The organism is Vagococcus sp. JNUCC 83, assembly GCF_053667615.1.
Map to the genome: position 1 here is coordinate 2,362,367 of NZ_CM132204.1, position 57,671 is coordinate 2,420,037.

Below are 57,671 nucleotides of genomic sequence, written 5' to 3' on the forward strand. Positions count from 1 at the left end.
GCGTGGAAACACCTTTTGTTGAGGGAGTATTCAATATTTTTGGTCATGGTAACGTCTTAGGTCTAGGTCATGCTCTAGAAGAAAATCCAGGGCATTTAAAAATAATGCAAGGTAAAAATGAACAAGGAATGGCTCATGCGGCGATTGCTTATGCCAAACAAATGAAACGACAAAAAATTTATGCAGTGACTGCTTCAGCTGGACCTGGTTCGGCAAACATGATTACAGCAGCAGCAACAGCACATGCGAATAATATTCCTGTTTTATTTTTACCAGCAGATACTTTTGCGACACGTCAATCAGATCCAGTGTTGCAACAACTAGAGCATGAATCTAGTATTTCACTAACAACAAATGATGCGTTTAAAGCGGTATCACGATATTGGGATCGTGTGACGCGTCCTGAACAGTTGATGTCAGCGTTAATTCGAGCATTTGAAGTGATGACAAATCCGGCAACAGCTGGACCAGCAACGATTTGTTTACCGCAAGATACTGAAGGGGAAGCATTTGATTTTGATGCCTCATTCTTTAAAAAACGTGTTCACTATTTAGATCGCACAAATCCAGTTGAAAGAGCCTTGAATGACGCACTAGATAGAATCAAAGAAAGCAAACGTCCAGTGATGATTGTGGGTGGTGGTGCGAGATATTCTGGTGCTGGCGAGGTAATCCAACAGATTGCAACGCAACATAATATCCCATTAGTTGAAACACATGCAGGTAAGTCAACTATTCCAAATAGTTTTGCTTATAACTTAGGTGGTACAGGTATCTTAGGGACATCAGCAGCTAATAAAGCGATTGAGTCTGCTGATTTAGTGATAGGAATTGGCACTCGTTATACCGATTTTACCACGTCATCAAAGACAGCATTTGATTATGATAAAACACGATTTATTAATATCAATGTGAGCCGAGTACAAGCATATAAATTTGATGCCTTACAAGTAGTGGGTGATGCGAAGGCTAGTTTAGAATGGTTTAGTCAACATCTTGGTAATTATAAAGCCAGTTATGGTCATGAGTTAGAAGAATGGCAAAAAGAATGGCAAGAAGAACGCCAACGTTTACATAATATTGTCTTTAATAGAGAAACATTTAAAGCAGAAATTGTGGATCATTTTTCACAAGAGATCATGAATGACTATGCTGATGTGCTGCAAACTGAATTTACTCAAACTAATGCACTCATCACGTTAAATGATACAGTATCAGATGACAGTATTGTCGTTGCTTCAGCAGGTTCTTTACCAGGTGATGTCCAACGTTTATGGGAAACGGACACAGTCAATACATATCATTTAGAGTATGGGTATTCATGTATGGGGTATGAAGTAGCAGGAGCGTTAGGAGCAAAATTAGCTAACCCAAATCAAGAAGTCTATGCTGTATTAGGTGATGGTAGTTTCTTGATGTTACATACAGAACTTGTGACAGCACTTCAGTACAAACAAAAAATTAATGTGTGTTTGTTTGATAACGCTGGATATGGCTGTATCAATAATTTGCAAATGTCTAATGGCGGTGGAAGTTTCAACTGTGAATTACGTGATATTGATAATCAGATTATGGCAATTGATTATGCGATGGTTGCAAAAGGATACGGGGCAAAAGTGTATCGTGTTACCACACGTGAAGAACTTGTTGCCGCACTAGAAGATGCGAAAAAACAAACAGTGTCAACATTGATTGACATTAAAGTATTACCAAAAACAATGACTGATGGATATGGTGGTTGGTGGAATGTTGGGGTATCAGAAGTATCAGATAATCCTAATGTGACACAAGCATGGAAACAACGAGAACAAAAGTTAGAAAAAGCGTGGAAGTATTAAGGTTGGGGAATATAGCTAGCTAAAAAAGGTGTTAGCTATATTTCTTTTAAAAATAAAGAAAGCGCTCTTTTTGAGCCAGGAGGATACTATGACAATTAAGTTAGGGATTGCACCAATCGCTTGGACAAATGATGATATGCCAGAATTAGGTCAAGAGAATACGTTTGAACAATGTGTCAGTGAAATGGCATTAGCAGGGTACACAGGAACAGAAATTGGAAATAAATATCCGAAAAATCCAGAAGAATTAAAAAGCTATTTAGAACCACGTGGCTTATCCGTTGCGAGTGCATGGTTTAGTGCCTTTTTAACTACCAAACCATTTGAAGAGACTAAAGAAGCATTTATTTTACACCGTGACTTTTTATATGCAATGGGCGCAAAAGTTATCGTTGTCTCAGAACAAGGACATAGTGTACAAGGACAAATGGATACACCTGTTTTTGATAAAAAACCTGAATTTACAGAAGAAGAGTGGAAAAAACTAACGGATGGCTTAGAAAAATTAGGTGAATTGGCAAATGAAAAAGGTATGTCGATTGTTTATCACCACCATATGGGGACAGGGGTTCAAACAACAGATGAAATCAATCGTTTGATGGTTGAAACAGATCCTAAAAAAGTATCACTATTATATGATACTGGTCATTTGGTTTTCTCAGGTGAAGATCCGATTGACGTGTATCAGACGCATAAAGACCGCATCAAACATATTCACTTTAAAGACATTCGTCAGGAAAAAATGGAAGAAGTTAAAGCTAATTCATTTAGTTTCTTAAAAGGCGTAAAAGAGGGAGTCTTCACTGTACCAGGAGATGGGATGATTGATTTTATACCGATATGGGAAGAAATTGAAAAAGATGGGTACGAAGGTTGGATAGTGGTTGAAGCAGAACAAGATCCAGCAAAAGCGAATCCATTTATCTATGCAAAAAATGCTCGTGAATACATCAATTCAGTTACGAAACTGTAATTAAGGGAGACGGTTATGAATCTATTTTCTATTCTAAGTTTTGTTGTCATTATTAGTTGTGTGTGGTTGTTTGCATTTAAGCGATCACGCGGTGTCAATGTTGATGGAGCAGAAGGATTCTTTATGGGTGGTCGAAGTTTGACTGCTCTACCGATTGCAGGTTCAATCATTATGACGAACCTATCAACAGAACAAATTGTCGGTCAAAATGGACAAAGTTATGTCGCGGGTATGGAAGTTATGGCGTGGGAAGTAACATCAGCCATTGCCATTGTTATGTTAGCCTCTGTCTTTTTACCAAAGTATTTGAAATATGGTATTAATACAGTATCAGATTTTATTGAAATACGTTATGATACACAAATCAAGCGCATTATTTCGGCATTATTTATTATTACTTATATCACATCCTTTTTACCAGTTGTGTTATATTCTGGATCATTAGTATTTAATAAAATTTTTCGGATTGATGAATTATTAGGGATTCGACCGATTACCTCAATTATTATTGTATCACTTGCGATTGGTGTCATCGGCATTTTATACTTATTAATTGGTGGATTACGTTTAAGTGCCTATAGTGATACTGTTTATGGATTTGGACTACTAACTTGTGGGCTTCTTATCCCAGCAATTGGGGTTACAATGCTTGGAAATGGAAGTTTTATCGGTGGGATTGATCATATTGTTGATAACACACCATGGTTACTTAATTCAGTGGGGTCAATTGATTCAGCTATTGTCCCTTGGCCAACGTTATTAACAGGAATGATGTTTAATAATTTATATTTCTGGTGTACCAATCAGATGATTGTCCAAAAAGCGTTAGCTGGAAAAAATTTAGCAGAAGCTCAAAAAGGTGTGTTTATTGTTGGGTTCTTTAAAGTTTTCGGTGCCTTATTCTTAGTGTTCCCAGGAATTGTAGCTAGAAATATATTTGGTGATGCATTAATGGGGATGCCTGATGATGCGTATCCAACACTTGTGACACATGTTTTACCAGAGATGATTTATGGCGTGTTTGCAGCGGTTATTTTTGGGGCGATTTTATCTTCATTCTCAGGTGCTTTAAATGCGACATCAACGTTATTATCACTTGATTTTTATAAGCCTGTTTTCAATAAACAAGCAACAGATCATGATATTACACGTTTTGGTAAAAGAATTACGATTGCTATCGGGTTACTATCTATCTTTATTTCACCATTAATTTCATTTGCACCAGCTGGATTGTATCAATTTGTGCAAGAGTTTAATGGATTATATAATATGCCATTATTAGTGATTATTTTATTGGCGTTTTATTCTAAAAAGGCAACAGCATTTGCAGCAAAAGTAACGATTTACTTGCACATTGTCTTGTATGCGTTATCAAAAGTAGTGTTGAAAGATGTGCATTTTCTATATGTGTTAAGTGTTCTATTTTTCTTAGACATGTTTGTGATGTTTGCTGTGTCAAAACTTAAACCAGATGGTGAGTTTGAATTAAAAGTCTTTAATACAAAAGTGGATATCACACCTTGGAAACATACAAAATTAGTGAGTGTGATTACTATTTTGGTAGTTGTTTTAACATACTTAATGTTTTCTCCGTTGGGGATTGCTAGATAAATAAAAATTAGGGGATGAATGATATGACAAAAGAATTAGTTGTAGGTGTAATTGGTGGGGGACGTATTGGAAAACTTCATACAAAAAACTTGGTACAAATGAAAGGTGTGACAGTAAAAGCAGTGGCAGATATTTTTGCCGATAAGATGCCAACTTTTGAAGCGGAATACGGGGCACCATTAGTGTCAGATTTTGATACTATCTTTAATGATGATGAGATTGACGCAGTATTTATTTGTACCCCAACAGATACACATGTTGAATTAATTAAAAAAGCTGCGGCAGCTAAAAAACACATTTTCTGTGAAAAACCGATTAGTTTTTCTGACGAAGAAACCATTGAAACGTATCATATTGTCAAAGAAGCGGGTGTTAAATTCCAATTAGGTGTGAATCGTCGTTTTGATCGTAACTTTGCCCAAGTGGAAAAACATGTTCAAGATGGCGCAATTGGAGATATCCAATTATTACGCATTGATTCACGTGATCCAGAGGCGCCACCTTTGTCTTATGTTAAGTCGTCAGGCGGTCTATTTTTTGATATGATGATACATGACTTTGATATGGCTCGTTTTATTACTGGTAGTGAAGTAAAAGAAGTGTATGCTACAGGAGATGCACTAGTTAACCCTGAATTAGAGGGGATTGATGTTGATACTGCGATTGTGACTCTAACGTTTGAAAATGGGTGCTTAGGAGTAATTAGTAATAGTCGTCAAGCAGTATATGGTTATGACCAACGTTTAGAAGCATTCGGTTCAAAAGGTGCGTCTCAAGCAGAAAATGAATTAGTAAACAATGTGGTGTTATCAGATGAGTCAGGTGTTCATAGCCAAAAACCACTACATTTCTTCTTAGAGCGTTATAATGATGCTTATATTAAAGAAGTAGAAGAATTCTTGACAGCTATTAAAGAAGACACAGATACAGTTGTAACATATGAAGATGGTATCATGGCCCAACGTTTAGCCTTTGCAGCAAACGAATCATTGAAAACTGGTCAGCCTGTTAAAGTTAAAAAAATATAAAAGGTGAATGACATGGAAAAAAGTATTTTATTTATCTGTGAGTCAGGTATCAGTGCCTCATTATTTGTATCAAAAATGTTAGAAAGTTTAAGAGATCATGGTTTGAATTATGATGTTGATTATGCTCCTGTTCAACGTGTGGAAACAAAATTATCACAACAACATTATGATGTGATTTTACTTGCCCCACAAATTAAGCGTTATGAAAAAGAGCTAAGAAGTTTGTTAGAAGAAAAATCTCATGAGTCTTATGTAAGTGGTATTCAAGATGATGAGTTTATCACAATGAATATTGAACGCATTTTAGAGAGAATTAAATAAAAGGACAAAGAAAACCAACTAGCCCCATATAACTAGTTGGTTTTTTCTTGTAACTGAAAGGTCATTTGAACGGGATGATGATCTGTATACCTAAATTGATAATCAAAAACATTTGTTTGTTTGATGTTAATATTATCTGATACAATAAAGCCATCAATGACATAAACTTGAGAAGTATCATAATCACCAGTGTATGCGTGGTTTAAGACTCTAACAGTTGGATGAGTATCATCATAGGAAAAACTAAAATGTTTTGGAATATCGGATGTACTGATATTTCCAGGATGCCACCCGTCTTGTCCCGTTTTTGGGAAAGGATGACTGCCTTCAAACACTTGGTTAAAATCCCCTCCAGCAATCACATAATTGCCTTTTTTGTATTCTTCTTCAAGAACTTTTTTAAGGAGTTTGCTTTGTTCAATTTTTCCTTCTCCATTATCATAAGCATCTAAATGTAAGTTAAACACAACGAGCTCTTTGTCACTACCACTTATGGGGAATCTTGTTTCAAGTAATGCACGTTTAAGATTCGCCATTCTCATTGGCCAAGAAAAAGGATTGGGTAAAGAAATTCGCTTAGCCTCATCCATTTTGAAATTTGTCATCGTCATAATGCCGCTTTTTACTTTACCGATTGGAGGCAGAGGAAATGGTACGTAAGGGACATTAAAATTATAAGCAAACACACTTGGTGTCTCGAGTGATTTAGAAATGTCTTCTTGTTGATTGATGTGATATGAGCGTTTTGAGTCTAAATCAACCTCTTGTAGTAGATAAATAGTAGAGGGGTGATCTTCTAACATATTAGTAATTCCTGTTAGATTCTCTCTAACTTGTTCTTTGGACTTAGGCTGAACATTTTTCCCACCATCCATAAAAAAGTCTTCTGAGTGTGATAACCCGGCATAACCAATGTTTAGTGTCAGCATGGATAGGTCTGTATTTAGTTGGATCACTGCAGTACCATTTGTTGGTTTGATGGATTCAATGTCTTTAGGTCTATATTCGTTGATTGATAGAAAGCCGATAAATATTAGTGCACTCAACAATAACAGGCTAACTAAACTTAATATCACTTTTGATAGTTTTTTCATATTTTTCTCCTTTAACACTGTAAACAACTAGAGTTTATTATAGAGTAATTTGGCTCATTAGGAAATAATCTTTTACGCTATGATTTAGTCATGAGAACATCACATTTTTTTCTAGGAATTTTTTTATGATAGTAATAATAAATTTTTAGGAGGAAAACACATGATATCAATCCCACATTGGGTCACCGTTATCTCATGGTTAAGTTTAATAGTAGCAGGAATGTCGTTTCTCTATATTGCTCAAGATGTTAAGAAAAATCCACCCAAAATGACAGTCATGGCAATTGTTTGGCCACTTACTGCACTGTTTGGTTCGGTCGTTTGGCTACTAGCCTATGAGAAATGGGGAAAAGTAAAAAAATCTAATAATCTATCGATGAGTGATGCGCTGAAACAACATGATAAGCCAATGGCGGTCTCAGTTTTTATTGGAACCTGTCATTGTGGTGCAGGATGCAGTTTAGCAGACTTAATCATAGAATGGTTATTATATTTTTTTCCGTCTCTTTATATGGTTGGAGGGTATTTAACTATTTTTTTCCACAAATTATTTGCAGGATTTGTTTTAGCATTTATTTTAGCCCTTTGTATTGGGGTGAGTTTTCAATATTTTGCGATTGTTCCAATGAAGCATCTAACAAAAAGAGCGGGAATTATTGCAGCAATAAAAGCTGACACGCTATCATTGTCTTGTTGGCAAATTGGAATGTATGCGACTGTTGCTTATTGTCAGCTTGTATTATTTCCTCACTATTTTGGAGGAGAGCTCTCCCCAACGACACCCGTTTTTTGGGTAATGATGCAACTTGCTATGCTTATTGGTTTTTGTACAGCTTATCCGATGAATTGGTGGTTAATTAAGAAAGGGATTAAGGAAAAAATGTAAAAAACATGAAAAAATCTACGTTATTTTACAATGATGCTTATCGTTATTTTAATAATTATTTAGAAGGAGTGTACAAAATAGTATAGAATATAGTTAAAAAGGAGATTAATCTATGCTAAAGCTGACATTTATTCAAATAGTGATAAGATTAGGCTTATCTGTTGTGATGGGGGGAATAATAGGGTATGAACGAGAACAAAAAAATCGTCCGGCAGGCATGAAGACACATATTTTAGTATGTTTAGGGGCAACTATCATAGCTTTGATACAACAAGAAATTGCGATTGAGGCTATCAAACTAGTTAGAGAAAATCCCGATATGATAAATATCATTAAATTTGATCAATCAAGATTAATTGCACAAGTCGTTAGTGGCATTGGTTTTTTAGGCGCAGGAACGATTATTGTTACGAGACAACGCATTACGGGGTTAACTACTGCGGCATCATTGTGGTCGTGTGCAGCTATTGGCATTGGTTTAGGTATGGGATTTTATCTAGTTACTATTTTAGGATTTATTTCAATTATGTTTGCTCTTTCGTTAGTGAAGCGAATTATTACAGTCTCTAAAGTCAATAATTTAGAAATTCAGTATGTTCATCGAAAAGAAACGAAAGATTTTATTCAACAATACTTTGAAAAACACCATATAGAGATTGAAGATGTCACATTTGAAGTTCAAATTATTGATGGCGAAAAATATTATAAAAATGTGTTTACGATTGATTTACCCAAGACATTAACCTATGCAGATGTTATTGAAGAGTTATCTATGTATACAAATGTACGAGAAATAAGATTAGTAGCTATTAGTGATTAAATTATGAATATAATCGTTATTTTATATAAATTGAGGTATGATTCCTTGCGATTTTTGTTATTAAAGAATAATATGATGATATATCGTAGTATTGGAAAGGGAGAGATTGTTATGTCAAACGAAAAAAGCGGTTTTGATTGGGTATCATTTCTGTTAGGAATTCTATTTATTTTTGCATCGCTTACATCATTTCAAGACCCAACTGGTAATTTAGTAGCCATAGTCATTGTGTTTGGTATGTTTGCTATCATTAAAGGGATTTTTGAATTATTTTTAAGAAAAAAAGTTAGAGAATTTACCGGAATCTCAGCTACAATGCCGATTATTGTTGGTATTTTTGATATTATTATCGGAATATTTTTATTATTCAATATATCCGCAGGTGTAGTTGCTTTACCGTTTGTGTTTGCTATTTGGTTTTTAGTGGACTCATTGGTTGGTATTTTTAGCTCAAGTGCATTAAAAAATATTAGTAATGGTTACTATTGGTTTTCAATCATTATTAACATACTAGGCGTGATTGTCGGATTTATGTTATTATTTAATCCGCTATCCTCTGCATTAACATTGAGCTTTTTAGTTGGATTTTACTTTATGATGTTTGGAATCACTGAAATTATTTATTCATTCCGCTAAAAATTGGATGGATATGTTATACTATAAATAAGTTAGATAACAGTAAAATTAAAGGTGTGATAATAGTGGAAAAAATCGTTATTCATTGTACCACAGAAATCGTACATGGTGGGTGTAATGTTTGTCCAACAACTGCAACGCCTACTTACGAAGTAGAATTAGCCGGAAAAACAATGGCTATTCCTAATCTTGATGTTGTTTCCTTGTTACGTCCAATTTTAAGAGAACATAGCTACAAAGAACGCCAAGAATACGATGTAACTGAAGATTACGATGTGTTTGAAAACACAACAAATACTGTGAATGTTTTTGAATCTTATCAAGGTTTACGATTTGAAAATGGTCAATCAGTAAAACAAGTAAAACCAAGATATACAACAGAAACAGAATTATTTAACGTTGTAAATGAGTTATTAACAGAACAATTTAAACTTGATGAAGTAGAATTTGTGACAGATATACCTGAAAATTAATAGCTTAAAAGCACGTTTGTTCATTTGAATAAACGTGCTTTTATTTTATATGTTTTGAAAACCACCTGCTATGCGGGTGGTTCTAAAGAGCTTTCAGCGTGGTATTAAAAAAGCCTCCTAAAATGATAAGATAAATTTGGTTTCCCGACCACAAAATATCAATCATATAGGAGGCTCCTTATGAAAAAGGACAATCAAAGTTTATCACACACAACATGGAAATGTAAGTATCATATAGTTTTTGCACCTAAATACAGACGACAAATTATTTATGGAAAATACAAACAAAGTATCGGAGAAATACTAAGGTTATTATGTGAGCGAAAAGGTGTTGAAATAATTGAAGCTAGCGCATGTAAAGATCATGTTCATATGTTAGTAAGTATTCCACCAAAATTAAGTGTTTCAGGATTCATAGGTTACTTAAAAGGAAAAAGCAGTCTTATGATCTTTGACAGACATGCTAATTTGAAATATAGATATGGTAACAGAAAATTTTGGTGTCGGGGTTACTATGTTGATACAGTAGGACGAAATAAGAAACAAATTGAGGAATACATAAGAAATCAAATTCGAGAAGATTATGTAGCAGATCAACTAACATTATTTGAAGAATATGATCCGTTTACAGGAGAGAAAAATAAAAAGAAATAATAGATCCTTTTAGGATCAGCGAGTGAATGTGGTGCATGAGGGAAACCGTTTCAGTGAGCCTTTCAGGCTCAAGCCGGTAATAGAGGCTTTCAGCCGAAGAACAAACCTCCAGTTCTCACTGGAGGTTTTGATTTGTATTCTTGTTGTTTTATATACTCCTATATCATAAAAAATGGTTTATTTTGTAGTATTCTTTATGAGATATCGATAAACTATTTCAGGTTACTAATAAAAATAGGAGTGAAGGTATTGGGGAAAGAAAAAGGAATTGTAGTTTATAAGATGAAAGAGATGATGAAGACAGAATGGTTTTTAATCATTTCATTAATTGTATTTTTTCCATTGGGGTTGTTTTTATTATGGAAAAATAAAGGATTTAGTAAAAAGGTTAAGATTGCAGTGAGTATTATTTTACCATTGAAATTTGTATGGATTATTATGATGTGGTTGCTTCTATTTATATATTTTGATGTTAATCAACAATTACAAGCACAAGTTAGGTTGGTATATGGAGATTTAGATAATCAAAAATCTTTATATGATGATTACAAAGAAAAAATGTCACCGTATGAGCAACTAGCTGATGCTGATTTAGAAAAACAACAGAAAAACATTGAGATAGCTAAGAAAGTATCCAATCAATTAGGTGAGCTACCTAGTGTGACGCTTATAAATCTAGATCATAAAGAAAAAGTAGAACAAGCAAAAAAAGCATATGATCAATTAAACGATGAACAAAAAGCGTACGTCGACGGAACAGTCATTAATGAATTGTCTGATAAAATAAAAGAACTTGAAGATAAAGCTAAAAAAGAGGAAGACGAACGTAAAAAACAAAAAGAAGAACAAGATAAACGAGCGAAAGAAAAAGCTGAAGAAGAGGCTAAAGGATATGATACAGGTATTACGTATCAACAGTTAGCGAGAACCCCTGATGATTTCATAATGAAAAAAGTTAAGTTTTCTGGTAAAGTAGTCCAAGTATTGGAAGATGATAAAGACACACAGCTTCGTATAGCAGTTGATGGTAATCATGATACTATCGTATATGCCGAGTATGAAAGTAAACTCGTTTCTTCAAGAGTATTGGAAGATGACTATATTACAATATCAGGTTATTCTATGGGATTATTGAGCTATAAATCAACAATGGGTGGAACAATAACGATTCCATCAGTAGTCGTTAAAAAAGTAGAGCAATAAATTTAATATGCTATTTTTATAAAGATTTGTGAAAATGGTTGGCTATTTGTATGAAAGCGTGTTATATTTGAGTGGAATTAAATATTAGAAACATTTGGGGTGCGTAAAGCTGAGATTATACCCATGGAATCTGCTCCAGTTAGTACTGGCGAAGAGAAATGTGTCATTTATGATGAAAACATTAAACCAAGGTCTATTTACGCCCATCCAATCTATTTGGACGGGCTTTTTTATTTGGGTAGGTGTTGATAGATGTTGTCATGAATCAGATTATACAAACCTCTTTTGTTTCTTTTAACGAGAAAAAGGAGGTTTTTTTGTTGCAAAAATGGACGTTACGTCAGGTTGTTTTATTAGCATTATTAGCCTTTTTATTTGGTGGTGTATTTATGGGAGCTGGATTTTTATATGCCGGGTTATCAGCTGTCCTGACACCACTTGGGTTAAGTCCTTTTGCTAATGAAATATTGTTTGGATTATGGACAATGGCCGCACCAATGGCAGGGATGTTAATCCCTCGAAAAGGCAGCTCAATTTTAGGAGAAATGTTAGCAGCTCTAGCTGAAATGTTGTATGGAACATATTTTGGACCTGGTGTTCTTATTTCCGGATTTTTCCAAGGTCTTGGGACAGAATTAGGGTTTATGGTCACACGATACAAACGGTATGATATTGTGCCATTATTTTATGGGGCTATAGGGACAACTGTATTAAGTTTTGTGTATGAATTTTTCAAATTTGGTTATGGCGCTTATTCTATTGGGATGATTTTATCACTCCTTGCTGTGAGATTTTTATCAGTGACGTTTTTCGGAGTAATTGTCGTATCAATGGTGATGACACTTTATAGACGCTCTCAAGAACTTGCGGTAGTAAATGAATGAGAGGGATAGAGTTAAGTGGCGTAACGATTCAACGTGGCGATAGAAAGCTGTTAAGCCATGTGGATTTTACGTTCTCTCCTCATGAATTTACGTTGTTATCTGGTGCAAGTGGTAGTGGGAAATCCACTTTATTAAAAGCTATTGCCGGATTTTTTCAAGTACCTTATGCAGGAGACATTCGAATTGAAGGGAAGAATTTAGCTGCAGAATCAATGGCTAAAAAAGCTCAACATATCGGTATGATGTTTCAAAATCCAAGTCAACAATTTACGATGAAGACCTTGCGTCGAGAAATTCTTTTTGTATTAGAAAACTTACAAATGAATCCAAAAGATATGACTCACCACCTGCAAGAAGCAGTGGTGTTATCTGGCACAAGTGAGTTATTAGACAGGCAACTCTCGACATTATCTGGTGGGGAAAAGCAACGCGCGGCATTATGTGTGTTACTAGCGATGGATAGTCCCTTTTTATTATTAGATGAACCGTTTGCTAGTATTGATCCAACAACTAGAAAAAGACTGATTAGCAAACTAGATGAGTTAAAACATATGGGAAAGACTATTATTATTTGTGATCATGATTTTAGCGATTATGAGGATGTGGTTGATACATGGGTTCAACTAGACAACCAATCCTTACAGCTAGTTCCTACGGCCTTGTTACAGTCTGAAAAAAATGATGTGCTACTAACAAAAGAAACTGCCTCAACCAAAGGGATATTAACGTTAGAAAATGTTCGTTATAAACAAAATCAGCGAGAGTTATTAAATCAATCATCGTTTCAATTTTTTGAAGGCATAACAACACTTACAGGAGACAATGGGACGGGTAAATCAACACTTTTTCGTTCTATTGCTCAGTGTCATCCGTATAAAGGGAAAATGATGTTTCGTGGTCAAAAATTGAAAAAACGGCGTCATTTATACAAACAATTATCGTTAGTGACGCAAGAGGCTGAAAAACAGTTTGTGATACTTACACCAGCTGAGGAATTTACATATAGTTCTTATCAGTGGAGTGATGCCAAGGCTATGCGCGATGAGGCGATTCAATATCTAGGTATCGAGCCACTGCTGAATCGCAGTGTGTTTCATCTAAGTGAGGGTCAGAAAAAAATAATCCAACTACTAACCATGCTAAGTTTAGAGGTTCCTTTGCTACTCTTGGATGAGCCGTTTTCAGGATTAGATGAGAGAGCGGCAATGTATTTTTCATCGTGGTTTGAAAAACAAGCTCACAGACAAGACTTAGTGATTATCTCTCATAGGTTAGCTCCGTTGGATAAAATCAGTCATCACCATGTACATCTAGAGCATAATCAGCTATGGCAACAAGAAAATCAGTTAAAGGAGGCATTACACAGTGTCGGTGACGAAAAGTTCAGCTTTAACACTAAGCATCCTACTACTACTTTTGACTATTGAGTTATCCTTTACTTCATCTATTCATTTAAATCTTTTTGTAGTTATCGTTAGTGCTATTTACTTAATAAGTAAGAAAAAATGGTTTGGCTTACTCGGGTTAATTTTTTTTCCGCTGATTCCTGCTTTAGGAACGTATTGGTCTGTTTATTTATATGGAAATAATCCAGAGTATGGTCTTGTGTTAGTTAGTCGAACCTTTGCTTTTGCAGCGATAGGTATGGTGTTTGCTTTTGGTGTTGACTTGGAAGAATTGCTGTTGATTTTAGAGCAAAAAAACATGTCAACATCTTTTGTTTACGGTATTTTGGTTGTATTACATGCAATGCCAATGATAAAAAACGAGGTCATTTCTTTGAAAGAGGCGAGTTTGTTTCGAGGGAAAACATTACATTTTTATTCACCACTCATGTATTTAAAAGTCATCTTTGTTGCCAATCATTGGCGCGATGCCTATACAGAAGCAATGTTTTCTAGAGGCTTTGATGAAGAAGGAACACGAACACACTATACACAGTATAAAGTGTGCCCAAAAGGTTTAATAGCATTAATTGGTTTAACCGTTGTATCACAAATAATCTTAGTCATAACATAGGAGGAAAAACATGTTTACAAAATTAGCAAGAGAAAAATCAGCACCATATTGGGAAGGAAGTTTCACACATCCTTTTGTTTCTGGACTCCAAGAAGGAACGTTATTGGATGAAGCGTTTCGTTATTATCTCATTCAAGATGGGTATTATTTGGAACATTTTAGTAAATTACATCGTTTGATTGCAGAACAAGTGGAGGATGACGAGGTAAAAGAGATGCTTTTAACAGGAGCAGAACACTTAAAAGAAGGCGAAATGAGTATTAGAGAAGATTTCTTTGCTGAATTAGGGATTACAGAAGAAGAAGTTGCGAGTACTGATATTGCCCCAACCGCTTATAACTATGTGTCGCATATGTATCGTCAATTAATTGATGGCACGCCTAATAGCGCAGTTGCTGGATTACTACCGTGTGCGTGGTTATACCAAGAAATTGGGACGGAATTAATTAAAACAGGATCACCTCATCAACTTTATCAACGCTGGATTGAAACGTATTCGGGTGATGAAGCCAAGGAAGAAGTAGCGCATCAATGCGCATTATTAAATAAATTGTATGAAAAAAGTGATAAAATAGAACAAGAAAAAATGATTGAGGCCTTTTATGTGAGTGCTCAAATGGAATACCTATTTTGGGACATGACATACACACATCAAACTTGGCCGGAAGGAGAAAAAGATGCCGTCTCAAACGACTAATTTAAAAAAATTATTGATTTTATCTTTGATGATTGCGATGGATGTGGTGTTATCACCACTCTTTCGTATTGAGGGAATGGCACCCATGTCTAGCGTGATGAATGTTATTGGTGTGATGTTGATGGGTCCAGTTTATGGGACAATCATGGCACTTGTGTGTGGCATATTGCGAATGATGTTATTGGGGATTCCACCACTAGCTTTAACAGGAGCGGTATTTGGTGCGTTATTAGCGGGCATATTTTATAAGTTGTATCCTAGCGTTTATAGTGCGATGTTTGGCGAATTTTTAGGAACAGGTATTGTTGGATCATTGTTATCTTATCCTGTGATGGCTTGGTTTACTGGAAGTAACCATGGCATGTATTGGTTTTTTTATACACCACGATTCATTGGTGGCGCAGTGATTGGGTCATTTGTTGCATTTATCGTGATGAAAAAATTAGCCAACGTCCCAACATTTCAAAGACTTCAAGCAATGTTTTTTAATGAAAGGTTAGGTGAAGAACATGCTACTCACTCATAAATTTCAAACCCCATTTCCATTACTTCCGTCTCCTTTAGTGCATTGTATTACTAATTCGGTCACGATTGAAACAGTTGCAAACAGTGTGTTGTATATTGGAGGTAAACCAATTATGACAGAAGACGTACGTGATTTTTCTGATTTGTATCAGCAAGTTAGTAGTGTATTAATTAATATTGGCCATTTATCAGAAAAAAAAGAATATGCTATGACACTAGCAATCGAAGAAGCGAAAAAGCATAATATTCCTATCGTTGTTGACAATGTTGGTGTGTCGAGTTCTCGTATTAGACAACAGGTAGCTAATCATCTGTTATCTCTTGAGCCAACAGTCGTCAAAGGAAATGTGTCAGAGATGAGAACGTTATGCCAGTTGCCAAGCCATGGAAAAGGAGTTGACGCGTCTGACAGAGACCAAGATGCCTCAGCTATGAAAGAATTAGAAAAAGGGTTGCTTGAGTTAACCAAAAAATACCCTAACACCTGTTTTTTAGCAACAGGTCCAACTGATTTAGTGGTGTATCAATCTCAAGTGGTGCTACTTCAAAATGGCATCGAGGCTTTAGACCAGTTTACAGGAACAGGAGACGTGGTAGGAGCACTGATTGCAACATTATTAGGCAGCGGGATTGATGTGCTACAAAGTGTGTTACAAGCTGTTAGTTATTTTAACTTATGTGGTGAAGAAGCGTTAGTGATTGTAAAAAATGACGCAAAAATTGCTAGTATACGTGAAGAAACACTTAACCAACTATCATTATTGAAACAAAATAACAGTTGGCAAGATGGGGTAAAAGGAGATTGGTTATGATAGAAGAAGCATTAACATTATATTTGGTGACTAACTCTGATGGTTTATCAGACGATGAATTTTTAAAAAGAGTCGAATTAGCCTGCAAAAATGGCGTAACACTTGTTCAGCTAAGAGAGAAGAATGCGAGCGCTAATGACTTTTATCATAAGGCTATGGCTGTCAAAAAAATAACAGATTATTATAATATTCCTTTAATTATTAATGATAGAGTGGATATTTGTTTAGCGATCGATGCAACAGGGGTTCATATCGGGGATGATGAATTACCTGTCGACGTGACACGGCGTTTAATTGGCCCTGATAAGTGGTTAGGAGTCTCAGCAAAAACGGTTGAGAGAGCACTTGAAGCAAAAGAGCAGGGAGCGGATCACTTAGGTGTTGGCGCGATATTTGCGACGACAACCAAAAAAGATGCCCCAACTACAGACATATCTGTCTTACAAGATATTATTCATCACTCTAATTTACCCGTTGTCGCGATTGGTGGCATTAAAGAAAAAAACATGGCTACGTTGAAAGAAACAGAGATATCAGGTGTCGCGATTGTTAGTGAAATAATGCAAGCAACAGACATTACAAAAAAAACAACAGCATTAAAACAGCAGATTTTAGACATAAAGGAGACAAAGCATCATGACAATCAATCAAACCCCTCAAGTCGTCACAATTGCCGGAAGTGATTCAGGTGGTGGTGCAGGTATTCAAGCAGATTTAAAAACATTTCAAGCAAGAGATGTTTTTGGTATGAGCATTATTGTGGCATTGACGGCTCAAAATACTTTGGGTGTACAAAATAGTTTTCCTATCCCGTGTGAGTTTGTTGCCGAACAATTTGATTCATTAGCGGCAGATTTTCATATTCGTGCGTGCAAAACAGGAATGCTTGCAGATAAAGAACATGTTCAAGTCATTGTTCAAAAGTTAAAAGAAGTAAATTTTGGTCCATTGATTGTTGATCCAGTGATGATTGCTAAAGGTGGTCATTCGCTTCTTAAAAAAGAGGCAGTAGACTGTATTAAAGAAGAACTACTACCATTAGCAACAGTGTTAACCCCTAATATTCCAGAGGCAGAAGAATTAGTTCAACAAGAGATTAGAACACATGAAGAGATGATTCAAGCAGCTTATGAGTTGCAAAAAATGGGTGTTAAAAATGTGGTGATAAAAGGCGGGCATTCTTCAGATGAAGCGGCAAAAGATTTTGTGTTGTTAGAAGATGGGGAAACGTTTTGGATGAGTACAAGACGAGTAGATACAATCAAAACTCACGGGACAGGGGATACGTTTTCTTCTTGTATCACAGCTGAAATTGCAAAAGGAAACACGATTAAAGAAGCAATTAAGTTGGCTAAAGGATTTATACAAGGTGCGATTGAACAAGAAATATTTGTCGGGCATGGACATGGTCCAACAAATCATTGGGCAACGCTAGTTCAAGAAGTTATCATTGATTAACAAAGTCTAAGGTATATTTTAAAATTGCCTAGTTAGCAAATGAATGTTACAATATTGTTACAACCAAGTAATGCTGTTGTAATGTAAATTGCTAAGGGGGCAATATATATGAAAAAGTTAATTTGGAGTAGTTTTTTTATTGGGGCATTGATGTTTGGATTTGTTAGTTATGCAACAGAAACAAGTGTAACATCTAGTGATACACAATCAGTGAGTGATGTGACAACTGCTGAAACTATTGAACCAACAGAAACAACAAATGATAGTCAGTCAGAAGGTATGTTAGTAACAAAATCAGATGTATCATTATTGATTACAGATATGGTGAATCAAGGCAAGTTATCACAATTTCAATACGAAGACTTAATGAGACGATTAGAAAAAGCAACCAAACCAGAGGAAGTTTCAATGGTTTATTCAGATGCACTGGATTTAGCCAAACTAAACAAGCAGTTGTATCAATCTAGCTTTGATGAAAAAGTATACAATACAAAATATCAGTTAGAATTATTAGTGAAGTCTGGCAGAATGACACAAAATCAAGCAGATGAATTTATTGCGAAGATTGATAATAGCAAAACCATTGAAGAACTTGATAATATTTGGGCTGAAATTGAGACAATGATTAATCAACCAACCAGTACAACAACAGATAGTACAGAAGAAACGAGTGCAACAACAAGTTCTAAAACAAAAGAACATACCAACCAAGTAACAACATCTAGTGATAAAAAATCGTCATCTCTTCCTAAAACAGGAGAACAACAATTAGGCGTAGGTTTACCATTAATTACTGTGGGGTCCATTTTACTTGTGATGGTACTTATTAAAAGAAAATCATAACAAAATAATAGCTTAGATAGGTAGACACATATGTCAACTTATCTAAGCTATTATTATTTTTTTATGGATTACTTTATTCAGAGAAAGTTATAGAAAGTGTGGCATTAGGGTCGATACTATTTAATAGTTGTTGATAATAGTCCGTAGCCTCTTCTTCCAGCCATTCTCTATTCTTATCGATGTATTTGACTAATGTTTCATCACTCATAGCTTTATTTGCAAGCTCATGCGTGTTGATATCTTCAGTGATAAAACTTAGAAATTCTCCTTTATTATTAACGACTTCAAAATTAGGGTTACTGATACCAACGACAATAAATTCAGGAATGCTCACGTGGTAGGTATTTTCTTTTTTAGCCTCTTTTTTGATGTCTACTAGACCTCCATCAAATCCTAGTTTAGCTTCAAAACTTCCTTTGACATAAGCTGTTTTTTCACTAAATGGAACCTCCATTCCTAAGAATGTTTTGACTTGGCTTTTATCGTAAATGTCCGTGACACTTAATCCTAGTATGGCAACTTGGTTTCGCTTTGTCATGGCGGTAACAACTTGTGTTTCATTTGTTTTAGCTTTTGTGTTCCATAGATGACCGTTTCCTGAGAACATCCCAAACACCCATGTGCCTAAAAATAGCAACACCAGACATATAACTACCCAAAAATGAACCTTTAATTTAAATAATCGGCGAATAATTGGATCCACACCCCTTCTACTCTTATTATACTATAAATTAATGATGTTGTTAGAAAAATGCTTAAAAAAGATATACGACAAATCTAAAAATTTACGTCAACTTTAAGGAGTCACAAATTTTTAAATTTATCGTACCACTCATTCATTAAAAAGCAAATTCTCATTTTTTTATTATTAATTCGTTTTTTTATACTTGTCATGTGTGAATACATTTGCTATAATCATAAACAATAATTAAATAAGTATTAGAGATGAGGCGCGTTGATCATTAGTAGGTAAAGTTTTGGAATCTGCAAATAACTTTATTGAAAGGGTGATATGCCGAAATACCTGTGTTATTGCAGTAGCATAGGTGTTGGATTTATAGTTAATAGCTATAAGTCTGTCATTATTTTAAGAAGAAATAATGGGGTGCATCGCTTGTAGATAGTTAAGACAAGTTCATGCCCGTGAACTTGTCTTTTTTATTTTTTCGATGCCGATTAGGAGGAAAATAAATGACAAAACGAAGTGTCATTAAATTTGGTGGAACGTCGGTCGGAGATTTTACAAAAATTAAAAATATAGCAACTTACTTAGCTCATCGAGTGAAACAGGGTGAAGAGCTAGTAGTTGTCGTATCTGCTATGGGAAAGACAACTGACGACTTGTTAAAAAATGTTGATTTACTGTCAAAAGAGCCTGACCAACATGATTTGGCGATGCTTTTAACAACAGGAGAACAGCAGACGATTTCTTATTTAGCGATTGCTTTAAAAGAGCAAGGGATAAAAGCTAAGGCAATGACAGGATTCCAAGCAGGAATAAAAACACAAGGGCATTACATGAAAAGTAAGATATTAGAAGTGGATAATGAGGCTTTTGAGAAAGCGTTCCGTTCAAATAACGTAGTAGTTGTTGCTGGTTTTCAGGGAATGAATGAAGAAGGAGAATTGACGACACTGGGACGTGGGGGAAGCGATACAACGGCTGTTGCCATCGCGTCATCTCTTAGTACACCGTGCGAAATATATACTGATGTGGCAGGCGTGTATGGCACTGACCCGCGCCTATACCCAGCCAAACGTTTAGATGTTGTTAGTTTTGAGGAAATGATGGAGATGAGCGCATTAGGTGCTGGTGTATTAGAAACAAGAAGTGTTGAAATAGCAAAAAATTATAATGTATCAATCTATCTAGGACAAACATTATCAGACGAAAGAGGGACTTGGATTATGCCGCAAAAAGATATTTTAGAAAAAAAAGCTGTGACAGGAGTCGCACTAGACAAAGACATGCATTACGTGACCTTTAGCTATCCAGAAAATGATGCAACGGTATTAAAAGAGTTATTCCATTTATTAGAAAAAGAGGAAATTAATATCGATATGATTTCGCAAATTGTTAATGAAGATGGGTTACAACTATCTTTTACAATGAAGGATACAGATACGATCGAGTTAAAACATATTTTCGACACGTTGCATCAAGAATTTAACCAACTAAATTATGTAGTCAAAGCTGATTATGTAAAGGTCTCTGTGATTGGTTCGGGTATGCGAGATATGTCCGGGGTCGCTAGTAAGGTATTTATGACATTACTTGAAAATGATATTCCATTTTATCAAGTAACAACGTCAGAAATTAGTATTTCATATGTTGTTGATAAGGCAAATGGTGTATTGGCTGTTGAAAAACTATGTGACGCATTTGGATTGTAATCTAAAGGGGGATAACTAAAATGACATCATTATTTAAAGGGACAGGCGTCGCAATCACGACACCATTTACTAACAATGAAGTGGATTATGATACATTTGAGCGTCATGTTGAATTTCTAATCAGTAACGGTGTTCAAGCACTCTTTGTTAACGGAACAACAGGTGAAGGGTCAACGTTGACAGAGGATGAACGATTAAATTTAATTCGTTTAGCACTAAAAGTATCTAATGGGCGAGTGCCAATAATCGCTAACACGGGAACAAATGATACGAGAGTGTCGCTTGAACATTCGTTACAAGCCAAAGAAGCTGGGGCAGATGCTATTATGCTAATCACGCCTTATTACAATAAAACAAGTCAACGAGGATTAATCAAACACTTTACTTTAATTGCAGATGCAGTAGGCTTACCAGTTGTCTTGTACAATGTACCGTCTAGAACGAATATGACGATTGAGCCAGAAACACTTGTTGAATTAGCTAACAATCCTCATATCATTGGGTTAAAAGATGCGACGGGTGATATGGATTACTTAGAGACATGTCGAACTTTATTGCCAGATGATTTTTCCTTTTATAGTGGCAATGATGATGCGATTCTACCGTTTTTTGCTCGTGGTGGGGATGGTGTGATTTCTGTTTTGGCCAACGCAACTCCAAGAGAATTTCAAGATATTTATACACAATATCAAACAAATCCAGAAGAAGCGACAGCACTATTTGAGGCTTTATTACCACTTATTAATAGTTTGAGTGTGGATGTGAATCCGATGCCGATAAAAGCATTGTTGAATCATATCGGGTATGCGGACGATGAATTACGGTTGCCATTAGTAGAATTAGAAGAAGAAGCTCGTCAACCAATCATTAAAACATACCATCAATTTAAAGGAGAGTAAGTTATGGATATTATATTAGTTGGATACGGTGCAATGAATCAGCGAGTGGCACATTTAGCAAAAGAACGCGGACATAACATAGTCGGTATTGTCACACCAGTTGATGAGGACTATCCTTATCCGACATTTCAAGTTACCGATGACTTACCAAAAGCCGATGTCATAATTGATTTTTCTCATCCTAACATGACATTACCGATGATAAAAAAAGATACAGGCGTACCGTTAGTTATTGCGACAACGGGTCAAAAAGAAGACATTATTAATGCATTAGAAAAAGTGTCTAGTACAACACCTGTTTTTTTTAGTGCCAACATGAGTTACGGTGTCCATGTGTTGACAGAAATTATTAAGTACAGTGTGCCACTACTTGAAAATTTTGATATCGAATTAACCGAAAAACATCACCGTAAAAAAGTGGATGCTCCAAGTGGTACATTAGTAAAATTATTCGATGCTATTAAAGAAATTAAGCAAGACTCATACCCGGTTTATGATCGACATGAGAGACATATACCAAGAGATGACGATGAAATTGGTATTAATGTGGTTCGTGGTGGAACGATTGTTGGTGAGCATGAAGTATTATTTGCCGGTGAAGAAGAAACGATTCAAATCATTCACCGCGCACAAAGTAAAGATATATTTGCTAATGGTAGTTTAGATGTGGCAGAAAAATTAATTGAGAAAAAGCCAGGATTTTATACATTTGATAACTTATAGAAAGAAGGGGTATTTTTGGAATTACAATCAGCACAAGAGATTATTCAATATATTAGTGACAGTAAAAAACAAACACCAGTTAAAATTTACGCAAATGGAGACTTTAAGGGAGTCGAATTTCCTGAAAGTTTTAAAGTGTTTGGCTGTAAATGCTCCAAAACAATTTTTGCCGACTATACTGAATGGTCAGCATTTTATGAAGCCAATCAATCACTTTTTAAAGAAGTTGAGATTGAATATGACAGACGCAACTCAGCGATTCCTCTTATTGATCAGACAAAATTAAATGCACGAATTGAACCAGGTTCATTTATCCGCGAACATGCGGTGATTAAAGATGGTGCAGTCGTGATGATGGGTGCCACAATTAATATTGGTGCAGTTGTTGGTGAGGGAACAATGATTGATATGAATGCAACACTTGGTGGACGTGCTACAACGGGTAAAAATGTTCACGTTGGTGCCGGTGCAGTGTTAGCAGGTGTCATTGAGCCACCTAGTGCCCAACCAGTTGTTATAGAAGATGATGTGTTAATCGGAGCGAACGCGGTTATTTTAGAAGGTGTTCGAGTTGGAAAAGGGGCAGTGGTCGCAGCAGGGTCTATCGTGACAGAAGATGTCCCAGCCGGAAGTGTGGTTGCTGGAGTCCCAGCTAAAGTGATTAAACAAGTGAGTGATGTGAATGAGTCAAAAATCGAAATTGTTCAAGCATTAAGAAAGTTAAATGAAGAGTAAATAAGCAGACTGGAGATGATTGTGTGCTAGAGGATTATTTAATAAAAACACGTCGTTGGTTGCATCAACACCCTGAATTAAGTCTAGAAGAGTATGAAACAACCGCGTTTATTAAAAGAGAATTGGACTTGTTAGGGGTAGAATATGATACTCCACTTGATACTGGTGTGGTGGCTTATATCAAAGGCAGCAGTGATAAAAGTATTGCTTTTCGAGCAGATATTGATGCGTTGCCTATTCATGAAGAAAATGAAGTCGCTTATCGTTCACAAGTGGATAATGTCATGCATGCATGTGGACATGATGGGCATATCACGATGTTATTAGGATTTGTGAAACAGGTAAAAGAAATGTCTGAGGTGACACCATTACAATCCAGTGTTTATTTTATTTTTCAGCCAGCTGAGGAAACGTATGGTGGGGCAAATATTTTATTAACTAATTATCAGTTTGAAATCACGCCATCGTTTGTTTTTGGATTACATATGATGCCAGATGAAAGGGAAGGCGTTATTGTTTCCAAACCAGGTCCGATTACAGCTAGTGCGACAGAATATCGTTTTTTTATCAAAGGATTATCAGCGCATGTCGCCAATAAAGAACAGGGACATTCGGCAGGTGAAGCATTATTAGTGATTTTAAATCAACTCTCTCAGTTACAACACTACCATCTAGCAGGGTTACATCAAAATATTGTGCATATTGGATCATTTAAGTCGGGTGAAGCAATCAATACTGTTCCCTCAAATGCTTATTTAGAAGGAACGATTAGAACTTATAGTCAAGAAGATTTGGAAACAGTAAAGAATCAAATGGCAAAAATTAAAGAAGCCAGCGAACTTTTGACGGGTTGCTCGGTTGATTTAGTGTTTGCCGAAGGGTATCCTTCAACCATTAATGACAAGACAGCATACAACTTAATGAAAGAATCTAGTAAGGAAACAAACTTATCTTGGATAGAAAAAGAGGAACCTTATTTATTTGGTGAAGATTTTTCATTCTATCAACAATTAGCGCCGTCCTCTTTTGCTTTTTTAGGATGTCGTAATGAAGAAAAAGGCTATGTAACAGGGTTGCATACCTCAACGCTTAATTTTGATGAGAGAGTCTTAGCCAATGGCATTGCATTATATGAAGCGATATTAAAACGATTTGAGGAAACCATATGACAGCTACATGGACGGTGAATAAACGCGTATTTAAAGACAACATCAAACAAGTAACGAAAGAGACACCTGTCATGGCTGTCGTAAAGAATAACGCGTATAACTTTGGATTGGATTTTGCTATTCCAACCTTTTTAGAATCAGGAATAAACACGTTTAGTACCACATCTCTTCATGAAGCGATTCGTGTACGAGAATTAGCACCTCAGGCAACTATTTTTCTTATGAATCCAACCATTGAATTTGATAAATTAAGAGAACATAATATTCAAATGACATTGCCGTCGCTTGCCTTTTATCGTCAATACAAAGAACAATTAGCTGGTATCAACGTACATTTAGAATACGAAAATTTGTTACATCGCTCTGGATTTAAGACATTTGAAGAGATGGTTCAAGTAATCGCTGAAAATACCGACACAAAACAAGAAGAACAACTGATAATTACAGGGATATGGACACACTTTGGTTATGCGGATGAATTTGATGTTAATGAGTATGACATTGAAAAAAAAGCATGGCTAACAGGATTAAATAAATTAATGACATTACATGATTTCACTTACATCCATGCTCAAAATAGTGCGAGTTTTATGCGAGACGATTTATTTAATCAGCACACCCATGCGAGATTAGGAATCGTGCTTTATGGGTGTCGTCCGTATTCTAGTTTACCTAAAACAGCCGTCAAACAATCAGTGACACTAAGCGCTAGTGTTATCCAATGTCGTAAACTAAAAACAGGGGAGTCAGCTGGCTATAGTTTTGCGTATACAGCGGAAAAACCAACAAGAATTGCTGTGGTGGATATTGGATATGGGGATGGTGTGTTGCGTACGCGTAGTCACTATGACTGCTTAATTAATGGCAAACGATACCCAATAAAAGCTCTTATGATGAGTCATCTATTGGTAGAAATCGATGATAAAGTAAACGCACAAGACGTGGTGATTTTATATGGTGAAGATATCCGAGTGGACGAGTATACCTTTAAAGGGGTTGGCGCTAATTCGGAACAACTCAGTGCATTAAATCACTGTTCTTTAGAGAGGAAGATAATGGAATGACATTAACTTATATAGACAACGAACTAACATTACATGGTCATAAACTAACAGATATCGCACAAGAGTACGGGACACCACTTTTTGTTTATGACGAGGTAATGATTCGTCATCAATGCCGTAGATTTCATAAAGCACTCCAAAAATCTGGTCTAGATTATACGATATCTTACGCGTCAAAAGCTTTTTCTGCGATTCAATTATTTAATTTGATGGCGGAAGAAAACATGGGACTTGATGTGGTGAGCGAGGGGGAATTATACACAGCACTTCAATCGACTGTCTCACCAGATACTATCCATTTTCATGGTAATAATAAGACTGATAGAGAAATTTTATTTGCAATTGACTCAGGTGTGGAGTATTTTGTGATAGATAGCTTATCAGAAATTGAGCGATTAAATACGTTGGCGACCAAAAAAGTAAAAGCTGTGCTTCGTGTTAACCCAGGAGTTGAGGCTCACACACATGAGTTTATTCAAACAGGTCAAGAAGATAGTAAGTTTGGTCTAAGCATCCAAAAAGGGTTGGCACTTGAAGGTGTTAGAAAAATAGAACAAGCGGAAAATATTGAATTTATGGGGGTTCACTTTCATATAGGCTCTCAGATTTTTGAATCCACAGGGACCGTCGCTACAATTAAACAAGTCGTGAGATGGCTATCAGAAAATCATATAGAAGCTAGTGTACTAAATATCGGCGGAGGATTTAGTATCAAGTACACAGATGCAGACGTGAGTTATCCAATCGAAGAAGGAATTGAAATAATCACCGATACACTGAAGAAGACATGTGAGGATTATGATTATTTGGTGCCAGCTATTTCGTTAGAACCAGGTCGTTCGATTGTTGGTGAGGCGGGTGTTACTCTTTATGAAGTTGGGACAGTCAAAGAGATTCCAGACACAAACTATTATGTGTCGATAGATGGAGGAATGAGTGATCATATTAGAACTGCCCTTTACGGAGCAACATATGATTTGTTGTTAGCAAATCGCGAGGAACCACATGATAAGATGATGACGATCGCAGGTAAACTATGTGAGTCTGGAGATATTATTCGACGAGATATCAAGTTGCCATCAAGTATTCACCGCGGAGACTTACTTGTGGTATTATCAACAGGGGCTTATCATTACAGTATGAGTTCTAACTACAATCAAATGTTAAAACCGGCTGTGGTATTTGTGACGCCAGAAGCTGTTCGATTAGTAGTAAAGCGTCAAACATTAGACCATCTTATCGCACAAAATGTAAGGTGAAATGAAAGAAGAGAAAGAAATGGAAGAAACAAAATTTAACGCAAAAGCAATTAATTTAGAAGTACCAGGGACTAGAAAATTTTCAAATCAGGTGAAAGAATATGATGATGGTGTCGATTTAACACTGGGACAATCTGGTTTTGCAACTCCTGAGTATATTAGAAACGCGATGATTGAGGCAATCAATCAAAATAAATTACGTTACACACACAATCGAGGTCTAATTGAGCTAAGAGAAGCTATCTCAGCTTATAATAAAAAACGATTTGGTGTGTCGTATGATGCCGAGACAGAAATTATTGTGACAAATGGTGGTTCTGAGGCGATAGATAGTGTATTACGCACGATTCTTGAAGAAGGTGATGAGGTGATTATTCCTTGCCCAACTTATTTAGCTTATGAGCCTATCGCGAAACTTCAAGGAGCAAAAACTGTACTGATTGATACAACGACGACAAATTTTGTTTTGACAAAAGAAGCTCTAAAACAATCAATCACGCCAAAAACTAAGGCGATTATTTTTAATTATCCAACCAATCCAACAGGAATGATTCCATCATTAGAACAGATGAAAGAATTAGTGGATGTGTTAAAAGAGACTGATTTATTTATTTTAACCGATGAAATATATTCAGATAATGTGTATGACGGTGAATTCCATTCATTTATGGAGTTTCCAGAAATCAGAGAGCAGTTATTTGTCATTAATGGCTTGTCTAAATCACATGCTATAACAGGTGGGCGAATTGGCTATATTTTATCTCCACCATTTGCGACAGAGCATGTAACAAAAGTACATTTGTATAACTCTGTGTGTGTGGCAACACCCTCACAATATGCAGCCATTGCAGCTTTTACTGATGAAACGGGTCCAGGCATCTTAGCCAAAATGAATGAGGCTTACAAAGAACGCCGAGATTTTGTCTACGGACGTTTGAAAGAGATGGGACTACCTGTTGAATTGCCAAAAGGGGCATTTTATATTTTTCCAACTATTAAAGAATATACTAATGACTCATTTGAGTTTGCAACAGAGTTATTAGAAAAAGAGCACTTGGCAGTGGTTCCAGGACGAACTTTTTCAGTTTATGGTGAAGGACATATTCGCATGTCATTTGCTTGTTCCATGGAAGAATTAGACGAAGGATGTCAAAGGTTGGAACGTTTTTTATCAACGTATTGACATATTTTATAAAAAAACGGCATCAAAGTGAAGACACACTAGTTACTCAGTTAAAAGTGATTGGTTTGTCGTTACTTTGATGCTGTTTCATATTTTCTTCTGATTGTAATTAAAGGATATTAGGATTACTTTTTATTTACGATAACAGTCTCGATTAGTTGATATATAATTTAATACTTTCATATTTGAACAATGTATTGTTCATAGTATTTATCATAATTGTACATTATTATTTTAGAATTGAGCTTAATAGATTTTTGGAATATAAGTAATTGACTATGTAATAGTTTACTCATATAATAAACGATAACGTTCTTAAAAAGTATATTTTAAAAACAAAAATGAGTTAGGAGTGTTTATATGAGTTCTTCTAAGTTACCTGAGACAGGTTTTGTAGCAACTAGTTCAATTTTTTTAGGAATTCAAAAAACGATAGGGTTATTATTAATTTCTTTTGTCATTGCTTCTTTAATAACGGCATATATCAAAAGACAAAATGATTAGTATAATTTATGATCTAGTAATATTTTTATTTTTAACAAACTTAAATCTAATTTTTTTATTAAATATCACAAGTGAAAAAAGAAAGAAAAGAAAGAAACGAAAGAAAGAAAAAAAGTTATACTATTATTTTTTTGTACCGTGTGTTAACGAAGAGAAAGTTATTTACAAGACTATCAAGTCCTTACTTAAAATTAAAAGAGATGCACATGTTATCGCTATTAATGATGGATCAACAGATAGTACTCTTAGTATAATGAGACGTTTCCCTAAAAGTCGCTGTACAATAATTAATAGAAAACCACCAAATGCTAGAGTAGGAAAAGGTTTGGCATTAAACCAAGCGTTATTATACTGCTTAAAAGATGTAAAAAAGAAAAAAATTTCTTTTAATAGAGTTATCATTGGTGTAATAGATGCAGATGGTAAACTTTCAAAAAATGCTATTAAAGAGTTGAACCGAGCATTTTACCCGGATAATGTATCTGCTGCTCAGTTAAGGGTTAAAATGTACAGTAAATTTTCTAATACACTTCAAGTTGCGCAGGATGCTGAGTTTTTCACTATTAATAATTTGATTCAAAATGCTAGAGTACGTACTAATTCAGTTGGATTGAGTGGTAATGGTCAATTTTTTAGGTTGAAACCTATCATAGATACTATTGGCTTTGAACCTTGGGGAACGTCTTTACTTGATGATTATGAATTGACCTTAAAGTTAATGATGAACAAATTGAAGATTGCATATGTTTCAAATGCTTTTGTCTATCAAGAAGCCTTGGCATCCACAAGCTTATTTATTAAACAGCGTAGTAGATGGGTGCAGGGAAATTTAGAATGTTTAAAATATGTTAAACCGACTATTAAATCAAATAGTTTAAGTAACATACAAAAAATAAGTGTATTATTTTTTTTAAGTCAACCGTTTATTAATCTTATTGGAAATATATGCGTTCTTATTTACGCTAAAATTTCTATAACGTATATTTGGGTTAATATAGCTCATAGTGATATGAATGATTGGTTTGTCTACCTTGTTCTATTTTTTGTATCAATTAGTATAGGTACAGGTTTTACAATTTTATACTATAAAAATTTAAAAAGGTATAAAGAAAAGAAACCTTCAAACATATTGTTTATTTTTTTACCTTTTGTAATTTCTTACCTGTATATTATTTTATTTTTTAGTGTGGTTATTGCATTTATAAGGCAATTAAGTAATCAACATAGTTGGATAAAGACTAAACGTAATTAAGTTCTGAATTCTTAAAAATTTCAGATGTCATAATCTAAGTATGATACTATGACATTCATTAATTAAAAAGTAGATTGATATAAATAATGGCAATTATAGCATCAATTGAAATATTATCTAGGATTTGTTTAAATAGATATAGTAAATAAAAAACGAAGAGGTATTGTATGAAGACACAAAGGGAACGCATGATTAATGGAGAAATTTATTACCCAGGTAATGGTGATTCTGAATTAAGACACTTATTTATGGAAAGCCGACGTTTGATGAGAGAGTACAATCAAACAAGTGAGTTAGACGGTGAAAAAAGAACGCAATTATTAAAAAAATGGTTAGGTAAAACAGGAGAAAAATTGTATATTGAGCCGAATTTTAAATGTGATTATGGATCAAATATATCAGTTGGAGAAAAATTTTATGCTAATTTCGATTGTATTATGTTAGATGTTTGCCCTATTACAATTGGAGACTATACCATGTTTGGCCCAAGAGTCAGTCTGTTAACAGCTTCCCATCCGATTGATGCTGAGGTTAGAACTTCTGGATTAGAATTTGGTTCGCCAATTAAAATTGGCAATCGAGTTTGGCTTGGTGGTGGTGTGATAGTTAATCCTGGTGTGACGATTGGGGATAATTGTGTCGTTGGATCTGGTTCTGTGGTGACAAAAGATATTCCATCAAATAGTATTGCAGTAGGAAATCCCTGTAAAGTATTGAGAAAAATCACAGACGAGGATAAAAAATACTGGGAAGATAAAGCAAATATGTATTGGGAGGAAGTAGAGCATCAATAAAATATTTGTGCTATGGTATCTTATTGATAGTTATGTTAACTTAATACTAAGTAGGTAATTTAGTAACAAGGGAGTTTTTTTAGGTGAAAAAGAAATTAGGATGGCTTAGTTTAGTTTCATTGTTAGCAGTTGGAGTGTTGTCAAGCTGTGGGACAAAAGAAGGAACAGAAACGGGGAAACAATCAGACTCAACGCCAAGAGAATCTATGTCATTAAGTGTTGGTGTGATGCCAGCTGTTGATAGTTTGCCAGTTTATATTGCCGAAAAAGAAGGCTATTTTAAAGAAGAAGGACTCGATTTAAAATTAAATAGTTTTAAATCACCCAAAGACCGTGATGCTGCCTTAACGAGTGGAAACTTAGATGGAGCAAACACAGACTTAATTGCATTAAGTACCTATCGTCAAGGTGATTTGGATGTGAAAATTGTTAGTCAATCAATTGGAACATTTTCAGTTTTAACAGGAAACGATAATGTAACATCTTTAAATGATTTAAATGGAAAAACGGTGGGGTATGCTAAAAATCAAGCACCCTATTATTTTTTAGACGAAGCGTTGAAATCTAAAGGTTTAGACGTGAATGATGTTGGATTTGAAGAAGTTCCGCAAATTCCGGCAAGGGTTGAATTAACATTGAATAAAAAAATTGATGCAACTGTAGTTCCAGAGCCATTTAGAACAATTGGAATCTCACAAGGGTTAAGAGAATTAACTAACAGCCAAGATTTAGATATCCAGTCAACAGTATTTGGTTTTACGAATGATGCATTGACTAATAACAAAGAAGCAATCGAAGTATTCTACCGGGCATATGATAAGGGTGTAGACTATGTTAATACGCATAAAATTGACGATTATTATGATGTATTAAAAGAAAAAATAGGGTTTACAGATGAGATAAAAAAAGACGTGACATTGCCTAAGTATGTTCATGCTAAACAAATTGATGGTAAACAAGTCGATAATGCTTTTAATTGGTCTAAAGAAGAAGGAATCTTTACGAAAGAGTATCGTCAAAAAGATGTGATGAGTGATTTACTCGTTAAATAAGTATAGAGGTGAAGAGATGTTAAACATTGATAAAGTCAGCGCGTCGTATGATGATGTCGGCCTGATTTTGGATGACATCTCTTTTACTGTTTCTAAAGGAGAAATTGTGGCATTGATAGGGCCTAGTGGAACTGGAAAGTCAACACTATTAAACTCGATTATCACACTTCATAAGGAGTATGAAGGGATGATTACTCTAAATGGTGACGTCATAAATCCAAAAAAACAAAAAATTGCTTGGATACCACAAAATTATGGTTTATTACCTTGGGAGACAGTAAAAGAGAATATTTTATTAGGTGGAACTGTTCGTAAATTAAAACCATCTGATTTAAACTCACGATTAAATCATTTAGTAGAGGAGCTTGGATTGGAGGGACTTTTGGCACGTTACCCAAATCAATTAAGCGGTGGCCAACAACAACGTGTCGCCATTGCGCGAGCGATGCTAGTGACGCCAGATATCTTTTTATTAGATGAACCATTCTCAGCCCTAGATGCGTTAACACGTGAGCATATGCAAGAGTTATTCTTAACACAGTGGTCAAAAGAATTATCACCGACTATTTTAATAACCCATGATGTTGAAGAGGCGGTGTTTATGGCAAGTCAACTCGTTTTATTATCTGGTAAACCCGGAACAATCAAAGCAGTAATTGATAATCCTAGCTTTTCACTTTCGTTAGAAGAAAAAAGGCTGTCTCCATTGTTTTATGACACTATTAAACAAGTGAGAGGAGCGATGGAAACAGAATGAGAAAAAATATGTCAAAACTTATTCATGCTCTGATAGCATTTATTTTTTTAAATTGTTTGTGGTGGTTGGCTAGTGTGTCGCTCAATCAAAACATGTTACCATCACCATTTGCAGTGTATCGTCATTTATTTGCAATGAATCCCTCCATCCTATGGTTACACACTTATAATAGTTTGGTTCGCTTATTTTGGGGCATGTTTATTGCAGTAGTAATTGGGTTTGTGATTGGAGTGTTGATGGGGAGATTTCCAAAAATAAATCAGTTATTAGATCCCATCGTGTATTTAACTTATCCAATTCCTAAAATTGCCTTATTACCTATTATTATGCTGTCATTTGGTTTAGGTAATGTGTCAAAAATTACCTTACTTGTTTTAATCATTGTATTTCAAGTGGTCTTATCTGTTAGAGATGGTGTAAAGACTATTCCAAAAAGTTACTATCATCATTTGTATGTGTTAGGAGCTAGTCAATTGCAGCAGTTTTACAAAATTACCTTACCGGCTGCTTATTCTGCTATTTTAAATGCTATAAGAATTGCACTAGGAACAGCTATAGCTATTTTATTTTTTACAGAAGTGTATGGCACTAGTTATGGGTTAGGATTTTTTATTATGGATGCTTGGGGCCGACTGGATTACTTAGATATGTATAGTGGTATTTTGGTATTGAGTTTAGTAGCGTTTATTTTATTTCAATTAATAGACTTGGTAGAAACTAGAGCTAACAAATGGCGTAAAACTGATTAAAATAGGTAGATAACGACAGTCAAAGCTGTCGTCAGAAAAGGAACAAACGCAATTTTTTCTAAATGTTCTAGTGAGACTAAGTTCATTAATAAAATAAACAAAATACCAAGTGAGGATGCGATGAAAATAAGCCAAATAAGTTGTAAACTGGATAAAAATGTTGCCCACATAACTAAAAGCTTCACATCACCAAAACCTAATTGATTAGGTAAAAGGTAGCTGATTAGTAGTAATATCAGTAAAACTATAATGGGTAAAATAACGTGTATATTGGGTAGTTGTGATATAAGCATCGCCAAAAAAAATAATTTGGATAGAACAGGATCCACGATGTAGCAGTGAATGTCAATGATTGATAATGAAATACCCATCAAAGTAAATAAAGTGTCAGTCATGGATAAAGGCTGAAGACATAATAACATTAAAAAGTATGTATACCATGATAAGCTATAGAATTGCAGAGTTTGCTTGGAAGGTATTATACTTTTTTTTGTGTAAAATTGATAAAAATAGAGATGAAATAAAATAGAATAAAAATAGATTAAAAGTAAGTACAGTAAGAACAAGAAAATTCCCTCCTTTAGAAAAATATACGTAATAAGAGAAAACATTCTTTTTTAAAAAAAGGTATGGTAAAATAATAGTAATAAAGTCTAATAATGGAGTGTAGAAGGCATGTTAAAACATAAAAAAAAACTCGTTTTAGTGTTTTGTATGGTTATCCTTTTCTGCCTTTCTGGATGTTCATCTAAAGGAGAGGATGCAAACAAAGTGGTATCATTGTTTGCAAATCGCTTGTTTTATGATACTCAAGTAGATGAATATAAAGAGATGTTTTCAGATAGTCAACTATACAATAAACGCTCTCAAGAAGTTGAAGAAGATTTACAAAATAATTTTGCAACAGTTTTTGAGCCGATTTCTGGTACTCTATCGAAAAGTGAAAGAGAAGATATATCAATATCACTCATTGATAAAGTCAGAGAAAAGGCGAGTTATTCTTATACAATTGATAAAAATTCCAAAAATGATATAAAAGTGACATATCATATCAAAGGATTTGATTATGCTCGTTTAGTAGGTGTGACGATGTCAAACTTAATCGAAAATGAAGATAACATAGAGATAGGATCTGTTGGAGCGAAACACATTGTGACAACGGCTTATTATGATGCATTGGAAAAAGCATCTAGTATTGATAAACCAGTTGATATCAGTATTCATTTTAAGCGAGATGATAATAAGAAATGGTTAGTAGATACTAAAAAATCAAAGGAAAAAGACATTCAGAATTTATTGTTTGTATTTATGACTGGAAAAAAACACGATGATGAATACGAAAAAAAAATGATGGAAGACATCAATAAAATTACAGCAAAAGAACCAACAAAATAGGGAAAATAGGTCTAATCCAAAAGTAACTTTTTAAATGCGAATCACTAAACTAACAAAATAAAAACCCCATGAAATCAATGTTTGAGATAACTGATTTCATGGGATTTTTCTATTTTAAAACTTTTGGGTCAACCTTGTTTTTTTACTATACTTTAATTAAATAACGTTTCTTTTTTTTTCGCTTTTTTTGTCAATCTATAGTAAATAATGAATATTCCTGTCGCACTAAAGAAACAAATCATTCCAATCATAAAGCCAGGTGGTAAAAAGCTAAGTTCAATATCATGTACTCCTTCTGGAACAGTAAATGTTAAGAATCCATCGTAAAAGTCTTTTGTTGAGACTTTTTTATTGTCTATTTTTACTGTCCATCCTTTGTCGTATGGGATAGTAGTAAACATGATTTGTTTTTCAGGAGATTCTACATGGGCTGTGGCTTTTCTGCCATCCACTTTAAAATCGACCCCTTTTTCTTCCATAGATTTTACAGCAGCTTCAAAGTTTGGAATATCTAATAAAACAACGGGTGGATTGATTAATTCAATTTCATCTGTACCATAGAATGATACAGAAAATTCAACGATAGAATCTTCTTTAAAATAACCTAAGTTGTAGTATTGTCCAGTAATTCCTACTTGCGTTTCATAGCTGACACCTTGAGTTGTGACTTTTGCATTAGAACTTTTTAATGCCCCAAAATTTGATGGGAATAGACTGATATAAGCTTGTTTGCCCGCTGGAACACTTACTTGGTAATTGATGATTTTTTCCACGTTAGGCTTTTGCTCTTTAATCGAAATACGATTATTTGCAAGATTGGTAATTGTTGCATTTTGTGTACTAACAACCGTTGGAGAAGTAAACGTATAATAAACTTCTTTTAAATCGGACAACTGATTGATTAAGTTTGTTTGAGATCCTAGATTATCTTTTTCTGGTAATTTCACATTATATAAATCATCGTTAGTTAGAATTCCTAAAGGCAACGCATGACTATTTTCATACAGGGTATAAGATCCACGTTTTTCAACCGGCGTAAAGCCATATTTTAATACGTTTTGGTTACTGATGTTGTGTTCAATGCCCATTAGACTATCCATCAACAGAGTATTATTTTGATAGCGTATGTTTAAACTCGTTCCTCTTGACCTAAAGCCTAGATTGTTCAGTAGAGCAGAGGAATGTCTATTTCTAATGGATGAAAACATGCTAATGCCACTGTATCCGTAATTAAAGCTATCATTACTAGATATTGGTGATAATGATTCTAGTCGTTTAAAGGAGTCTTTATTTGACTTATTTGCTTTATCAACTAAATATTTATAATCGGGATAAGGGTTGGAATAAAGGCTTCTAGAGGCATAATTCCAATCTTTTAAAATACCATTTAACATAAATGATGTATTAATATAAGCCTCACCTGTGACGATTAGTAGTAATAAAAAGACAAAAGATTTTTTAGGCAACTGATTGACTTGATAGAAGTAAATTCCCACGAGATACAGTGCTAGGAATAATATAGTTAGAACAAATTGTCCCAAAGTAACATAAGTATAACTGTCTTTATTTGAAGCAAAATAAGCTACTGAAAATAAGACAGCTAAAGATATTGTAATGTAAATCATCGTTGTTAAATCTTTTTTTGTAAATCGTTCCCAGCCGTAGCCAGCAAGCATCACGACTAAGAAAGAGAATAAAAAGCTGTATCTAAATAAGAACATATTAGGCGCATGCATACCATGCCAAAATAAGTTGAGTGGCTCAATGTAGAAACTTGCGATTAAGATGGCGAATAAACTGGCGTACCCGATTTTGTTTTTTGTAGGAATAAGTTTTGAACAGAAATAAAAAATACAAAAAATAAGTGGTAATAGTCCCACATAAATAAATGGAATGGAACCATATTTTGTCGTATCAAAAACACCAATCATATTTTTAATAACAATATCCCAAAAGGCTGTAGCTTCTGTTTTTAATTTAGTCATTTGAGAGAGTGTTTCTCCATTAGAACTTAAATCAAAGATAGCAGGTAAAATCATAATCATGGATGCCACACCGGCTAATACGGAAGTAATTAAGTAAGGCACTATTCTTTTTTTATTGGTTTTAAAGTCTGTTAGTACTCTAACAACAAAATAAAGGAAAGAGAATAAACCAACCATAAATCCGAAATAAAAATTTGAAATAAATAACAAGAAATATGATACAAAGAGCAGAGCTGAACGTCCTTTTTCAAGTACACGATTAATCCCTAAAAATATCAGTGGGATATACATGAATATGTCTAACCACATAATAAGCTCAGAATGTGCAGTGGCAAAAGACATTAATGAGTAAGCAATGGCTAATGTCACATGTGAAATATTAGGCAGTTTATAGGTTTCTTTGGCAAAATACCAAAAAGAGCAACTGGCCACACCAATTTTTAAAAGTGTTAGTAAGTAAAGGGCATCTGGAATATTTTGGTTTTTAAAGAAAAATACAATGGGTGTAAATATTCCTCCTAAATAATAGGAAATAAGTGACCAATAATTTAGACCAAGAGAAGCATTCCAAGTATAGAAAATATTTTGTTTCCCGTGTAGTACATTGTTAAAGCTTGCATGAAAATTTGAAAATTGCGAAAAAGCATCACTTGCTAACACGCTTCTTGCGCTTCCAGGATAAATCCCTAGACTTAAATAAACACCTACCATGATAAGCACAGGAATACTAAAAGCCAAAATCCCATATTTTCCACTAGTTTTAAAATGTGTTTTTATGTTTGATAACATTGTTGTTTCTTACCCTCCTATCTGAAAGTTTAGTGTCTTATTTGTCCCTCTCCAAAGACAATATATTTTGTCGTAGTTAATTCATTTAACCCCATCGGACCTCTAGCATGTAATTTTTGTGTACTGATACCAATTTCACCACCAAAACCAAAGACACTTCCATCTGTAAAACGAGAAGAAGCATTGACATAAACTACTGCCGCGTCAATTTGTTGCATAAATTTTTGTGAATGATGATAACTATCTGTCACAATGACCTCAGAATGTTTTGTCCCATATTGGTTAATATGATTGATTGCTTCTTCTAAGTCATCGACTAGTTTAATCGATAAAATTAAATCATTAAATTCTGTGGAAAAATCATCTTCTGTCGCGAGTGTTGCTGATGGTATGAAGGTTAAAGCATCTTTATCTACTCTTAACTCAACGTTGTTTTTTTCTAGTTCAGGAGTTACTAAATCTAAGAAGTTTTTAGCGACTGCTTTGTGAATTAAAAGAGATTCTGTCGCGTTGCAAACAGATGGTCGTTGACATTTTCCGTTAATGACAATATTTTTAGCCATTTCTAAGTCAGCATGCTCATCAACATAAACATGACAATTCCCAGTCCCGGTTTCAATAACAGGGACAGTGGCATTTTTTATGACTGACTGGATTAAATTGGCGCCACCCCTAGGAATTAAAACATCTAAGTAATCAGATAGTTGCATAAATTTTGTCGCAGTGTCTCTTGATGTATCATCAATAAATTGAACACATTCTTTTGGAAAGTCAACAGCTTCTAGCCCTTTTTGTATAGCTGTTACTAAAGCTTGATTTGAATAAAAGGCTTCTTTTCCACCTCTTAAAATGATGGCATTCCCAGATTTTAACGCAAGAGAAGATGCATCGGTTGTCACGTTAGGTCTGGATTCGTAAATCATGCCTATAACGCCAATGGGTACGCGTTGTTTACCAATAAGTAAATTATCTTCATTACGCCACATATGATCTACTTTACCAATTGGATCGTCCAATTCTATTGTGGTATTAATATCCTGCTGCATTGAATAAATACGTTCTTTTGTTAATAGCAAGCGATCTATCATCGATTCAGCTATGCCATTTTCTTTTGCTAACTCGATGTCTTTTTTATTGGCTGATAAAATATTTTCCATCTCTTTGTCTAGATGTGCCACAATCGATTTTAATGCCGTATTTTTTGCTTTGGTTGTTGTATTATTTAAAAAGAACGCAGCTTTTTTAGCATTCTGTCCTAGTTTTTCTAATAAACTCATGTTAACTCCTCCTTTATTAGTGCGGTCAGGTCATTTATTTGAAAATAGTGTCCCTATCTCTTTTCCCTCTAAAATATCAAATAATATAGCAGGCTCTTTTCCGCTAGCTAAAATCATTTGTGACTCGTTGTCTAGCACGCGTTTAGCGGCTTTTAATTTACTCATCATACCACCTGTACCAAACTCACTGCCTTTTCCTCCAGCAGCATTTTCCATCGTGGTTGTAATCTCAGAAATATGTGAATAGAGGGTGGCTTCAGGATTTGTTTGAGGATTATCACTATAAAATCCATCAATATCAGAAAGCATGAGTAACAAATCTGCTTTAGCTAAATGACAAACAATGGCAGATAGCTGATCATTGTCTCCAAATTTGGTTAGGTGATCTAATTCATCAACCGATACACTGTCATTTTCATTTACGATAGGGATAACACCCATGTGAAGTAATTCTTCAAATGTATTAATAACATTTTGTCTACTTGCAGGAAAATCGATAACATCACGTGTCAATAAAACTTGAGCAGATGTTTGATAATAGGATGCAAAGCGTTGTGTATAAATTTTTATCAATTCAGATTGTCCAATCGCAGCAACTGCTTGTTGTTTAGCAATTGTTTCTGGTCGTTTATTTAGCCCTAATAATTTCATACCAACACCAATTGCACCTGAAGAAACCAAAATGATTTCGTATCCGAGTTGTCTGAGTGATGATAGAGTGAACACTAGTTGATCAATGGCTCTTAAATTAATATCTGAATTGGGTAAGACAAGAGAGCTTGTTCCAACTTTTATAACTAATCGTTTACTTTTTTTTAATAAGTGTAATCTATCCAAAATAATCCCTCTTTTTTGTTTAATGGCTATTTTTTAAGTGTCTATCCATGCTATAATAACTCATTTTCATTTGGTTATCCACTAATGGAAAGTGATTTTTTTAATTTAGTGTTGACTTTAAAAAAAATGAGTATATGATTGTCATGAATGCAAACTTTTTACTAGAAAAAAGGAGTGAAAAAAAAGTGGAAAAAAAATCTAATCAGCAATCCATAGACCGTTTCACATTAGGTGGGACGCTTGTAGCTATGGGGGTTGTTTATGGAGATATTGGGACGAGCCCATTATACGTTATGAAAGCCATTGTAGATGGTAATGGCGGGTTGGCCAATGTATCGGAAACGTTTATCTTAGGAGCGGTATCATTAGTCTTTTGGACATTAACATTACTTACAACTATTAAATATGTCATGATTGCATTAAATGCAGATAACCACGGTGAGGGAGGGATTTTTTCACTTTTCACATTAGTAAGAAAACATAGTCGTTATCTACTTTATCCGGCAATGTTAGGTGGGGCTACCTTACTGGCTGATGGCATTTTAACCCCTGCAGTGACAGTGACTACCGCAGTTGAAGGACTTAGAGGGATTCCATCCTTTTATGATGTGTTTGGAGACAGCCAACAAATCATTGTTATTATTACAGTTATAATTATCTTTACATTATTTATGGTTCAACGTTTAGGAACGAAGAAAGTGGGAACAGCTTTTGGACCTATTATGTTTGGCTGGTTTACGTTTATTGGGTTGATTGGGTTATCAAATTTTATGGGAGATTTGACAGTCATTCGTGCACTTAATCCTTATTATGCTGTTCATTTACTGTTTTCTGAAGAAAATAAATTAGGCATCCTTATTTTAGGAAGCGTGTTTCTAGCAACTACTGGGGCAGAAGCTTTATACTCCGATTTAGGTCATGCAGGCCGAAAAAATATCCGAGTCAGTTGGCCTTATATTAAGGTGTGTTTAGTATTAAATTATTTTGGACAAGCTGCATGGATTATTCGTGTGAAAGATATGCCAGAGTATCAAAATATCGAAATGTTAAACCCATTCTTTAGGATGATGCCACAATCATTAACCATTGTTGGTGTTATTTTTGCGACAGTTGCAGCAATTATTGCGTCTCAATCTTTGATATCAGGGTCATATACACTAGCGTCAGAAGCGATAAAATTACGTCTATTACCTAGAATGAAAATTATTTACCCAACAGATCAAAAAGGACAATTATATATTCCTGCTGTTAACAACATGTTGATGATTGGGTGTTTAGCAGTCGTATTTGGCTTTCAAACATCTGCTCGTATGGAGGCGGCTTATGGTTTGGCCATTACCATCACTATGTTAATGACAACCATATTATTGCTTGTTTATTTATTACAAGAAGGAACACCAAAACCATTAGCTTATTTGATTTTTGTTTTCTTTGCAGGTATTGAGAGCATCTTTTTTGTATCAAGTGCCTCTAAATTTATGCATGGAGGATACGTTGCTTTAGGGATTGCATTGGTTATATTTATTGTGATGCTTATTTGGCACCGTGGCAATATGATAACTGAAACGACATCAAAACGTATCTCTTTATATGATTATAAAAATCAATTAGATGAATTACGTAATGATACTGATTGGCCTCAACTGCAAACCAACCTAGTGTTTTTAACATCTAAAATTAAAGGTCATTTAATTAGTCGTGAGATTATGTATTCGATACTAGATAAAAGTCCAAAACGGGCAAAAGTGTATTGGTTTGTCAATGTATTTGTTACCGATGAACCTTACACGAAAGAATATTATGTGGATATGATGGATACAGATTATATTGTTAACGTTCAACTTAGATTAGGATTTAAAATGCCACAAGAAGTCAATGTGTATTTAAGACAAATTGTCCATGATTTGATGAGCGAAGGCAAGCTTCCAAAACAACCACAAAAATACTCAATTACGCCAGGAAGGGAAACTGGAGACTTTTCTTTTGTATTAATCCGAGAGGAATTGTCTCGAGTGACTGAGTTGAGTTGGGTAGATACTGTTGTTATGCAAACCAAATTAGCTATCAAACGTATTGCGGTTGCTCCAGCTAAATGGTACGGGCTTGAGTATAGCGATGTGATTACAGAGTATGTACCATTAGTGATCCAGCCGAAGAAAAATAAAGTTACCTTGCGACAAGTTCAAGTAAAAGAATTTAACGAAGATGATGATGAATAAAATAATTGATAAAAGAAAGAGTAAGATTTATTTTTACTCTTTTTATTTGTCCTAATTTCGGGTAGGATTAAAGAAATCAATAGATAAAGGAAGGTAGTACATGAGTAAAGTAAGAGGTTTTGAAAAGGTTTCAACATTTGAGGATATTAATTTACCCAAAAGAGCAACAAAAAGTGCCGCAGGTTATGATTTTGAGTCAGCTGTTGATATTGTAATTCCAAGCATTTGGAAACAAGGAATAGCTAAAGTGTTAAAAGCTGTTATATCAAAAGAAGCATTGGCAGTGGATTCTGACATGCAAAAAGAATTAAAATCAACACTTGTGCCAACAGGTGTTAAATCATATATGGGTGACGATGAGTTTCTTCAAATTGCTAACCGTTCTAGTAACCCATTAAAAAACTTTTTAGTGTTAACCAATGGTGTGGGAATTATTGATAGTGATTACTATAATAATGCGGAAAACGAAGGACATATTATGATTCAATTGCTTAACTTTGGATTAACAGACAAACATATCAAAAAAGGCGATCGTATTGCTCAAGGTATCTTTTTACCGTTTTTAAAAGCAGATAATGATTCGGCAGAAACAGAGCGTACAGGTGGGTTTGGTTCATCAGGTAAATAATTTTTTAAGAGAGTAGCGAACTTTATTAGAATCAAACAATTTATGTTAAAATACCACTAAAGATGTATTTAGATAAACCATCAAAAATTGTAAAATAAGGATGATTTTGTGGCAAAAAAAAAGAAAAATGAATTTGTCTGTCAAACGTGTGGGTACATCTCTCCTAAATATTTAGGGAGATGTCCTAACTGTGGTGAATGGAACACGTTAGTTGAGGAGGTCATCGCAGATACACCGACTAGACATAGTCGAGTTAGTTTAACAGGTGAAACAAGCAAGCCTCAAAAATTGCAAGAAGTCACTGCCCAAAAAGAGCCCCGTGTTAAAACGCAATTAGGTGAATTAAACCGGGTATTAGGTGGTGGAGTGGTCCCAGGTTCTATGGTATTAATCGGTGGAGACCCTGGTATTGGAAAGTCTACGTTGTTGCTACAAGTATCACAACAACTTAGTTTACTAAAAGGAAATGTTTTATATGTGTCTGGTGAAGAAAGTTCACAACAAATCAAAATGCGAGCAGAACGTTTGGCTGATGGAAGTAATGATTTTTATGTTTATCCTGAAACAGATATGGGCCGTATTAAACAAGTCATCGAGCAATTAACACCAGATTATGTCATTATTGATTCAATACAAACCATGGTTCATCCTGAGACTGAAAGTGCTGCTGGTAGTGTGAGTCAAGTTCGAGCGAATACAGCAGAATTAATGCAGATTGCTAAAACAAATAATATTGCAATATTTATTGTGGGTCATGTCACAAAAGAAGGCTCGCTTGCTGGACCAAGAATGTTGGAACATATGGTGGATACCGTGCTGTATTTTGAAGGTGACCGTCATCATACGTTTCGAATTTTAAGGGCAGTAAAAAATCGTTTTGGCTCAACAAATGAAATTGGAATTTTTGAAATGAGACAAGCTGGATTAGTTGAAGTTCTAAATCCGTCAGAAGCCTTTTTAGAAGAGCGAATTGATGGGGCGACCGGCTCGGCAATTGTTTGTTCGATGGAAGGAACCCGTCCGATTTTAGCAGAAATTCAATCGCTTGTAACACCATCTGTTTTTGGTAATGCAAAACGAACCGCAACAGGTCTTGATTATAATCGTGTGTCATTAATTATGGCTGTGTTAGAAAAAAGAGCAGGTTTGTTGTTACAGAATCAAGATGCCTATTTAAAAGCTGTTGGTGGTGTAAAATTAGATGAGCCGGCGATTGATTTATCTATTGCGGTGAGTATTGCTTCTAGCTATAAAGATAAAGGAACCTCACCACAAGATTGTTTTATCGGTGAAATTGGCTTAACAGGTGAGATTAGACGGGTCAATCGTATTGAACAACGTGTTGGAGAGGCGCAAAAACTCGGATTTAAACGTGTATTTATTCCGATTAACAATCTCCAAGGTTGGAGCCCACCATCAGGAATTGAAGTGATAGGGGTTGAAACCTTATCAGAAACATTATACAAAGTATTTTCTTAGGAAAAGGAGGAGAGATGGTATGCAGAAAAAAATATATGCTGTTATGATGGCTTTAGTCGGTTTTAGTTTAGGAGTGGCATTATTCCCATTATTATGGAAGGCAACCAATCAAGAAACCTTAAGTTGGTTGAATAACGATATTACAAATGGTATTATCGGTGCAATTATTTTTGTTATTATTGCAACACTGACTGAGCAACATTTAGTAACAGGTTTAAGAAAAGTTGAAAAATTTATCACAGAGCAAAGTTTATCTGATTTATTATTTGGGAGCATCAGTACCATTATCGGTTTATTATTAGGTGCTTTAATATCTATTCCTTTTTACTCACTTCCATTAGTGGTTCCTGCAATTATTATGTTAGTTACAGGGTATCTAGGATTTAGAGTGGGAACGATGAAAACAGAAGATTTTAAAAAGTTATTTGTACCAAAATCTAAAAAAACATCAGAAGAGATATTAGATCGTCGTGTTGATGATTATTTTCATAAATATAAGGTTTTAGATACAAGTGTCATTATTGATGGACGTATTTATGATATTGCAAAAACTGGTTTTATTGAAGGGACATTGTTGATTCCAAATTTTGTCCTATATGAATTACAATACATTGCGGATTCAGGGGATAGTATGAAACGCGTTCGTGGGCGTCGGGGGTTAGATATTTTAAACGCGCTACAAAAAGAAGAAAATATTTCTGTAGAAATGTATGAGGGTGACTTTGAGGACATTCAAGAAGTTGATAGCAAGTTGATTAAGCTAGCTAAAATGTTGGATGGAATTGTGGTAACAAACGACTATAATCTTAATAAAGTATGTGAGTTTCAAAACGTGCCTGTATTTAATATAAATGCTTTAGCTAATGCTGTTAAACCAGTAGTGATACCTGGAGAAACCATGGATGTTATTGTGATGAAAGATGGAACAGAACGTCAGCAAGGTGTGGCTTATTTAGATGATGGCACAATGGTTGTAGTCGAAGATGGAAAACACTTTATGAATAAAAAAATTAACGTCATTGTGACGAGCGCATTACAGACAGCAGCTGGTCGTATGATTTTTGCTAAACCAAGCCATTCTCAAACCACAATAAATGGTGAATAAAGGGAAAAAAGTCTTAGGAAAGTGCCTTTACTATTTAGTGAAATGCATGTAAACTTAGAGGCATAGGAAGCGATAATACGTGAACAAGGAAGGTAATACCATGGGAAATAAAGTACGTGTCAGATATGCACCAAGTCCAACAGGTCATTTGCATATAGGAAATGCCAGAACAGCATTATTTAATTATTTATTTGCTCGTCATCATGGCGGCGATTTTATCATTCGTATAGAAGATACAGACCAAAAACGTAACATTGAAGACGGAGAAAAAAGCCAGTTAGATAATCTAGCGTGGTTAAATATCGACTGGGATGAGTCACCAGATAAACCCGGTGAGTATGGACCATACCGTCAATCTGAGAGAAGAGATATCTATCAACCATTAGTAGACCAGTTATTAGCGAGCAATTTAGCTTATAAATGCTACTGTACAGAAGAAGAATTAGAAGCAGAACGTGAAAGTCAACGCAGTCGTGGACAAATTCCTCGTTATAACGGAAAATGTGCTCATTTAACACCAGAACAACAAGCAGAAAAAGAAGCAGAAGGCATTACACCAGTTGTTCGTTTTAGAGTACCAAAAGGTGAAGAATATACTTTTGATGATATCGTTAAAGGAAATATCACGTTTGAATCGGATAGTGTGGGTGGCGATTTTGTTATCTTAAAACGTGATGGCATGCCAACTTACAATTTTGCTGTAGCAGTAGATGATCATATGATGAAAATCACTCACGTGTTACGTGGCGATGATCATATTGCCAATACACCAAAACAATTAATGATTTACGAAGCGTTTGGTTGGACACCACCAAGATTTGGTCATATGACGTTGATTATTAATACTGAAACAGGTAAAAAATTAAGTAAACGTGATGAAACGATTCTACAATTTATTGAGCAATACCGTGAACTAGGTTACTTGCCAGAAGCAATGTTTAACTTTATTAGTTTATTAGGTTGGTCTCCAGTTGGCGAAGAAGAAATCTTTAGCCAAGAAGAATTAATCAAAATATTTGATGCTGATCGTTTAGGAAAATCCCCAGCAGCGTTTGATAACAAAAAGCTTGAGTGGATTAGTAACCAATACATGAAACAACTTGATAGAAAAACAATGGCAGAGATGGCGCTACCATACTTGATTGAAGCAGGCTTAGTCGAAGAAAATCCAACTGCTGAAAAACAAGCTTGGGTTGAAGAATTAGTGAGTCTTTACCAACCACAAATGAGTTATGCTAAAGAAATTGTTGAATTATCGAGCTTATTTTTTAATGATACTCTAACATTTGATGATGCGGCGAAAGAAGTCTTATCAGATGAACAAGTGCCAGAAGTATTAGAAGCATTTAAAGCTCAATTGAATGAATTAGATGAATTTGATGTTCCAACAATTAAGAAAGCCATTAAAGCTGTTCAAAAAGAAACAGGCGCTAAAGGTAAAAAATTATTTATGCCAATTCGTGTAGCAGTCAGTGGACAAATGCATGGTCCAGAATTAGCAGAAACGATTCTTTTATTAGGTAAAGAGCAAGCAACAGAACATATTAATTTAGCATTAAAAGAAATACAAGGATAAGAAAAGTAACTGATAGATTGTCTTAAGAGAGCTTGTGGTATAGGTGTAAACAAGTGTCAATCTATTAGTGAAATGCCTCTTTGAGTAGGATGAGTGAAACAAGTAGCTTATCACGTGTGATAGACGTTACCTTATCAAAAGATTCACTGAGTGTGTTTAGGTGAATAAAGAAAAGTGGAACCACGTGAGAACGTCTTTTAACAAATTGTTAAGAGGTGTTCTTTTTTATTTTTGAAAGGAGTACATATATGGGGATACAAATATATAATACATTAAGTCGAAAAAAAGAAAGTTTTGTGCCAATCAAACCAAATGAAGTGAGCATGTATTTATGTGGACCAACTGTTTATAATTATATTCATATAGGGAATGCACGAAGTACAGTGGCATTTGATACTGTTCGTCGATATTTTGAGTTTAGAGGATACAAGGTCAATTATGTCTCAAATTTTACAGACGTAGATGATAAAATTATTAAAACAGCGAATCAAGAAGGTATTTCGACTAAAGAATTAGCCGATAAATACATAGAAGCATTTAAAGAAGATACTGGAAAATTAAATGTGCAACCTGCTTGTTTAAACCCACGTGTTATCGATCATATTGATGATATTATTGAATTTGTCTCTGTCTTAATTGATAAAGGGTATGCGTATGAGTCACAAGGAGATGTGTATTATCGCACACGTTTATTTAAACCTTATGGAAAATTAAGTAATAAAAGTATTGATGAATTAGAGACAGGTGCGAGTCAACGTACAGGTGCTGAATCAGCTAAAAAAGAAGATCCTCTAGATTTTGCATTATGGAAACAAGCTAAAGAACAAGAAGTATCATGGGATTCGCCATGGGGAAAAGGTCGTCCAGGATGGCATATTGAGTGCTCTGTGATGGCAACCAAACATTTAGGTGATACAATAGATATTCATGCGGGTGGTCAGGACTTAGAATTTCCACATCATGAAAATGAAATTGCACAAAGTGAAGCAAAAACTGATCAGACGTTTGCTCATTACTGGATGCATAATGCTTATTTAACAGTTGGAGAATCTGGCGAAAAAATGAGTAAATCACTTGGAAATTTTATTACGGCACACGAATTGATGAAAGATGTGTCGCCAGAAGTGGTGCGTTTTGCTTTGTCAACGACACATTACCGTCGTCCAATGCCATTTAATGAAACGACAATTAAAGAAGCAACGACTAATTTAGGACGCATTAAAAGTAGTTACAACAATGCGGATTTTCGTTTAGAAACAGCAGTAGACTCTTTAGAAAACGACCATGACTGGTTAAAAGAATTGTCTTCGTTGATGATGGCATTTGTCACAGAAATGGACGATGATTTTAATGCCGCAAATGGTATTACAGTAGTTTATCAGTTAGTGAAACATTTAAATCGTTATCTAGAAGAAGATGTGGTATCTAAAGAAGTCATCACAGCTTATCAAGACACATTAGAAAAATGGATGATTATTTTTGGGATTGAATTAAAGAACGATGACGACTTATTAGATGAGGATATCGATGCTTTAATTATTGAAAGAAACACTGCTCGTAAAGAAAAGAATTTTGCTAGAAGTGATGAAATACGTGATTTATTAAAAGAACAAGGGATTATTTTAGAAGATACCCCTCAAGGAACAAGATGGAGTAGAAGTGAATGACAAATGAAAAAGATTATACCTTACTAAGTGGTTTAACACTTGCTTATGTGGGGGATGCCATATATGAAACATATATCCGTGATTATTTAGTAAAAAGTGGGCAAACACGCCCAAATCAATTACACCGTTTAGCGACACACTATGTATCAGCCAAAGCACAACATTATTTGATTGAACAAATGATGCAGCAAGACGTGTTAACGGACGTTGAGCAAGATATGTATCGACGCGGACGCAATGCTAAAAGCCATACAAGTGCAAAAAATACCTCTGTGGCAGTGTACAGATCTTCAACAGGATTTGAAGCGTTGATGGGATATTTACATTTAACAGAGCAAAAAGACCGTTTAGAAGAAGTCATTACATGGTGTATTCACACAATAGGAGAAAAAAATAATGAGAAAACCGCAAAATAAACGTAAACCAGAGAGACAGCGACCAAAATTTGATAAAAATCATCAACAAGAAGCAGACGTGCCAACACCAGAGATGGATGATGTGGTATTAGGAAAGCATGCCACAATAGAAGCACTACAAGCGAATCGAGGCAATAAACTATTTTTACAAGAAGATATTAAAGGAAATAGAATCGAAGAAATTAAACAACTTGCTCAAGAGAAAATAGTGTCTATTAAATGGGTCCCTAAATCTAAGTTAGATGAAATGGTTGATGGCTTGAATCATCAAGGAATCGTCTTAAAAATTACACCATATGAATATCTTTCACTAAAAGAATTGTTAGGCAACACAAAAGAAAAAGAAAATCGCTTTTTCTTAATTTTAGATAGTATTATGGATCCGCATAACTTAGGATCAATTTTAAGAACAGCGGATGCGGTGAATGTCGATGGTGTGATTATTCCAAAACACCGTGCTGTTGGGGTAACACCTGTTGTAGTTAAAACATCTACTGGGGCGGTAGAACACATTCCAATCGCACGTGTGACAAATCTTTCCCAAGCAGTTAAAGAAATGAAAAAAGAAAATATTTGGGTATTTGGGACAGATATGGAAGGAACAGATTACACTAAGTGGAATGTATCAGGAGATATTGCTTTAGTTATTGGCAATGAAGGAAAAGGCATGGGTCAAGCACTCAAAAAAGAAGTGGACGAGATGATTACTATCCCAATAGATGGTCACGTTCAAAGCTTAAATGCCAGTGTTGCAGCTGGGTTATTAATGTATGAAGTGCATAGAAAAAGGAGATAAATTATGGAGGGCATCACATGACACGAAAATTAAAACATCAAGTCCTGTTTGTTGATGGCTATAATATGATTGGTGCTTGGCCTGATTTAAATCGTTTGAAAAAACAAGATAAATTAGGTGACGCACGAGACCAATTATTATTTATTTTATCTAACTATGCCAAATACAAAGGAATCGAGATCATCGTTGTATTTGATGCCCAACTTGTCCCTGGAATTCAACAGACGTATGATAAATACGGATTGACAGTTATCTTTACAAAAGAAGATGAAACAGCAGATACTTATATTGAGCGTGAGGTACCAAATAAAATGAATGCGTTGACTACTGTTCGTGTCGCAACAAGTGATTTAGCTGAACAATGGGTAGTTTTCTCTCAAGGAGCACTACGAGTTTCAGCAAGGGAATTATTTAATTCAATTAAAGAAGTGGAAAAAGAAATAAAGGCGGATACACAAGATTATCAGTATCAAAATCTACGACGGAATAGTCCTTGGAATCAAGAGCAAGTTCAAACACTGAAAGAACTGTTTGATGATTTAATGTATCATTAAAAACTGCACGAAATACCTATTTGGGATATTTCGTGCTTTTTTAGTTTATTGATAATATTATGATATAATAAATGAAAAAGGAGGGATTTTTATGTCAGAAAAAGAATTATTAAAATCAGAAAAAATTCGTATTAAGAACGATAAAAAACGTGCAGAAGGCAAAGATCCATTGAAAGGTTGGGGAAAGATGGTTGATACTAAATTCGGCGGCGGCGGAGTGACTGGAGGTTCAAAAGGAAACCCAATGGCTTTTGACAAGATGGGGGCAACTATTGAGGATCAAAAAAGTAAACAATAAAAAGTTTTGAAAGATGACTTCTACGATTACGGAAATCAGTTTATTTACAGGGTAATGAAAAAATCCCTGTATAATTTGGAATGAGTTAAAGTAAAAAGTTATCTGAGTATTTTTGAAAGTCGTTGGTTTTTATGTATTTTCAGCTTCATATCAAATGGATTTAGAATGCTATAATAAATGGAATGGAGAATTTTTATTTTGACATCTACATGTGCAATATTATTAGGTTTATATTGTTTTCTAATTGCGTCTGGAAATTGTCCTATGATTGGTTTTAGAGGAGTTTTATATTGTCTTCAAACTAAAAATTCTTGGGAAGTGACGAATAAAGTATTTGGTTTGTTTTTATTGATATCGGGAATCATTTATTTAGCAAATAGCAATCTTAAAATATTTGTAGGAATTATAGTCTTAGGAATTTTTACAACAGATCTTATTTCATTAGTGATATAAAAAAAAGCCAAGACAGTTATTTAATACATTAATAGACATCATTAGATAATATACGAAGGACAAGACACTCAGAATTTATTATGGGGGTCTTTAGTTTAATGATATCTATCTTTGTTTAAAATTTGATAGAGTTAACAAAAGTGAAGTTATATTTAGTTGTTCGATGAAGAACTTACAATTTTGTGCTTATTTGGAAAAGCTTCTGACTTTTGAATTTCTTTTTTTGATTTTATATTTAATTCAATGAAATTCTTAAAATATAGAGGAATCCCTTTTGTGATGTTCAAGTTCAAGCTATCCATAGTCTGAATATGAATATGGGGTTGTGTAGAATTACCTGAATTACCACAATCAGCTAAATGTTCACCAACTAAAATATTATCTCCTTCTTTAACAACAAAAGAGTTCTTTTTTATGTGGACAATACAGATAAAATTATCAGAATCTTCAGGTTGAATAATAATGTAATTTCCAGTTATATTTTCAATTCTTTCTTTTAGCCTTTTCTTTTGAGTTAACATATAGGGAATACCAGCGAATAAAGATCTTCTTACTTTGTTGTCAGTCTCGTTGTCGTGTATTTTTACAACTTTTCCATTAACTGGAGTTAGAATAGGTTTTCCAAAACTGTAAAAATCTTTTGGATTTTCAGTTCCAAAAATTGTATTCAATGTAATTTTAGAACTAGTATGACCTTTGGCATTAACAGCCATAAAATCATAAGCATAAGTAACACCCAATAAATTTGTTCCATGACTAGGAACTTTAAAGGCCGGAGTATTTCCAACCAACCATTGTTCTGAGAATGGTAAAGCTCCCACAATTTTTAAATTAGATTCCATATCTTACCTCTTTTAGAATATTATAACATTTTTTATTTAGTTTACATAACTGGTGATTATGCGAAATATATTGAATACTATACTATGTAAAAGGATGTGATTTATAAATGGATATTCAAGCATATTGGAAAAACTTTTTAGAAGAAAATAAACTTTCCTCAGACACAAATTATTTTGAAGCTTTTTATTTTGGAAGTGATAAAACATCTGCTAATAGTTTACTTAATTTAGTTTTAGATGGAAAAAAACAGCTACTAGTTCTGCTCAAGAAGAATATATTTTGAATAATGAAAGAGAACCAAAAGTAAATGATTATTCAATTGTTACTGATTTTGAAGGAATTCCTAAGTATATTATACAAACAACGGATGTAATTAAACTTAAATTTGAAGATATGACATATGATTTATGTAAATTTGAAGGAGAAGATTTAACTTTAGAGACATGGCAAGATAAACATATTGAGTTTTTTAATATAGTTGGGAAAAAAAGTGGTTATAAATTTCAATGGGATATGATAGTTATATTTGAAAAATTTAAAGTAGTTTATAAATAGATTAGTTATTTAACATTATGGTAGACATAATAGCAGTTATCCAAACATAATATTTGATAGACTATATGAAATTAAAATTAAGTAGATGAATCAATATGAAGCAGTATTTAATACTAGTAGACGAACCTTGGGGAAAGATGTTTTACGACATAATTAATCATCAATTAAATTTAAATAACTCTAAAGGTTTGAGAGCATTAGATTTTGATAGTGGTTTTGGTAAAACTGTAAATTCTTTCGCTCAATTCAATATTGTAACTGCGATTGAAAAGAATGAAAAAATGCTAGAATAGTTACCAAAGAACTATTATGATTTAATTATTTGTCATAATGTTCTTGAATATATTGATGACTATCAAAAAATTTGCCAAATATTTTCCACACTTATAAAAAGTGTAGAATAATATCAATAGTCAAACACAATTTGAATGGGACGATATTGCATAATGTTATTTTGTTAGATAATCCAAAAAAACTTTAGATATTTTACAATTAAAAAAAATACATCTAAAAATTTTGGCAATATAAATTATTACTCTACAAACAAATTAATAGATTATTTTAAAGAAAATGATATATTACTCATGAAAAGATTAGGAATACGCTCAATATATGGATTAAGTAGTAATAATTCAATCAAGTATAATTCTGGATGGTATGAAAATATGTTTGAATTAGAAAAATTATTATCGAATAAAACAGAGTTTTTAGAAACTGTATTTTATAATCATCTAATTTTCAAAAAAGGTAACTAGTTATTTAACTCTTTGCTTTCAATCATCACAATTATACCAAGTTAGATTTTAATGATATAATTGACTAGAAAAGGATAGGGTATATGATTACAAAAGTTAGATTTTGTGGAACAGTTGAAGAACAAAATGAATTATCTAAATTAGTATTAATTGATGAGAAGGTTGCAACATCTTCTTTACTTGAATTAAAAAAGAAAAACGAATTAACATCTGTCGGTGATATCTGGCAGATACAAGATGGCTTTAAGCAAGATATATGTATGGTTAAAATTTCAAAAGTAGAAATTAAAAAATTTAAAGATATAACTGAAGACTTTGCGATTAAAGAGGGAGACGGTTCTTTTAACAATTGGCTTGAGATACATAAAAATTATTATTCGTTTTTATTAAATAAGAACGGTAAAATGTTAAAAGATACTACCTTATTAGAGTGCGTATACTTTGATAAAATAGTTATTTAACACTCTAGTTAATGTAATTTTACTTTTAAAAAGTCTCACGAGTACCAATTCCTTATGACACTAATTTTGTGAATCGTAATCGGTTTACGTAAAATTAAAAATAAGCCTAATTTTTAAGGCTTCTTTTTTTGTTAATACTAAGTAAGTAATTTTGAGTATTTAGAGGCAAATTTAATGCGTTTATTTTTTTAAAGGTAGTGGAAAATTTGGTATTTTGTTTCAAGGAATGGTCGTAATATTGAACTTGTTATTCAAGCATTGTAATTTAGATTATTTATCAGAAGGTGTTAACATAGTGACAATCATTTTTACAAGATAGATTAGCCCAAATCCGACAAAACCTATAAAGAACAGACTGGATATATCTCCGAAAAAGTTCTCTAAATGAGGACTACCAAATAGGCCGATAAAGTAAAAAATGATGGAAAGACTAAGTAAAATAATTGCAAGTAATAAAAGAATCGCATTAAGTGTAAATTGTTTATTTTTATTGAACATATTTTTCATAAGAATAGCTCCTTTGTAATAAATAATAGGTTTAAAGTTATCTTAATAAAAATGTTCTATGTAGTAAAGGTATAAAACTGGTTCGTAAAAAACCAATAAAAGGATCATAGCTTCTATCGAAGACAATAATCTTTTATTGGTTATTTTGAACTATTTTTTTATGATGTCATCTATCATTTGCTTTTGAAAATCATTTGCGTAAGTTTGTGATAATTCTGTTTGTTTTTCTTTATTTGTGGCTAGACTAGGGTCTTTAGTGATAGCTTCTTTTAATTTTTCAGTGACATATTTTTTTGCTTCTTCTTCTAATGTGTCTTTTTTACTAGCCATCTCTTCGCCTAGCTTTTTGGCTTGGTCTGTACTTAACTCAATCCAATCACTTGGTATATAGAAAGTGTTTTTTTGTGAATCAAACTCTTTGTTATTACCAGCGATGCCAAATAAAGTTTTATAGAATACATTTTTATAGACCCATTGAGTGGTTTTAGACTCAAGTACTGCTTTGTTGTCTTTACTAATAGCTACTTCATTTTTTACCTTATCTGTTTTTGTTTGAGTGACCTTTTTTTGAGAAGGGCTTGTTTTGTATAAATAAACTTTTTCTTTACCATCTCCTAAAGGTTGATATAGTAAGATATTTAATTGCTCATTGTCTGCAGAACTAACTAAGGATGTTTCTTTAACAGCGACCGCTTTTTTCATACCAAAGTGGTGAGAATAATTCATTTCCATCAAAGCCACACTTCCGATAAATACAATCCCAAAAACAAGGGTCATAATATATTGCCATGTAGATTTTGCAAAGATAAAGGTAAATGCGAATAATAAAGCACTAAGGATAACTAAAAAGACTATCATGAGATGACCTCCTTACTTTGAGAAACGTTTTTTTTATTTTCATGAATGAAAAATGTTGTGATAAGGCCAATAATTCCAAATAAAACAGCTACTAGAAATGCTGCATGATAACCTGTTAAAGTGGCATGAGTGGCTAATTCTTTGTATTCAAGAGGTGATGATTTTAATAGTGATTTCTCAGGTAAAGCATTTTTTGTTTGATTGGTTAAGACACTGATTAAAATAGCTGTACCAACTGAGCTGGCAACTTGTCTCAACGTACTATTTACGGCAGTGCCATGTGTCATTAAATGTCTTGGTAAAGAATTCATTCCAAGAGTTGTTAAAGGCATCATAACCATTGAAATACCAAACATACGCACAGCGTATAGTGTGATGATATAAATGACAGGTGTTGTTTCAGTTAAAAACATAAATGGGATGGTGGCACTTGTTAATAAAAACATCCCCATAATACCTAAACGTTTAGCACCATGTTTATCAAAAATTTGCCCAGTAATAGGCATCATGAATCCCATAACCAATGCTCCTGGCAATAACATTAGACCAGAATGAAAAGCAGATTCACCGCGAATGTTTTGAATATAAAGTGGTAAAACCATCTCTGCACCAATCATTGCCATATTTGCCAAACTAGATAAAATAGTAGCGATAGTGTATGTTTTTGATTTAAATACTCTAAGTTCTAAAAATGGTGTGTCTATTGTAAGTTGGCGCCATGTGAAAATAATTAATGTGACCACTCCAACAGCTAAAAAGCCTAATACTTTTGTGCTCCCCCAACCGTCGTTTCCAACGCTTGAAAACCCATAAAGTAAAGAACCAAACCCTAGAGTAGATAAACAAATAGACAGTACATCTATGGCGGGATTTGATAATTCTAAAACACTCTTCATAGCAAAGAATGACAGAATAATAACTAAAACAACAATAGGAATGACCATATAAAATAAATCACGCCATACATAGTGGTCGATAATGTAACCAGATAATGTTGGTCCTAATGCCGGAGCAAGTCCAATAACAATACCAGCTCCACCCATGGCAGCCCCACGTTTTTCAGGTGGAAAAATATTTAGCATAATATTTTGCATTAAAGGCATTGAGACACCAACACCAGCAGCCTGCACCAATCGACCAGTAAGCAACATTGAGAATGTTGGTGCTATAGCACAAAGAATTGTTCCAACTAGGAAGATACTCATAGCTCCAATGTATAAATTTTTTGAGTTAAATTTATTCATTAGCCAAGCAGATATGGGAATCATAATTCCATTAACTAATAAAAAACCAGTTGTTAGCCACTGAATTGTTGCTGCAGAGACATCAAAATCTTTCATTAATGTTGGAAAAGCTGTGGTTAGTAAAGTTTGATTAAGTACTGTACAAAAAGTTCCGATTAAAAGTATTGCAACTAGTAAGCTGCGTTTATATGTTTTTCCGTGAATATCCACGGGGTTTATATCACTCATATATATATCCTCCATATTATTATTTTTATAACAATAAAATAATATACACTTATCTAATATTCATGTCAACCATATTGACACGCATGTTAGATAAGTGTATATTTATGTCAAAATACCCCATTAGAAAGTAGATGAGATGGTGAGTTCAAAGTTCAAAGAGTGGATAGAACGAGAAGATATACTTATGGGAATAAGTGAATTAACAAAAAAAACGGGAACAACGACAAGACAACTGAGGTATTGGGAAAAAAAAGGTTATATACAATCCATCCAACCAGATCATAATAGTCCAAGATCCTATAAATTAAGCGAGATAATTAAAGTAGAGCTGATTAAAGAAAATTTAGATAAAGGGTATAAGTTGTCTGTTGCTTATGAAAAAGCAAAAAAAAAATTATCAAGTATTCAACGTTTTCGCGAAGTTTTTTCTAATTATGTGAGGGATGTTGATATTATTGATGATCGTTATGAAGTCTTTACAATAGGACCGTTTAGTCAAACAGATGAAAAAATAACGATTACTCATGATGCAAAAAATAATACACTAAGTTATGAAATTAAACAAATTGATGATTATTAATCATTTAATTTGTTTTTTTAATTATAAAAGAAACAAAAAATTCACAAAAAATTAAAAAAATAATACATTTTGGTTATAAATAAAGGTGTTATAATAAAAGCAGCAGAGAGGTAACGCTTTCAAAATGAGGAGAGTCGTATGGAAGAAGAGATTTTATATCTACTAATTGAGCGAGCTAAAAAAGGTTGTTCAGATTCATTTGCTTATATTTTTGAAACGTACCAACCAATTGTTTACAGGGTAAAAAGGGTATATCATTTGTCATATTTTGAAACAGATGACTGGTTACAAGAAGGTAGAATATGTTGCTATAAATCAATACAGACTTATAATGCAGATAGAGGGGCAACATTTGGTAGTTTTTTCCGAATGAATTTTAAAAACCATGTGTTCTCTTTAATAAGACGACAGGAAGCTTATAAAAGAAAAATTGATAAAGATAGTGTCGCATTAAAAATAAATATAGATGACGTTGATTTTACAAGGCAAATTATAGAAAAAAGACAGGCAGAAAGTTTTAAATATGTTTTTTATAAAGAAAATGCGTTGTTATTTTCTGAATCATTGTCTGATTATGAACGACAAGTTTTCGTAAAACACGCTTTATATGAAGAATGTAAACAACTTAAAGATAAACGAGCTTTAGCACGTGTGAAGAAAAAATTTATCCGTCATTATATTAATCAGTAAAATAGAAGTAGTTATCTCTCTTGATAAAAAAATTTTAATTATTCTATGAAAAAATGTAAATAGTATTGATAAATAAAAACAATTATGGTAAAATTTGTATTTTTTGTTCGCCTATGGTATAATTATGCTAAGAGGTGAATAAAATGTCTATTAGTATCTCCACTATA

At 34.1% G+C, this 57,671-nt stretch carries 63 protein-coding genes, 2 riboswitches and 1 other annotated feature (2 of these 66 running past the window's edge); of the genes, 53 read left to right on the forward strand and 10 right to left on the reverse strand.

Features of this window, described 5'->3' with window-relative positions:
- The 5 genes from iolD to JNUCC83_RS11640 all read left to right on the forward strand — a co-directional run.
- Positions 1-1,838 carry the 3' portion of a 3D-(3,5/4)-trihydroxycyclohexane-1,2-dione acylhydrolase (decyclizing) gene (gene iolD, locus JNUCC83_RS11620; RefSeq protein WP_454460113.1) on the forward strand. The gene continues 76 nt to the left of window position 1, outside the view, so the window shows 1,838 of its 1,914 coding nt (coding positions 77-1,914); its start codon lies beyond the left edge, outside the window; the stop codon is at positions 1,836-1,838.
- A gap of 88 nt (positions 1,839-1,926) precedes the next feature.
- A complete protein-coding gene (gene iolE, locus JNUCC83_RS11625; RefSeq protein ID WP_454460114.1) occupies positions 1,927-2,811 on the forward strand; it encodes a myo-inosose-2 dehydratase in 885 nt (294 codons plus the stop codon).
- A gap of 15 nt (positions 2,812-2,826) precedes the next feature.
- Positions 2,827-4,422, forward strand: coding sequence for a solute:sodium symporter family transporter (locus tag JNUCC83_RS11630; RefSeq protein WP_454460115.1), 1,596 nt, complete (start codon positions 2,827-2,829; stop codon positions 4,420-4,422).
- 23 nt (positions 4,423-4,445) lie between these two features.
- Entirely contained in the window at positions 4,446-5,450 is a 1,005-nt protein-coding gene (gene iolG, locus JNUCC83_RS11635; RefSeq protein ID WP_454460116.1) for an inositol 2-dehydrogenase, read from the forward strand.
- Between the two features lie 12 nt (positions 5,451-5,462).
- Complete coding sequence (locus JNUCC83_RS11640) at positions 5,463-5,771, forward strand: PTS sugar transporter subunit IIB (protein ID WP_454460117.1); 309 nt, start codon at positions 5,463-5,465, stop codon at positions 5,769-5,771.
- 32 nt (positions 5,772-5,803) lie between these two features.
- Here JNUCC83_RS11640 and JNUCC83_RS11645 read toward each other — a convergent pair whose 3' ends face one another.
- Positions 5,804-6,865, reverse strand: a complete 1,062-nt coding sequence (locus tag JNUCC83_RS11645; RefSeq protein ID WP_454460118.1) for an endonuclease — start codon at positions 6,863-6,865, stop codon at positions 5,804-5,806.
- A 160-nt stretch (positions 6,866-7,025) separates the two neighbouring features.
- On the opposite strand from JNUCC83_RS11645, the gene JNUCC83_RS11650 reads away from it, so the two are divergent.
- From JNUCC83_RS11650 to JNUCC83_RS11720, 15 genes are all read left to right on the forward strand, one after another.
- The gene (locus tag JNUCC83_RS11650; RefSeq protein WP_454460119.1) at positions 7,026-7,751 is read left to right on the forward strand and encodes a DUF4396 domain-containing protein; all 726 of its coding nucleotides are present in this window, start codon (positions 7,026-7,028) and stop codon (positions 7,749-7,751) included.
- Positions 7,752-7,863: 112 nt separating this feature from the next.
- The gene (locus JNUCC83_RS11655) at positions 7,864-8,571 is read left to right on the forward strand and encodes an MgtC/SapB family protein (RefSeq protein ID WP_454460120.1); all 708 of its coding nucleotides are present in this window, start codon (positions 7,864-7,866) and stop codon (positions 8,569-8,571) included.
- A gap of 111 nt (positions 8,572-8,682) precedes the next feature.
- Positions 8,683-9,207 (forward strand): HdeD family acid-resistance protein, encoded by a 525-nt coding sequence (locus tag JNUCC83_RS11660; RefSeq protein ID WP_454460121.1) that lies wholly within the window; start codon positions 8,683-8,685, stop codon positions 9,205-9,207.
- A 65-nt stretch (positions 9,208-9,272) separates the two neighbouring features.
- A complete protein-coding gene (locus JNUCC83_RS11665; protein WP_454460122.1) occupies positions 9,273-9,680 on the forward strand; it encodes a DUF4809 family protein in 408 nt (135 codons plus the stop codon).
- A gap of 180 nt (positions 9,681-9,860) precedes the next feature.
- Positions 9,861-10,334 (forward strand): IS200/IS605 family transposase, encoded by a 474-nt coding sequence (gene tnpA, locus JNUCC83_RS11670; protein ID WP_454459189.1) that lies wholly within the window; start codon positions 9,861-9,863, stop codon positions 10,332-10,334.
- 249 nt (positions 10,335-10,583) lie between these two features.
- Positions 10,584-11,537: a hypothetical protein gene (locus tag JNUCC83_RS11675; protein WP_454460123.1), complete on the forward strand. Its 954-nt coding sequence runs from the start codon at positions 10,584-10,586 to the stop codon at positions 11,535-11,537.
- Between the two features lie 85 nt (positions 11,538-11,622).
- A riboswitch (TPP riboswitch) is annotated at positions 11,623-11,711 on the forward strand.
- A 146-nt stretch (positions 11,712-11,857) separates the two neighbouring features.
- Positions 11,858-12,421, forward strand: coding sequence for an ECF transporter S component (locus tag JNUCC83_RS11680; protein WP_454461368.1), 564 nt, complete (start codon positions 11,858-11,860; stop codon positions 12,419-12,421).
- Positions 12,418-13,848 carry an ABC transporter ATP-binding protein gene (locus tag JNUCC83_RS11685; protein ID WP_454460124.1) on the forward strand — a complete coding sequence of 477 codons (1,431 nt, stop codon included), beginning with the start codon at positions 12,418-12,420 and terminating at the stop codon, positions 13,846-13,848. The genes JNUCC83_RS11680 and JNUCC83_RS11685 overlap by 4 nt, the downstream gene beginning before the upstream one ends.
- Positions 13,787-14,440, forward strand: a complete 654-nt coding sequence (locus JNUCC83_RS11690) for a CbiQ family ECF transporter T component (RefSeq protein WP_454460125.1) — start codon at positions 13,787-13,789, stop codon at positions 14,438-14,440. The genes JNUCC83_RS11685 and JNUCC83_RS11690 overlap by 62 nt, the downstream gene beginning before the upstream one ends.
- Positions 14,441-14,450: 10 nt before the next feature.
- A complete protein-coding gene (gene tenA / locus JNUCC83_RS11695; RefSeq protein WP_454460126.1) occupies positions 14,451-15,137 on the forward strand; it encodes a thiaminase II in 687 nt (228 codons plus the stop codon).
- Positions 15,118-15,663 (forward strand): energy coupling factor transporter S component ThiW, encoded by a 546-nt coding sequence (gene thiW / locus JNUCC83_RS11700; RefSeq protein ID WP_454460127.1) that lies wholly within the window; start codon positions 15,118-15,120, stop codon positions 15,661-15,663. The genes tenA and thiW overlap by 20 nt, the downstream gene beginning before the upstream one ends.
- A complete protein-coding gene (gene thiM, locus JNUCC83_RS11705) occupies positions 15,647-16,474 on the forward strand; it encodes a hydroxyethylthiazole kinase (protein ID WP_454460128.1) in 828 nt (275 codons plus the stop codon). The genes thiW and thiM overlap by 17 nt, the downstream gene beginning before the upstream one ends.
- The gene (thiE, locus tag JNUCC83_RS11710) at positions 16,471-17,157 is read left to right on the forward strand and encodes a thiamine phosphate synthase (RefSeq protein ID WP_454460129.1); all 687 of its coding nucleotides are present in this window, start codon (positions 16,471-16,473) and stop codon (positions 17,155-17,157) included. Before thiM ends, thiE begins: the two co-directional genes overlap by 4 nt.
- Positions 17,111-17,932 (forward strand): bifunctional hydroxymethylpyrimidine kinase/phosphomethylpyrimidine kinase, encoded by an 822-nt coding sequence (gene thiD / locus JNUCC83_RS11715; protein WP_454460130.1) that lies wholly within the window; start codon positions 17,111-17,113, stop codon positions 17,930-17,932. Before thiE ends, thiD begins: the two co-directional genes overlap by 47 nt.
- Before the next feature lie 108 nt (positions 17,933-18,040).
- A complete protein-coding gene (locus JNUCC83_RS11720; RefSeq protein ID WP_454460131.1) occupies positions 18,041-18,775 on the forward strand; it encodes a hypothetical protein in 735 nt (244 codons plus the stop codon).
- 73 nt (positions 18,776-18,848) lie between these two features.
- Here the strand turns inward: JNUCC83_RS11720 and JNUCC83_RS11725 are convergent, their stop codons facing one another.
- A complete protein-coding gene (locus JNUCC83_RS11725) occupies positions 18,849-19,478 on the reverse strand; it encodes a hypothetical protein (RefSeq protein ID WP_454460132.1) in 630 nt (209 codons plus the stop codon).
- Positions 19,479-19,712: 234 nt separating this feature from the next.
- A riboswitch (Lysine riboswitch) is annotated at positions 19,713-19,894 on the forward strand.
- A 72-nt stretch (positions 19,895-19,966) separates the two neighbouring features.
- Here JNUCC83_RS11725 and JNUCC83_RS11730 point away from each other — a divergent pair.
- The 14 genes from JNUCC83_RS11730 to JNUCC83_RS11795 all read left to right on the forward strand — a co-directional run bounded on the left by JNUCC83_RS11730 (position 19,967) and on the right by JNUCC83_RS11795 (position 33,309).
- On the forward strand, positions 19,967-21,169 hold the full coding sequence (locus JNUCC83_RS11730; RefSeq protein WP_454460133.1) for an aspartate kinase: 1,203 nt from the start codon (positions 19,967-19,969) through the stop codon (positions 21,167-21,169).
- A 20-nt stretch (positions 21,170-21,189) separates the two neighbouring features.
- Positions 21,190-22,068: a 4-hydroxy-tetrahydrodipicolinate synthase gene (gene dapA, locus JNUCC83_RS11735; RefSeq protein ID WP_454460134.1), complete on the forward strand. Its 879-nt coding sequence runs from the start codon at positions 21,190-21,192 to the stop codon at positions 22,066-22,068.
- A 3-nt stretch (positions 22,069-22,071) separates the two neighbouring features.
- Positions 22,072-22,791: a 4-hydroxy-tetrahydrodipicolinate reductase gene (gene dapB / locus JNUCC83_RS11740; protein ID WP_454460135.1), complete on the forward strand. Its 720-nt coding sequence runs from the start codon at positions 22,072-22,074 to the stop codon at positions 22,789-22,791.
- Positions 22,792-22,806: 15 nt separating this feature from the next.
- Entirely contained in the window at positions 22,807-23,526 is a 720-nt protein-coding gene (gene dapD / locus JNUCC83_RS11745) for a 2,3,4,5-tetrahydropyridine-2,6-dicarboxylate N-acetyltransferase (RefSeq protein WP_454460136.1), read from the forward strand.
- A gap of 23 nt (positions 23,527-23,549) precedes the next feature.
- Positions 23,550-24,695: a M20 metallopeptidase family protein gene (locus JNUCC83_RS11750; RefSeq protein ID WP_454460137.1), complete on the forward strand. Its 1,146-nt coding sequence runs from the start codon at positions 23,550-23,552 to the stop codon at positions 24,693-24,695.
- A complete protein-coding gene (alr, locus tag JNUCC83_RS11755; RefSeq protein WP_454460138.1) occupies positions 24,692-25,759 on the forward strand; it encodes an alanine racemase in 1,068 nt (355 codons plus the stop codon). Before JNUCC83_RS11750 ends, alr begins: the two co-directional genes overlap by 4 nt.
- Positions 25,756-27,018: a diaminopimelate decarboxylase gene (gene lysA, locus JNUCC83_RS11760; RefSeq protein WP_454460139.1), complete on the forward strand. Its 1,263-nt coding sequence runs from the start codon at positions 25,756-25,758 to the stop codon at positions 27,016-27,018. Before alr ends, lysA begins: the two co-directional genes overlap by 4 nt.
- A gap of 1 nt (position 27,019) precedes the next feature.
- Entirely contained in the window at positions 27,020-28,201 is a 1,182-nt protein-coding gene (locus tag JNUCC83_RS11765) for an aminotransferase class I/II-fold pyridoxal phosphate-dependent enzyme (RefSeq protein ID WP_454460140.1), read from the forward strand.
- Between the two features lie 360 nt (positions 28,202-28,561).
- Positions 28,562-28,705, forward strand: coding sequence for a hypothetical protein (locus JNUCC83_RS11770; protein ID WP_454460141.1), 144 nt, complete (start codon positions 28,562-28,564; stop codon positions 28,703-28,705).
- Complete coding sequence (locus tag JNUCC83_RS11775) at positions 28,698-29,957, forward strand: glycosyltransferase (RefSeq protein WP_454460142.1); 1,260 nt, start codon at positions 28,698-28,700, stop codon at positions 29,955-29,957. The genes JNUCC83_RS11770 and JNUCC83_RS11775 overlap by 8 nt, the downstream gene beginning before the upstream one ends.
- Before the next feature lie 167 nt (positions 29,958-30,124).
- A complete protein-coding gene (locus JNUCC83_RS11780) occupies positions 30,125-30,751 on the forward strand; it encodes a sugar O-acetyltransferase (protein ID WP_454460143.1) in 627 nt (208 codons plus the stop codon).
- Positions 30,752-30,834: 83 nt separating this feature from the next.
- Positions 30,835-31,803, forward strand: coding sequence for an ABC transporter substrate-binding protein (locus tag JNUCC83_RS11785; protein WP_454460144.1), 969 nt, complete (start codon positions 30,835-30,837; stop codon positions 31,801-31,803).
- Positions 31,804-31,819: 16 nt separating this feature from the next.
- On the forward strand, positions 31,820-32,560 hold the full coding sequence (locus JNUCC83_RS11790; protein WP_454460145.1) for an ABC transporter ATP-binding protein: 741 nt from the start codon (positions 31,820-31,822) through the stop codon (positions 32,558-32,560).
- Between the two features lie 8 nt (positions 32,561-32,568).
- On the forward strand, positions 32,569-33,309 hold the full coding sequence (locus JNUCC83_RS11795; protein ID WP_454460146.1) for an ABC transporter permease: 741 nt from the start codon (positions 32,569-32,571) through the stop codon (positions 33,307-33,309).
- Here JNUCC83_RS11795 and JNUCC83_RS11800 read toward each other — a convergent pair.
- Positions 33,306-33,920 (reverse strand): prepilin peptidase, encoded by a 615-nt coding sequence (locus JNUCC83_RS11800; protein WP_454460147.1) that lies wholly within the window; start codon positions 33,918-33,920, stop codon positions 33,306-33,308. The genes JNUCC83_RS11795 and JNUCC83_RS11800 overlap by 4 nt on opposite strands.
- 160 nt (positions 33,921-34,080) lie before the next feature.
- Here JNUCC83_RS11800 and JNUCC83_RS11805 point away from each other — a divergent pair, with 160 nt between their 5' ends.
- Entirely contained in the window at positions 34,081-34,704 is a 624-nt protein-coding gene (locus JNUCC83_RS11805; protein ID WP_454460148.1) for a hypothetical protein, read from the forward strand.
- Positions 34,705-34,856: 152 nt separating this feature from the next.
- Here the strand turns inward: JNUCC83_RS11805 and JNUCC83_RS11810 are convergent, their stop codons facing one another.
- From JNUCC83_RS11810 to proB, 3 genes are read right to left on the reverse strand one after another with little or no spacing between them, the layout of a single operon-like run.
- The gene (locus JNUCC83_RS11810; RefSeq protein WP_454460149.1) at positions 34,857-37,478 is read right to left on the reverse strand and encodes a YfhO family protein; all 2,622 of its coding nucleotides are present in this window, start codon (positions 37,476-37,478) and stop codon (positions 34,857-34,859) included.
- A gap of 29 nt (positions 37,479-37,507) precedes the next feature.
- Entirely contained in the window at positions 37,508-38,755 is a 1,248-nt protein-coding gene (locus JNUCC83_RS11815) for a glutamate-5-semialdehyde dehydrogenase (RefSeq protein ID WP_454460150.1), read from the reverse strand.
- Positions 38,756-38,785: 30 nt separating this feature from the next.
- Entirely contained in the window at positions 38,786-39,592 is an 807-nt protein-coding gene (proB, locus tag JNUCC83_RS11820) for a glutamate 5-kinase (RefSeq protein ID WP_454460151.1), read from the reverse strand.
- Between the two features lie 248 nt (positions 39,593-39,840).
- Between proB and JNUCC83_RS11825 the strand changes: the two genes are divergently transcribed.
- From JNUCC83_RS11825 to JNUCC83_RS11870, 10 genes are all read left to right on the forward strand, one after another.
- Positions 39,841-41,811, forward strand: coding sequence for a KUP/HAK/KT family potassium transporter (locus tag JNUCC83_RS11825; RefSeq protein ID WP_454461369.1), 1,971 nt, complete (start codon positions 39,841-39,843; stop codon positions 41,809-41,811).
- Between the two features lie 100 nt (positions 41,812-41,911).
- The gene (locus JNUCC83_RS11830) at positions 41,912-42,439 is read left to right on the forward strand and encodes a dCTP deaminase/dUTPase family protein (RefSeq protein ID WP_454460152.1); all 528 of its coding nucleotides are present in this window, start codon (positions 41,912-41,914) and stop codon (positions 42,437-42,439) included.
- 108 nt (positions 42,440-42,547) lie between these two features.
- Positions 42,548-43,918 (forward strand): DNA repair protein RadA, encoded by a 1,371-nt coding sequence (gene radA, locus JNUCC83_RS11835; RefSeq protein ID WP_454460153.1) that lies wholly within the window; start codon positions 42,548-42,550, stop codon positions 43,916-43,918.
- A gap of 19 nt (positions 43,919-43,937) precedes the next feature.
- Entirely contained in the window at positions 43,938-45,023 is a 1,086-nt protein-coding gene (locus JNUCC83_RS11840; protein WP_454460154.1) for a PIN/TRAM domain-containing protein, read from the forward strand.
- A 100-nt stretch (positions 45,024-45,123) separates the two neighbouring features.
- On the forward strand, positions 45,124-46,599 hold the full coding sequence (gene gltX, locus JNUCC83_RS11845) for a glutamate--tRNA ligase (RefSeq protein WP_454460155.1): 1,476 nt from the start codon (positions 45,124-45,126) through the stop codon (positions 46,597-46,599).
- Positions 46,584-46,800: a binding site (T-box leader), on the forward strand. (Overlaps the previous gene by 16 nt.)
- A 47-nt stretch (positions 46,801-46,847) precedes the next feature.
- Positions 46,848-48,266: a cysteine--tRNA ligase gene (cysS, locus tag JNUCC83_RS11850; RefSeq protein ID WP_454460156.1), complete on the forward strand. Its 1,419-nt coding sequence runs from the start codon at positions 46,848-46,850 to the stop codon at positions 48,264-48,266.
- On the forward strand, positions 48,263-48,682 hold the full coding sequence (locus JNUCC83_RS11855; RefSeq protein ID WP_454460157.1) for a Mini-ribonuclease 3: 420 nt from the start codon (positions 48,263-48,265) through the stop codon (positions 48,680-48,682). The genes cysS and JNUCC83_RS11855 overlap by 4 nt, the downstream gene beginning before the upstream one ends.
- The gene (gene rlmB, locus JNUCC83_RS11860; protein ID WP_454460158.1) at positions 48,663-49,478 is read left to right on the forward strand and encodes a 23S rRNA (guanosine(2251)-2'-O)-methyltransferase RlmB; all 816 of its coding nucleotides are present in this window, start codon (positions 48,663-48,665) and stop codon (positions 49,476-49,478) included. Before JNUCC83_RS11855 ends, rlmB begins: the two co-directional genes overlap by 20 nt.
- A gap of 17 nt (positions 49,479-49,495) precedes the next feature.
- Positions 49,496-50,032 carry an NYN domain-containing protein gene (locus tag JNUCC83_RS11865; RefSeq protein WP_454460159.1) on the forward strand — a complete coding sequence of 179 codons (537 nt, stop codon included), beginning with the start codon at positions 49,496-49,498 and terminating at the stop codon, positions 50,030-50,032.
- Between the two features lie 91 nt (positions 50,033-50,123).
- Positions 50,124-50,330 (forward strand): hypothetical protein, encoded by a 207-nt coding sequence (locus tag JNUCC83_RS11870; protein WP_454460160.1) that lies wholly within the window; start codon positions 50,124-50,126, stop codon positions 50,328-50,330.
- A gap of 605 nt (positions 50,331-50,935) precedes the next feature.
- Here JNUCC83_RS11870 and JNUCC83_RS11875 read toward each other — a convergent pair.
- A complete protein-coding gene (locus tag JNUCC83_RS11875; RefSeq protein WP_454460161.1) occupies positions 50,936-51,625 on the reverse strand; it encodes a M23 family metallopeptidase in 690 nt (229 codons plus the stop codon).
- Positions 51,626-51,732: 107 nt separating this feature from the next.
- Here JNUCC83_RS11875 and JNUCC83_RS11880 point away from each other — a divergent pair, with 107 nt between their 5' ends.
- The 5 genes from JNUCC83_RS11880 (at position 51,733) to JNUCC83_RS11900 (ending at position 53,397) form a co-directional block, all read left to right on the forward strand.
- Entirely contained in the window at positions 51,733-51,909 is a 177-nt protein-coding gene (locus tag JNUCC83_RS11880) for a hypothetical protein (protein WP_454460162.1), read from the forward strand.
- Positions 51,906-52,181 (forward strand): ASCH domain-containing protein, encoded by a 276-nt coding sequence (locus tag JNUCC83_RS11885; RefSeq protein ID WP_454460163.1) that lies wholly within the window; start codon positions 51,906-51,908, stop codon positions 52,179-52,181. The genes JNUCC83_RS11880 and JNUCC83_RS11885 overlap by 4 nt, the downstream gene beginning before the upstream one ends.
- 95 nt (positions 52,182-52,276) lie before the next feature.
- Positions 52,277-52,474 (forward strand): hypothetical protein, encoded by a 198-nt coding sequence (locus tag JNUCC83_RS11890; RefSeq protein ID WP_454460164.1) that lies wholly within the window; start codon positions 52,277-52,279, stop codon positions 52,472-52,474.
- A 291-nt stretch (positions 52,475-52,765) separates the two neighbouring features.
- Positions 52,766-52,936 (forward strand): hypothetical protein, encoded by a 171-nt coding sequence (locus tag JNUCC83_RS11895; protein WP_454460165.1) that lies wholly within the window; start codon positions 52,766-52,768, stop codon positions 52,934-52,936.
- A gap of 83 nt (positions 52,937-53,019) precedes the next feature.
- Positions 53,020-53,397, forward strand: a complete 378-nt coding sequence (locus JNUCC83_RS11900; protein ID WP_454460166.1) for an ASCH domain-containing protein — start codon at positions 53,020-53,022, stop codon at positions 53,395-53,397.
- Between the two features lie 270 nt (positions 53,398-53,667).
- On the opposite strand, the gene JNUCC83_RS11905 is transcribed toward JNUCC83_RS11900, so the two are convergent.
- The 3 genes from JNUCC83_RS11905 to JNUCC83_RS11915 form a co-directional block, all read right to left on the reverse strand.
- A complete protein-coding gene (locus tag JNUCC83_RS11905; RefSeq protein ID WP_454460167.1) occupies positions 53,668-53,904 on the reverse strand; it encodes a hypothetical protein in 237 nt (78 codons plus the stop codon).
- 150 nt (positions 53,905-54,054) lie between these two features.
- Positions 54,055-54,762 carry a DUF4811 domain-containing protein gene (locus tag JNUCC83_RS11910; protein WP_454460168.1) on the reverse strand — a complete coding sequence of 236 codons (708 nt, stop codon included), beginning with the start codon at positions 54,760-54,762 and terminating at the stop codon, positions 54,055-54,057.
- Positions 54,759-56,234 (reverse strand): MDR family MFS transporter, encoded by a 1,476-nt coding sequence (locus JNUCC83_RS11915; RefSeq protein ID WP_454460169.1) that lies wholly within the window; start codon positions 56,232-56,234, stop codon positions 54,759-54,761. Before JNUCC83_RS11915 ends, JNUCC83_RS11910 begins: the two co-directional genes overlap by 4 nt.
- Before the next feature lie 139 nt (positions 56,235-56,373).
- Here JNUCC83_RS11915 and JNUCC83_RS11920 point away from each other — a divergent pair, with 139 nt between their 5' ends.
- From JNUCC83_RS11920 to JNUCC83_RS11930, 3 genes are all read left to right on the forward strand, one after another.
- The gene (locus JNUCC83_RS11920; protein WP_454460170.1) at positions 56,374-56,814 is read left to right on the forward strand and encodes a MerR family transcriptional regulator; all 441 of its coding nucleotides are present in this window, start codon (positions 56,374-56,376) and stop codon (positions 56,812-56,814) included.
- Between the two features lie 138 nt (positions 56,815-56,952).
- On the forward strand, positions 56,953-57,504 hold the full coding sequence (locus tag JNUCC83_RS11925; RefSeq protein WP_454460171.1) for a sigma-70 family RNA polymerase sigma factor: 552 nt from the start codon (positions 56,953-56,955) through the stop codon (positions 57,502-57,504).
- A gap of 143 nt (positions 57,505-57,647) precedes the next feature.
- On the forward strand, positions 57,648-57,671 hold the beginning of the coding sequence (locus tag JNUCC83_RS11930) for a Veg family protein (protein ID WP_454460172.1). 234 nt of this gene lie beyond the right edge of the window; 24 of the gene's 258 nt are visible here — the first part of the coding sequence; the start codon lies at positions 57,648-57,650; its stop codon lies beyond the right edge, outside the window.

Coding starts and splice junctions, on each gene's coding strand:
- iolE (WP_454460114.1), top strand. CDS start 1,927: ATGACAATTAAGTTAGGGATTGCACCAATCGCTTGGACAAATGATGAT.
- JNUCC83_RS11630 (WP_454460115.1), top strand. CDS start 2,827: ATGAATCTATTTTCTATTCTAAGTTTTGTTGTCATTATTAGTTGTGTG.
- iolG (WP_454460116.1), top strand. CDS start 4,446: ATGACAAAAGAATTAGTTGTAGGTGTAATTGGTGGGGGACGTATTGGA.
- JNUCC83_RS11640 (WP_454460117.1), top strand. CDS start 5,463: ATGGAAAAAAGTATTTTATTTATCTGTGAGTCAGGTATCAGTGCCTCA.
- JNUCC83_RS11645 (WP_454460118.1), bottom strand. CDS start 6,865: ATGAAAAAACTATCAAAAGTGATATTAAGTTTAGTTAGCCTGTTATTG.
- JNUCC83_RS11650 (WP_454460119.1), top strand. CDS start 7,026: ATGATATCAATCCCACATTGGGTCACCGTTATCTCATGGTTAAGTTTA.
- JNUCC83_RS11655 (WP_454460120.1), top strand. CDS start 7,864: ATGCTAAAGCTGACATTTATTCAAATAGTGATAAGATTAGGCTTATCT.
- JNUCC83_RS11660 (WP_454460121.1), top strand. CDS start 8,683: ATGTCAAACGAAAAAAGCGGTTTTGATTGGGTATCATTTCTGTTAGGA.
- tnpA (WP_454459189.1), top strand. CDS start 9,861: ATGAAAAAGGACAATCAAAGTTTATCACACACAACATGGAAATGTAAG.
- JNUCC83_RS11685 (WP_454460124.1), top strand. CDS start 12,418: ATGAGAGGGATAGAGTTAAGTGGCGTAACGATTCAACGTGGCGATAGA.
- tenA (WP_454460126.1), top strand. CDS start 14,451: ATGTTTACAAAATTAGCAAGAGAAAAATCAGCACCATATTGGGAAGGA.
- thiW (WP_454460127.1), top strand. CDS start 15,118: ATGCCGTCTCAAACGACTAATTTAAAAAAATTATTGATTTTATCTTTG.
- thiM (WP_454460128.1), top strand. CDS start 15,647: ATGCTACTCACTCATAAATTTCAAACCCCATTTCCATTACTTCCGTCT.
- thiE (WP_454460129.1), top strand. CDS start 16,471: ATGATAGAAGAAGCATTAACATTATATTTGGTGACTAACTCTGATGGT.
- thiD (WP_454460130.1), top strand. CDS start 17,111: ATGACAATCAATCAAACCCCTCAAGTCGTCACAATTGCCGGAAGTGAT.
- JNUCC83_RS11720 (WP_454460131.1), top strand. CDS start 18,041: ATGAAAAAGTTAATTTGGAGTAGTTTTTTTATTGGGGCATTGATGTTT.
- JNUCC83_RS11730 (WP_454460133.1), top strand. CDS start 19,967: ATGACAAAACGAAGTGTCATTAAATTTGGTGGAACGTCGGTCGGAGAT.
- dapA (WP_454460134.1), top strand. CDS start 21,190: ATGACATCATTATTTAAAGGGACAGGCGTCGCAATCACGACACCATTT.
- dapB (WP_454460135.1), top strand. CDS start 22,072: ATGGATATTATATTAGTTGGATACGGTGCAATGAATCAGCGAGTGGCA.
- alr (WP_454460138.1), top strand. CDS start 24,692: ATGACAGCTACATGGACGGTGAATAAACGCGTATTTAAAGACAACATC.
- lysA (WP_454460139.1), top strand. CDS start 25,756: ATGACATTAACTTATATAGACAACGAACTAACATTACATGGTCATAAA.
- JNUCC83_RS11765 (WP_454460140.1), top strand. CDS start 27,020: ATGAAAGAAGAGAAAGAAATGGAAGAAACAAAATTTAACGCAAAAGCA.
- JNUCC83_RS11770 (WP_454460141.1), top strand. CDS start 28,562: ATGAGTTCTTCTAAGTTACCTGAGACAGGTTTTGTAGCAACTAGTTCA.
- JNUCC83_RS11775 (WP_454460142.1), top strand. CDS start 28,698: ATGATTAGTATAATTTATGATCTAGTAATATTTTTATTTTTAACAAAC.
- JNUCC83_RS11780 (WP_454460143.1), top strand. CDS start 30,125: ATGAAGACACAAAGGGAACGCATGATTAATGGAGAAATTTATTACCCA.
- JNUCC83_RS11790 (WP_454460145.1), top strand. CDS start 31,820: ATGTTAAACATTGATAAAGTCAGCGCGTCGTATGATGATGTCGGCCTG.
- JNUCC83_RS11795 (WP_454460146.1), top strand. CDS start 32,569: ATGTCAAAACTTATTCATGCTCTGATAGCATTTATTTTTTTAAATTGT.
- JNUCC83_RS11800 (WP_454460147.1), bottom strand. CDS start 33,920: ATGTTTTCTCTTATTACGTATATTTTTCTAAAGGAGGGAATTTTCTTG.
- JNUCC83_RS11810 (WP_454460149.1), bottom strand. CDS start 37,478: ATGTTATCAAACATAAAAACACATTTTAAAACTAGTGGAAAATATGGG.
- JNUCC83_RS11815 (WP_454460150.1), bottom strand. CDS start 38,755: ATGAGTTTATTAGAAAAACTAGGACAGAATGCTAAAAAAGCTGCGTTC.
- JNUCC83_RS11825 (WP_454461369.1), top strand. CDS start 39,841: ATGGGGGTTGTTTATGGAGATATTGGGACGAGCCCATTATACGTTATG.
- JNUCC83_RS11830 (WP_454460152.1), top strand. CDS start 41,912: ATGAGTAAAGTAAGAGGTTTTGAAAAGGTTTCAACATTTGAGGATATT.
- JNUCC83_RS11840 (WP_454460154.1), top strand. CDS start 43,938: ATGCAGAAAAAAATATATGCTGTTATGATGGCTTTAGTCGGTTTTAGT.
- gltX (WP_454460155.1), top strand. CDS start 45,124: ATGGGAAATAAAGTACGTGTCAGATATGCACCAAGTCCAACAGGTCAT.
- cysS (WP_454460156.1), top strand. CDS start 46,848: ATGGGGATACAAATATATAATACATTAAGTCGAAAAAAAGAAAGTTTT.
- JNUCC83_RS11855 (WP_454460157.1), top strand. CDS start 48,263: ATGACAAATGAAAAAGATTATACCTTACTAAGTGGTTTAACACTTGCT.
- rlmB (WP_454460158.1), top strand. CDS start 48,663: ATGAGAAAACCGCAAAATAAACGTAAACCAGAGAGACAGCGACCAAAA.
- JNUCC83_RS11865 (WP_454460159.1), top strand. CDS start 49,496: ATGACACGAAAATTAAAACATCAAGTCCTGTTTGTTGATGGCTATAAT.
- JNUCC83_RS11870 (WP_454460160.1), top strand. CDS start 50,124: ATGTCAGAAAAAGAATTATTAAAATCAGAAAAAATTCGTATTAAGAAC.
- JNUCC83_RS11875 (WP_454460161.1), bottom strand. CDS start 51,625: ATGGAATCTAATTTAAAAATTGTGGGAGCTTTACCATTCTCAGAACAA.
- JNUCC83_RS11880 (WP_454460162.1), top strand. CDS start 51,733: ATGGATATTCAAGCATATTGGAAAAACTTTTTAGAAGAAAATAAACTT.
- JNUCC83_RS11890 (WP_454460164.1), top strand. CDS start 52,277: ATGAAGCAGTATTTAATACTAGTAGACGAACCTTGGGGAAAGATGTTT.
- JNUCC83_RS11895 (WP_454460165.1), top strand. CDS start 52,766: ATGAAAAGATTAGGAATACGCTCAATATATGGATTAAGTAGTAATAAT.
- JNUCC83_RS11900 (WP_454460166.1), top strand. CDS start 53,020: ATGATTACAAAAGTTAGATTTTGTGGAACAGTTGAAGAACAAAATGAA.
- JNUCC83_RS11905 (WP_454460167.1), bottom strand. CDS start 53,904: ATGAAAAATATGTTCAATAAAAATAAACAATTTACACTTAATGCGATT.
- JNUCC83_RS11910 (WP_454460168.1), bottom strand. CDS start 54,762: ATGATAGTCTTTTTAGTTATCCTTAGTGCTTTATTATTCGCATTTACC.
- JNUCC83_RS11915 (WP_454460169.1), bottom strand. CDS start 56,234: ATGAGTGATATAAACCCCGTGGATATTCACGGAAAAACATATAAACGC.
- JNUCC83_RS11925 (WP_454460171.1), top strand. CDS start 56,953: ATGGAAGAAGAGATTTTATATCTACTAATTGAGCGAGCTAAAAAAGGT.